Below are 57,671 nucleotides of genomic sequence, written 5' to 3'. Positions count from 1 at the left end.
CAAGGGAAACTCGTAGTATTTGTTGGAGCTGGAGTATCTATGAAAGGCAATTCAAACTTACCGAATTTTGATGATTTAGTCGATTATATTGCGAACGCTCTATATGTAGAAAGACGTGAGGAAAATGAACCGCACGATTATTATCTTGGAAAAATTGCGAAAACGAAAGATGTTCATCAGATTGCTAAGAATCTTGTTCATGTAGCGTATTCAAAGCCAAATCCATTGCATCATTCTATTTTGCAGTTATTCGCGGCTGATGAGAATGTTCGTATTGTCACTACAAATTTTGATCAGCATTTTACAACTGTGCTTGAAGAATCGGAGCGTAACGTGAATATGTATTATGCCCCGGCACTTCCAACTGGAAGAGCTTTTAAAGGATTGGCGTATATTCATGGCAATGTGGAACAAGAAAAAGAAAATTTAATTTTGACAGATGGTGATTTTGGAAGGGCTTACTTAACAGAAGGATGGGCAAGGAGATTTTTAGTAGACCTATTTTCTAATTATACGGTTTTGTTTATTGGTTATAGCCATAATGATCCTGTTATGAAGTATTTAGCAACTGGATTACCACCTAGTACGAGACGGTATGCATTCGTTGCGGAGGGAGAAAATACATATCATTGGGAGCACTTAGGGATTAAGCCGATTGTATATCCGAATAAGGCACAAAATCATCAATCATTAGCGAAGGCAGTACAACGATGGGCAGAGCTAATGGGGGATAATTATATTACAAAAAGAACACGAATTCGTGATATTGTAACGGCTCCACCATCTTTAGAGCAGGAGCAGCTGTCTTATATTAAACAATCTGTAAAAAAAATTGAAACACTCCGTTATTTTGTAGAGTTTGCAAGAGACTACGAATGGGTGGAATGGTTGGAAAAAGAGGGACAATTACGAAATTTATTTTCGGAAGAAGCCGAGACTTCTGAGAAAGATCAATTGCTTGCACAGTGGATTGTAAATCATTTTTTAGTAAGTCATCAAAATGAATTATTTCAGTTAATGTATAAAAATAATACGAAAATATCCGCTATGTTATGGAATACGATATGTGCATATTTAGCAGAAATGGAGCAGCCGATACATACAGTTTCATTTGCGAAATGGATTTTATTATTATTAGAAAAAGCGAAAACAAATGAGTTTTTTATTGAAAATCTACCTTCCTTACTTCAGAAGTGTGTGTACCCAGAGCATAAAGAAATTATGATCCTTTTACTAACTTTTATGTTAGATGGAAAACTAAAATTAAAACGAATTCGACAATGGGAACAGGAGATGCCGGATGTTGTAGAGTTAGCAGAAACGAATCATCTGTCAGCTGTAACTTTTTCAAGGATGCAGTCTATATGGGAAGTGAAAATGAAGCCGCATCTTTCTTATTTTGCTATACCAATTTTGCAGACTGGATTAGAAAAAATACAGAGATTAGCGTTAAAACAGCAGTCACTTCAAATTCATGACACAGTTAGTGAATTACGAAGTGCAATTGAACCGCATGAGCAAGATAGCCAGCCGCGTGAGTTTTCGTTTTTAATTAATATTGTTAGAGACTGTATGGAATATGTTTGTGCCCATTATGAAGAAAAAGCAAATTTTTATATTACTTTTATGCTTGAATTTGGAAGCATCCTGCAAAAGAGAATTGCAATTCATAGTATGAACCATACTGTTTTTCGATCGCAAAATGAAAAAATAGAATGGTTATTACAGCATGGAATGCTTACGGAAGATTCTTGCAAGCATGAAGTGTTTCAACTGTTAAAGAATCATTATGAAGGTGCATCTGAATCTACAAAACAAAAAGTGCTAAGTAACATAGTGAAACAGTTTGAAGCGAAAACTTATTTTGGAGCTTGCAACTTAATAGATTGGCTTTACATGTGTGCTCCAGCTAACGAGTCTACAAAACAAACATATGATTTTATGAAACAGAAATTCCCTCATTTTTCGTCGAGTCAGTTTCCAGATTTACAAGAAGAGCGTATGTTGCAGCCGATTACATGCAATTTAACAGCTGATGGTTTGTTACATATGAGAGAGGAAGAAATATTGAGGCAAGTTCTTCAATATTCACATGAAGGATTGTTTGAGAAGCATCATTTTTTAGAGATGCTTTCTAAGGCATGCAAAACAAATGTGCAATGGAGTATTTCTCTAGCATATCAATTAGTTAGATATAAAGAAGTGAGTAAAGAAGTGTGGTTTGTATTAATGCGGGAGTGGCGAAATTATCGACAATTAACAAATGAGCAAATACAAGAGATTTTACCATTGTTACATCAATTTGTTCGACATGCTACTTATCATTGGCTTATTAGTAGTCTTCTGTATGAAAAAAGCAATCGTTTAGAAGAATTTCAAGAAGAAACAATTCGGGCAGTAAAACAACTTGCTTTTTCGGTGTTTCCTCATGTAATGAAAGGAGAGCAAGGAAGAAGAAAAGAGCAAACGGATTACTACAATGAGGCTGTTCAGCATCCGGTAGGGAAAATAACAGCAGTTTTATTAAAGTTGCTTGCATATGAGCATTTATATGATCGTAATATACATGCGTATTTGTATTTATTTGAAGAGCAGATGCGAAAAAAAACATACTACGTAAATATAATGATTGCTAGGTTAACAGCTGATTTAACATTTTTATATCATATCGAGAAGCAATGGTGTAGAAAATATATGATTCCATATTTAGATTTGCAGCAAAGTGAAGAGGAAACAAAATATGCGTGGGCTGGTTTTGTAAATACTCAAATTAATTTGCCTTTATTCATACAAACAAAGAAATACATTTCTTTTGCGGTTTGCAATTTACATTTGTTAAATAAACAAACACAAGAGGTATTTATGAAATGGCTAAGTTTAGTCTTTTTAAAGTGTATTTTATATTGGGATGAAAAAATAGACTGGTTGTACACTCTTTTTATACAGGAAGAAGAGGTAAGGAAAATAAAGTTTATAGAAAATGTATCTTATTATGTAAAAACATTGAGTATAAAAGAACAACAAAAATTTTGGGAAGATTGGCTTGCGAACTTTTTAATAGAACGCCCCAAAATGAGTATGATATCAGAGAGAGAGTATATCATATTTCTGCGATTTGTATTATATATGGATGCTATTGCTGAAAAAGGGATTGAAGCTGTTTTATCGTATTTTTCTATCTCTTCACTGTATGAGGAAAAACAGGAATTGAAATGTTTGTTCAAACAGATGCTAGAAAAGAGTGAGCTAATTCGTCAAAAACCTTGTATATATGCAAAATTATTTTTCATTTTATTAACAAAGATAAATGATGCAGGGTGTATTGAAAATGAAGTGATTCATCTTCGGCAATTATTTGATGATACAAAGCTCGAAAATATGCTGTTTGAGTGTATTCAAAATGAGATGATGCGTATTGGAATGATAAATCAAAATATAAACGATTCGCCTTTATCATTGTGAGACATACGATGCAGCGGGAGAGAAAAAATTTAAAAATAATAAAAAAGTGTTGACATGGTTAAAAATAACACTTTATAATACAAATCAATACTTAATAAAAATAAAGCATTGAAGGGAACAGAGTAGTGTTTATCTCCCTGTTATAGAGAGCTGATGGTTGGTGGGAATCAGTACAAAGGTAAACGTGAATTACAGTCCTGGAGCATCTTTTTCGTAGTAAAGGCAGATGGTCTTTATGAAGGAAAAGACGGTCGATACGATCGTTAACAAAGAAGAGAGGTAGACACGTTTGTCTACAACTAGGGTGGTACCGCGATAATAATCGTCCCTACTGATTGGATCAGTAGGGACTTTTTGCATATATGCGGACCTACATGAAAATAAAATAATAAGCGCGATGATAGGAAAAAAGAGTAGTGGTTGTTTCCCTGTAACAGAGAGCTGGTGGTTGCTGCGAACCAGTACACAAACAAGCATGAATTACAATCCTGGAGCATCTTTTTCGTAGTAAAGGACAAATGTCTTTATGAAGGGAAAGACGGTCAATACGATCGTTAACAAAAATGAGAGGTAGACACATTTGTCTGCAACTAGGGTGGTACCGCGATAATAATCGTCCCTACTGATTGGATCAGTAGGGGTTTTTTGTATATTTCATACAAGGAATCGTTACCAAACTTGCGTTGTTACAAATATTAGGTTCAGAAAATAGGGAATTTTCAATCCCTTATTATATATTTTCAAAAGATAAAAGGAGGAATTTTCAATGGGAAATCATGAATTAGAACAATTACGTAAACAGGTGGATGAAATTAATTTACAACTTCTGCACTTATTAAATGAGCGTGCAAAGGTTGTTCAAGAAATTGGTCAACAAAAGAAAATGCAAGGTACGAAACGCTTCGATCCTGTTCGTGAGCGTGAAGTACTTGATATGATTGCTGAACATAACGAAGGGCCATTTGAAACATCTACGGTGCAACATATTTTCAAAACAATTTTTAAAGCAAGCTTAGAATTACAAGAAGATGATAATCGTAAAGCATTATTAGTTTCACGTAAAAAGAAACAAGAAAATACAATTGTTGATGTAAAGGGTGAATTATTAGGCAGTGGCGTACAAACATTTATTATGGGGCCTTGCGCAGTTGAAAGTTTAGATCAAGTTCGCCAAGTTGCTCAGGCTATGAAAGAACAAGGTATAAAATTAATGCGCGGCGGTGCGTTCAAACCGAGAACATCCCCTTACGATTTTCAGGGATTAGGAGTAGAGGGTTTGCAAATTTTACGTCAAGTAGCAGACGAATTTGATTTAGCAATTATTAGCGAGATTTTAAATCCAAATGATGTAGAAATGGCACTTGATTACGTTGATGTCATTCAAGTCGGCGCTCGCAATATGCAAAATTTTGATTTATTAAGAGCTGTTGGAAAAGTAAATAAACCAGTATTATTAAAACGCGGTTTAGCAGCGACAATTGATGAGTTTGTAAATGCAGCAGAATACATTATTGCACAAGGAAATGATCAAATTATTTTATGTGAGCGCGGTATTCGCACATACGAAAGAGCAACGCGTAATACACTTGATATTTCAGCAGTACCGATTTTAAAGAAAGAAACGCATTTACCGGTTGTTGTGGATGTAACACATTCAACAGGACGAAAAGATTTACTTCTTCCAACTGCGAAAGCAGCACTAGCAATCGGTGCAGATGCAGTTATGGCAGAAGTGCATCCAGACCCAGCGGTTGCATTATCAGATTCTGCACAGCAAATGGATATTCCACAGTTCCATGCATTCATGGAAGAGTTAAAAGGATTTAAAAATAAGTTATCATAATTAAATAGATATTGTGTTGAAAGGGAAACAGTAGCATTTATCTTCCTGTAACAGAGAGCTGATGGTTGGTGGAAATCAGTACAAAGATAAACGTGAATTACAACCCTGGAGCATCTTTTTCGTAGTAAAGGCCGATGTCTTTATGAAGGGAAAGACGGTCAATATGATCGTTAACAAGAAAGAGAAATAGACATACTTGTCTATAATTAGGGTGGTACCGCGATATCATCGCCCCTACTGATTTAATTCAGTAGGGGTTTTTTTATAAAGTGAAACTTTCATCAGTGGAAGTCTTTCTGACCGTTAGGGCGAGATAAAATCGTAAAGGAGAAACAAAAATGAGATATATAACAGCTGGAGAATCACATGGTCCGCAGTTGACAGTTATTTTGGAGGGTGTTCCTTCTGGTCTTTCTTTAACCGCAGAAGATATAAATACAGAGTTATTAAGACGACAAAAAGGTCACGGCCGCGGAAGACGTATGCAAATTGAAACGGATACTGTTGAGATTGTAAGCGGTGTGCGTCATGGTTATACGCTTGGATCACCAATTACATTGGTTGTGAAAAATGATGATTTTAAGCATTGGACAAAAGTGATGGGAGCTGAACCGATTTCTGAGCAAGAAAGTAAAGAAATGAAACGAGCGATTACAAAACCACGCCCAGGGCATGCCGATTTAAATGGAGCAATTAAATATGGCCATCGTGATATACGTAATGTATTAGAGCGTTCTTCTGCTAGAGAGACAACCGTTAGAGTAGCGGCAGGAGCTGTTGCAAAAAAGATTTTAACAGAATTGGGAGTAACTATCGCAGGGCATGTGCTTGAAATTGGTGGTGTGAAAGTTAATCAAGTTCCACACGTCTCATTAGCAGAGATGCAGATTATTTCAGAAAACTCACCTGTTCGCTGCTTAGATCAAGAAGCAGAGCAAGCGATGATGGAAGCAATTGATGCAGCGAAAAGTAATGGAGATTCCATTGGTGGCATTGTTGAGGTAATTGCTGAAGGAATGCCGATTGGTGTTGGTAGTTACGTTCATTATGACCGGAAATTAGATGCAAAATTAGCTGCAGCCATCATGAGTATTAATGCGTTTAAAGGCGCTGAAATTGGTATTGGTTTTGATGCAGCAAGAAAACCAGGAAGTACTGTACATGATGAAATCGTATGGGATAAAGAAACGGGTTACACAAGAAAAACGAATAACGCTGGTGGATTAGAAGGTGGAATGACGACAGGAATGCCAATTGTTGTGAGAGGTGTAATGAAACCAATTCCTACATTATATAAACCACTTGCAAGTGTAGATATTGATACGAAGGAAGCATTTCAAGCGAGTATTGAACGTTCAGATAGCTGTGCAGTACCAGCAGCAAGTGTAGTAGCAGAAGCAGTAGTTGCGTGGGAACTGGCAACTGCATTAGTAGAACAGTTTGGGAAAGATCGTATGGATCTTATTCAACAAAATATTGCTCAGCATAAAAAGTACGCAAAAGAATTTTAAAAAGGAGGAACTTTTATGAAAGTAAAAGAACAATTAGCAACGCTGCAACCCTATAAACCGGGTAAATCAGCAAAACAAATGCAAGAAGATTATGGTGTTCATTCATTTGTAAAATTAGCTTCAAATGAAAATCCATTTGGCTGTTCACCTCTTGTAATAGAAGGATTACAAGAAGAGTGGAATGAACATGCTTTATATCCGGACGGAGGAGCGATTGAACTCCGTCAAACGATTGCGGAAAAACTACATGTTAAGAAGGAAGAAATTTTATGTGGAAGTGGGCTTGATGAAGTCATTCAAATCATTAGCCGAACGCTGCTTTGCCAAGGAGATAACGTTGTTACGGCTGGAGAAACATTCCCGCAATATCGTCATCATGCGATAATTGAGGGGTGTAAAGTGAAAGAAGTTCCGCTCCAAGATGGAGTCTACAATTTGGACGAAATTGCGTCAGTCATGGATGAAAAAACAAAGATTGTTTGGATTTGTAACCCAAATAATCCAACCGGAACATATGTAAATGACCGAAAATTACGTGAATTTATGAAGAAGGTTCATAAAGAAACATTGGTTGTGATTGATGAAGCATATTATGAATATGTCACTGCGAATGATTTTCCAGATACAATTTCATTGCTGAAAGAGTATAAGAACCTTCTTATATTAAGAACTTTCTCCAAAGCATACGGATTAGCAGCATTTCGAGTTGGTTATGCAATTGGAAATGAAACAATAATTGAGAAATTGAATGTCGTTCGTCTTCCGTTTAATGTGTCATCACTTGCACAAAAAGCTGCAGTACTTGCATGGAATGATGAATCATTTTTACAAAAGACAATTCGGGCAAATCGAGAAGGCCTGGAGCAATATGAGAGCTTTTGCAAAAAAAATGAGATTTCGTTTTATTCATCTCAAACGAATTTTATTTTTCTACCGTTAGAAGATGCGCAAACAGTTTATGAACTTTGTGCACACGCTGGGTATATCATTCGTCCGTTCCTAAATGGTATTCGGATTACAATTGGCACGAGTAAGCAAAATGAAGGAGTGATTGCAGTGTTAAAACAACACTTTAATAATAGCAGGTCTCGAGATGAGGCGCATGTGTAAAAAAGTTGTATTGATTGGAACAGGATTAATTGGTGGTTCACTTGCCTTAGCAATTAAGCGAGAACATAGTGTGACCATTACGGGTTATGATATTCAAAGTGAACAAGCGGAACGTGCAAAACGATTGAATGTAATCGATGAGGTAGGAGTGGACTTAAAGGCAATGTGTGAAGATGCGCATTTGATTATCTTTGCATCTCCTGTCGAAGAAACAACTAAGTTACTTAGAAAACTTGCTTCATTCCAATTACGTGAAGATGTTATTGTGACGGATGTTGGAAGTACAAAAGGAACAATTATGAAGGAAGCAGAAATGTTACTGACAAACGGTGTTACGTTTATTGGTGGACACCCGATGGCAGGATCTCATAAAACGGGTGTAGAAAGTGCAAAGGCACATTTATTTGAAAATGCATACTACATTTTAACGCCAATGAATACTGTTCAGACGGAGAAAGTCGAACAATTAAAAGATTGGTTAAAGGGAACGCATTCACATTTTCTTGTGTTAAATACAGAAGAACATGATTATGTAACAGGTGTTGTGAGTCATTTTCCTCATTTAATTGCTGCAGGATTAGTCAAACAAGTAGAAAAACATGCGGGTGATAATCCATTAATTCATATGTTGGCAGCTGGCGGTTTTAAAGATATTACCCGTATTGCTTCTAGTAGTCCAAAAATGTGGAGCGATATTGTAAGACAAAACCGTCCGCATTTATTACAGTTATTAGAGGAATGGATTATGGAAATGAAGCAATTGCAGCATACAGTCGCAGAAGGAGATGCCGAAGTACTACACACTTACTTTGCAAATGCAAAAGAATATCGTGATTCCATGCCTGTTCGTAAAAGTGGTGCGATTCCTGCTTATCATGATCTATACGTTGATGTTTTAGATAAAATAGGGGCGTTAGCGCATATTACAAGCATACTTGCAAGACAAGAGATTAGTATTACGAACTTGCAAATACTAGAAGCGCGTGAAGGATTACTCGGAGTGTTACGTATTAGCTTTCAAACAGAAGAAGACCGTATGAAAGCAACGCAATCTTTACAGCATGAAGAGTATCAAACATATGAAAGTATATAAATGAAAGAAGGTGCCGTAGTAAATATGGAAACTATACAAACAGCTATAGAAGGCTTGCAAGGAACGATTGTTATTCCAGGTGATAAATCAATTTCACATCGTTCTATTATGTTTGGCGCAATCGCCCACGGTAAAACAACGATTAAAGGCTTTTTACCAGGGGCAGACTGTTTAAGTACTATCTCTTGTTTTCGTGAAATGGGTGTATCGATAACGCAAAATGGAGATGAAGTAGAAGTAATTGGAACAGGAATTGAAGGTTTGCAAGAAGCAGAGCGTGTACTTGATGTTGGAAATTCTGGTACAACGATTCGTTTATTGCTTGGAATACTAGCGAATACAGACCTTCATTTTTGCTTGCAAGGTGATGCTTCAATCGGAAAACGACCAATGAAACGTGTTACAAAACCGCTTAGTCTAATGGGAGCAATAATTGATGGAAGAGAAGGCGGAACGTACACACCGCTAACGATACGAGGAGGAAATCTTCAAGCAATTGATTATATTTCACCTGTTGCAAGTGCTCAAGTGAAATCTGCAATTTTATTAGCAGGTCTAGGAGCGCAGGGTGTAACAAGTGTTACAGAACCTCATATATCACGAGATCATACGGAAAGAATGCTTCAAGCATTTGGTGTACAAGTAAAACGAGATAGAACAAAAGTTTCAATAGAAGGTGGGCAACAGCTTATAGGAACGAACATTCATGTGCCAGGAGACATTTCCTCGGCTGCGTTTTTCCTAGTAAGTGGTGCCATCACTCCGAATAGCAAACTTACATTAAAAAATGTTGGAATCAACCCAACAAGAACGGGAATTATTGACGTTCTTACAAAAATGGGAGCAAAGTTAGCAATTGAACAATGTGATACAGATGCTGCAGAACCTGTTGCTGATCTTATAATTGAAACATCACAGTTAAAAGGGATTGAGATTGGCGGCGATATGATTCCAAGATTAATTGATGAAATTCCAATTATCGCTCTTGCAGCAACACAAGCAGATGGGATTACTATTATCAAAGATGCACATGAATTAAAGGTGAAGGAAACAAATCGAATTGATACAGTTGTAGAAGAACTAACAAAATTAGGAGCACGTATTGAAGCCACGGATGATGGTATGATTATTTATGGGCAAACACCATTAAAGGGAAATACCGTAAATAGTCATGGTGATCATCGAATTGGAATGATGCTTGCAGTAGCTGGATGTATTGCTGAAGGAGAGACATTGATCCAAGATGCGGAAGCGGTTGAAGTATCGTATCCAAGTTTTTTTGAAGAGATTGAGAAGTTGAAGTTAAAAACCCGGTAGATTGATATGAGATCTATCGGGTTTTTATTTGTAAAATTCATACTTTCTGATTATTGTGTTATATTATATTTTGCATGTGTAGTTATGAATACGATGTAGGGGGAAAGTGAGTATGGAAGTAATTCAATTATTAGAAGAACAATACTTGGAGGCAATTCGACTATCTGAATATGCTTTTCAATATAAAGTACCAGAAGATCAAATTGAAAAACGTCTGCAGCTTTTTAAAAAATATCATCAAATATTCGGGATTTTAGAAGAAAAAGAGATTGCGGCAAAATTACACCTTATTCCGTTTGAAATATTTTTAGGAGAAGAAAAGTTCAAAATGGGTGGAATTGCAGGTGTAGCTACATATCCAGAATTTAGACGAAATGGGTACGTTAAAAAACTGCTAAAACATGTGATAGAGACGATGAGACGAGATGGTTATAGCGTTTCAATGCTGCACCCATTTTCTGTTTCTTTTTACAGAAAGTACGGATGGGAATTGTTTGCGAATCGCTTTGTATGTTCATTATCAAAAGCTGATTTAATAATGAAAGAGCACGTGCAAGGAAGAATAAAACGTTTTAATAGGGAATCACATTTGAAAGAAATTGAAATCGTATATGAGCAATTTGCCAAAAGATATTCTGGTATGTTAGTTCGTGATCAGGATTTCTGGTTGGATTTTGTTTATGGTAATCTGCATGCAGCTGTTTATTATAATCAAGTTGATGAGCCTACCGGTTATATGCTTTATAAAATAGAGAGTTCTAAGATGAAAGTAGAAGAATTCGCATCATTAAATAGTGAGGCTAGAAATGGTTTGTGGAATTTCATTTGTCAGCATGATTCGATGATTCAAGAGCTTGAGATGATTGTTCATGAAAAAGAACCATTGCTATTTTCATTACAAGAGCCGCGCATTAAAGCGGAAATAAAACCTTACTTTATGGTTAGAATCGTTGATGTTGAGCGTTTTATTAAGCAATATCCATTTGCTTGGGAACATAATGAAGAAGAGGTTATCTTACATATTTCTGATTCATTTGCTCCTTGGAATAATCAGACAATCATATTCCGAGATAAAGAAGTAGTTATGGTAAGCAAAGAAGAAGCTGAAACATTGAAAGAAAGAGGTATACAACTAAATATTAATGCCTTGTCTACAGCTCTTTTCGGCTATAAAAGTCCATGGGAATTAAATCAAATAGGTACCATTTCTGGAACAGAAGAAGACATAAAGCAATTTGAAAACTTGATTCCTTCCCAGCAACCATTTATTTATGATTTCTTTTAATATTTTATTAAATAGGTATGGATATATTCCTGTATAAGGCTTTCAAAAAATGCTTAATTCTTGATGAATAAGTACTAGTCTCTTTGTTTACTACGTATAATGATACGTTATGTTAACTTCACATGTATATGGTATGCATGTGAATCCATCAGAGTAACATAAACAAGTTGTTTTTTAAGGAACAGTTCATAAAATTTAAATATCAAATCGAAAAGGGGATAGTTCAATGCGTGAATTCTCAATGGTAGTAAATAACGAGGTGAGTAAACAATAATTATAAGGAGACAAGATAATGACAGTGAATATTTCTAATCTGTTTCACGGTAAATACGTTCGACTTTCTGCAATTAAACCAGAGGATGCAAAAGTAATGGAGAAATGGAGCGAGGATGCAGAATATCTTCGTAATGTTGATACGGATATTGCTTTGCCAAAAACAAAAGAACAATTTGAAGCAGAAGGAAGGCAAATTTCAAATGGTGCTTATTTTCCGTTACGTACAATTCTAGATAATGAGTTAATTGGTTTTGTCGCTATTCATAAAATCGAATGGAATAATCGGTCGGGGCTATTAGCTATCGGCATAGGAGAAGTAAAACATCGGAGCAAAGGCTATGGAACAGATGCTTTGCAGCTTGTTCTTCGTTTTGCATTTCATGAATTAAATCTAGATCGTGTAGGCTTAGATGTAATTGAATATAACACAAGAGCAATCCGTGCCTACGAAAAGGTTGGTTTCTTACATGAAGGGAGAATAAGATCAGCTGTTTATCGAGATGGAAAACGCTATGACCGAATTATAATGGGCATTTTACGTTCAGAATGGGAAGCGAAAGAATTAAGTAAAATGAACAAACATTTGAACTAAGTACAAGCTGTACCGTAAATGATAAAGTATAAGGAATAAATCAATGTGGCCCTTTCAGATTAATTTTGAAAGGGCTTCTCATACACTTTTTAAATACATAGATACATTGACTTCTGATAACGGAAATTATGGTAACTATAAGAAGCCTCTGATTATTTAAACCAGAGGCTTCACTTTTTTAGATACCTGAAAATGGGACGTGTTTCCATACTAAAAGGGTAGGCAAAGTCTTTTTAATGTTTGCTATTAGTTTTTGTATGAATTTAACCTCAGGTAATTGTTTGTTTTTGCACATCCCGCGAAATAGGGGAATAACACTCTAACATGTTTCTGAAAATTAATTGATTGTAGTATATTTTTTAATATTTATGAATTTTCCCCTAAGGAGAAACTGTACATGTATCAATATTTATACAGTCTTATTAAAATATGCTTACTAAACAATCTGGCTCTTTAATGGAATACCTGTTGGATTAGAATAAAGTTTGATTATTTTTCTATTCCTCTGGTTGAACAAACGCGCCGTTAGAGCGAAAAAGGTCGCTTAATTACAAGCTCCTTTAGACGAATTTACTAACTCAATCAATTCCTTTAAAAGAATAATCTCTTACCACCTTACAAATCTACACGTTATATTGGCTGTACCACGTTTCTTTTCCATTTTGTTGTGCTACTTGATGAGTCGTATTAGCTTTCCATTTTTGAATTGCTTCTAAGGATTCCCAATAAGAAATTGTAATACTATACTCTTCGTATCTCTTACGCTCTCAATCCTAATAAATCCAGGTTGTGTTTTTACTAGTTCTACCAAGTTGTCTGACATACTTTCATATCTTTCTGAATTGTGTCTTTATTAAGAATCGAAAACCATGAGTGATTTCAATAGCAGCTGTCTCCATGGGAGGAAAGACTTCAATAACGATGTGGGAAACTAAGACATCAATGTTGTAGTCATTATTTTTAGGGAAAAACGGTCTAGAGTTCCCTTTTTTGTAGGAAGCTCGAGCATTCAACCCACTGATAAAGGGAAACCCAAAGGGCATACTAAGATTATATTTAAATTGGGAGGATATAAATTTGAGTACAATAGAAAATGCATTATCTATCTTCGCCTTAGGCGGCTTGAATGAAATCGGGAAAAATATGTATGCTATTGAATATTCAAACGATATCGTGATTATCGACTGTGGCAATAAGTTTCCAGATGAAAGTTTATTAGGAATTGATTTGATTATCCCTGATATAGCTTACTTAGTAGAAAATAAAGATAAAGTCAGGGCTTTAATTGTCACACATGGACATGAAGATCATATCGGGGGGATCCCGTTCTTCTTAAAAAAATTGAATGTACCCGTTTATGCCACACGCTTCACACTAGGATTAATTGAAATCAAATTAAAAGAACATAAACTTCTAGGAGAAAGTGAACTTATTGAAATCAACTCAAACTCAAACTTGACAATCGGAGAAATAAGTGTAAGTTTTTTCAAAGTGACCCATAGTATTCCTGATTGCTTGGGAATAGTCTTTCACACACCAGAGGGTAATATTGTACATACGGGGGACTTCAAGTTCGATTTAACCCCTGCGAATAATGAGAATTCGGATATTCATAAAATGGCTGCAATCGGCAAAGAAGGGGTCTTGCTTCTATTATCTGAGAGTACCAATGCAGAGCGTCCTGGTTTGACCCCATCGGAACAAATGGTAGGTGAACATGTGGAAGCAGCTTTCATGAAAGCCGAACGCAAAGTTATTCTTTCTACCTTTGCTTCAAATATTAGTCGCGTTCAGCAAGTCGTGAATGCAGCGCAAAAAACAAATCGAAAACTTGCGTTGCTTGGACGAAGTATGGTTAATGTTATAGCGGTTGCTATGGAACGTGGTTATTTAACAGTTCCAGATGGAATGTTAATTGACCCACATGAAATCAATGAAATGGCTCCTGAAAGGGTGGCCATTTTATGCACGGGGAGTCAAGGAGAACCATTGGCTGCTCTTGCTCGCCTGTCCACTGGAAACTTTCGCGGTGTCGACATTTTACCTGAAGATACGGTTATCTTTGCAGCAGGTCCAATACCTGGGAATGAACGAAATATCACGAGTATCGTAGACAACTTATTTGCACTTGGAGCCAAAGTGATTTATGGATCAGGAAGTACATCCGGAATGCATGTTTCTGGCCATGGTTATCAAGAAGATTTAAAACTAATGCTTACATTAATGAAACCAAAATATTTTATTCCCATTCACGGTGAATTTAGAATGCTACACCATCACCGTTTATTAGGTGAATCTGTTGGAGTAGAGCAAGGAAACACGTTTATCATCAATAATGGCGATGTCGTCGATATTGAACATACCATTGCCCGTCAGACCCGGAAAATACCAGTGGGGAATACCTACGTAGACGGGGGGGGTGTCGATAATATTGGGGAAATTGTGTTACGAGACCGCAAACAACTTTCGGAGGATGGGATGCTCATGATTGTTTTAACTATGAGCAAAGCGGAAGGAAAACTGATTTCTGAACCCGATACCATTTCTCGTGGATTTGTGGATAGAGATTTCTCAGAACTCCGAAGAGACGTTAATCGCCTTACTATAAAAACTGTTAACGAGCTACAAGAAGCAAATAGAAACCAATGGAATGTAATGAAAAAACAAATAAAAAAATCAATACGACAATATGTATATACACATACTAAGAAAAAGCCAATGATTGTTCCTATACTTATTGAAATTTAATAGGGGAGAAGTTTTAAAAAAAATGAATTAATTGATATTCAACAATTGGGCGCTATTTTTTGAATAAAACTTAGATTTTTAAACGACTTTATTATTATATTTTTTAGTGTAGTGAAATATCTTACTTTAAAAATTAAACAACTATATTTTTAACCCCGTCCTAAATTTAGAACGGGGTTATGCTTGTTTGAGCTTTTAAAATTAAATAACTTTATTATCATTTTACAGATACGGTAGTTGTAACAGATCTAACTCGATTATCACGTTCTACAAAAGATCTGATTGAGATCACGGAACTAATTTCTCAAAAAGGAGCACACTTGAAAAGTCTAAAGGAATCATGGCTGGATACAACCACAGCACATGGAAAAATGTTGTTTACCATTTTCGCTGGAATTGCTCAATTTGAAAGAGATTTAACTTCTGAAAGGACAAAAGAAGGGGTTCAGGCTGCAAGGAAACGAGGGAAACATCCTAGAAGACCGAAAACCGATGAGGAAAAGGTTAATTATGCCTTGTATCTTTTGGAACAAGGGATGAATCGTACGGATGCTGCAGAGAAAGCTGGTATCTCCAGAATGACTCTGTATCGTAAGATACAAAACAATAAAGAGACTAACTAGTAACCAATGGGGCAAGAGGTTCTCAAGCTATGTCTACTTTGCCCCTGGTTACAGCAACGCTGGTACTGGGCTTACAACTATTTTTTAACAGTCTAATACTTTTTTCTATGGTCTAAAACATTTTTTTAATAAGACACATATTAGACATATCTAAAATGTGTGGTCCTTTTAATTTCAACTGTTTCACTTATCTAACCTAAATATAATTATAAGTAGCGCTTTTTACGTTCTTAAAATTAAGCGGTTCATCAATATTTTCTATATATTGAAGGGATGTGATGGAAATGATAGATGATTTGTGGATGTGTTACCGATAAGTGAATGGGTGGATATGGCCAGATGAATGGCGTTACAACTCCTACAACGGGACTTGCCGTATGAATAGCGGCAACGTGAACGGAAGGGGTTACTACAGGAGTGCCAGCAACAACCCTTATTGGAAAGAGGTTCATAATAAGTTCACTCCAATGGTCATGTATGAAATAGTATATTCATTTGTTTGTTTGAAATGTGCAGGTGAAATTTAGTTAAGCTTATAGAAGTTCTACTCTTTGTTTGTAATCTTCATATTCATTCAAGTGGCAGGTGTTTCACGTTTACTCCCCATATATAAAAGTGTTCAATTGGCCATCGCTTATTCCTAAAAATTTTATATTATCTTATGTTTCTGTTTATTTTTAATATTTTTTATTTTATAATTATTTTAATTAAATTATATTTCTTATCTGGAGGTGGCGATGAAAAATTATAGATTTTATTCATTTTGGATAGCTCAAACAAGCATTTCGTTAGCTGATGTCGTATACATCATGGTCATTACGACTTATATTTATCAGAAAACGGAATCTGTATTATTCGCTTCTTTATTTCCCTTTTTTAAGGCCCTTACAAGATTAATAGCTGGCTTGTCAGCACCACTAATCCTACAAAAAAGTTCTATGTCAAAAGCACTTGTAAACTTACAAATTACTAAAACCATTTTGATCACTTTATTACTATTAGGATTTACGCTCTTAACTTCTCATATTTATATTTTATTCGCTTACATATTGATACTTTCTTTCGTAGAAGGATGGGGGAGTCCCTTGTTAAATTCTATAGTCCCCCAAATTGTTTTAAAGGAAGAGCTCGTGAAAGCTAATAGCTTGTTAAGTATTTCCAATCAAGCGGTACAAATTGGCGGTTATACCCTGACAGGATTTATTGTCGTAAAAATAGGACATATTCCTATTTTACTAATAACGGCTGTCTTGTTATGGATTTCGATTGTTTGTTTGTATATAGCAATTCGCTCTCTTTATGATCAGATGACACAAAATCAAGATGCATCCAAATGGACTCTCATGAAGGAAGGATGGATTCACCTTTGGAGTAACTCAACTCTGCGATTAGTTACTTTAATGGATGTAATTGAAGGGATTGCAGGGCAAATATGGGTTGGTACGATTACGTTGGTTTATGTAAAAGAAATACTTCACAAAGGAGAACAATGGTGGGGCTATATTAATGCTTGCTATTATATCGGTACAATTGTAGGAGGGTTTATAACAATATATTTAGCAAAAAAGATTCAAAAAAATCTTATACTCAGTATGGCAGCAGGATCTTTTTTATTTAGCATTCTTACTTTATTATATGGGCTTAGTAGTATTCCTGTCTTATCACTTATACTCTGTATCGCGATGGGTCCGGCATATCAAATACGGGACGTAGCACAGCAAACTGCATTTCAAACAAACATAGATGTATCATTCCTTCCAAAAGTATATGCATCTCGCGGCGTCTTATTATCAACGATTTCGAGTCTTTCCATTTTTATAATTGCGCTCATAGCTGAATACTTAGGTATCAGAATGGTGTATATATTTGGAGCTATACTTATTTGTATTTCGGCTGGACTATCTTTTGTTTTACTTAAAACAAAAAATGAGAAAATGGATGTTCATAATACAATTGGATAGAGTCGAGAAAATACGAATTTACAATGTTAAGGAACTCCTAATTTCTCGTTTATAAAACCGAGAAATTAGGAGTTAGTTATTTTTGAAATGATAAAGTTCAACTAACAATCAGTGGTTTTTTTTTCATCCCCACTGATTGTTAGTTGAACCAATTGGGCTTTTACTGTCCGTTAATGAGGGATAAATTTTTTAACCGAAAGCTTGAGCAGCAATGCCATAAAGTGTACCATTTCTTCTTGGTAATTGAATTGAGTTTTTAATCATTATTGGTGGTTGGCTTACTCTTTTAAATCCACATTGTTCTAAGTATGTTATAAATGAACTTTGCCCATCAGGCACATCTATTCTAAGTTTTCCTTTGTAGCCTGTAGCAAGGTGATGAATGATATGAGTTGCTACATCATGATTAAGTGCTACAATGGGGCCAAGAATTAAATGAATTGGTCCCTCTATGCTTAATCCATAGCCAATTAAATCTCCATTTTTTGCTCTGACTACTACTCCTTGTTTTGCTTGTTTAATTCTAGATTTAAGGAACAATTTTCTATCTGCTCCGACTGCACGTTGATCCAATTTATGTACATCATTAAAATGAGTATCAGTTAACGGAACAATGTCGTAATCATGATTTTTTTTGATGTGGTAAAATGAATTATTGTTATCACTTATTAATTTATGTATACAAGTAACGGATTGAAACCCTAATTTTTTATAAAGAGGATAGCCTTCTGCAGTTGCAGCTAACATAATTGTGACATTATTAGGTACTGAATCAATACAAGCTTGTATAACCTTCTTACCTAATCCATAACCTCTGTAATTTTCATTCACAATTACCATTCCTATAGAAGCTAACTTATTTCCATAAGGAATAAGGGCTGCGCTTGAAATAATTTCACCTTGCTCTGTTTTATGCCCATATATAGTACCTGCTGACATAATGGTATTGATTTCATCCTCGTCATAATCCCAACCAACTGAAGCTGAAAGAGCAATAAGACTAAGTATATCTTCTTTATAAAAATTGTATATTTGAAACTCAATTTGACTCTGCACAACAATCCCTCCGCCTTCAATAGGTCTTAATTCATGATAATTTAATTTCACGAAAAATTCAAAAAATAAAATGTCGAAAAACTAGATAAATACAACTAATAGAATTAGTTGTATTTAAATATTCCTTTAGTGGTGTAAAGATGAGTCAATTGTTTACTTATAATAGTTTTCTTCATATCAATAACTTTAGTTATTTAATTTTTTGTTTTTGTGGAAAAGATACGAAAAAAAGTTTTGAAAAGCTTTTTATACGAAAATAGAGGAGAATATTTATAAATAGACTCATATTTCCAAGCATCAAAATTGGAAGTTTTGCGTTGTATCTTTAAAACGTTGGAACGATTTTGATTGTTATGACAGCTCATACATTAACATCTCCTTTAATCACTTTTTAAATGGTATTGTCTACTCGTTTTGAACAAAAAGTGATGCTTCCGGAGCTACTTTTCGAATAGTAATATACATTTGTAGAAAGAGAATTGTATTTAGGCGATATTTAATGTATAGGATTGTGAAGCAAAATTTATGAGAGAAAGACGAAGAAACTGCTGCAGAAACCTTTTGATTTCCTTGTAGAAAATGAATCTATCGTTGCTATTCATTCAAGTTCTACTATATAATAGCTATAGTCTAAAATAAGTGAGTCGTAAACTGCGACTTTTAGGACATTCGGTGAGAAAACGCTGGATGCAGCGGTATTACTAGGAGGAACTACATGATTACAGTAAGTAACGTAAGTTTACGTTTTGCAGATCGTAAGCTTTTTGAAGATGTTAACATAAAATTTACACCAGGTAACTGTTACGGTTTAATTGGAGCAAACGGTGCTGGTAAATCTACATTCTTGAAAATTCTATCTGGTGAAATTGATCCATCGACAGGAGATGTTCATATTACACCAGGTGAGCGTTTAGCTGTTTTAAAACAGAACCACTTTGAATATGAAGAATTCCCTGTATTAGAAACAGTTATTATGGGACATACACGTCTTTATGAAGTAATGCAAGAGAAGAATGCGATTTATATGAAGGAAGATTTCAGCGATGAAGACGGTATGCGCGCAGCTGAGTTAGAAGGCGAATTTGCTGAATTAAATGGTTGGGAAGCAGAATCAGAAGCTGCGATCCTTTTAAAAGGGCTAGGCATTGGTGAAGACCTTCATGCGAAAAAAATGTCTGAGTTAACAGGGGCAGAGAAAGTAAAAGTATTACTTGCACAAGCGTTATTTGGTCAGCCAGATATCTTATTACTAGATGAGCCTACCAACCATTTAGACTTAAAAGCAATTCAGTGGTTAGAAAACTTCTTAATGAACTTTGAAAACACAGTTATCGTTGTATCCCATGACCGTCACTTCTTAAATAAAGTATGTACACATATGGCGGATCTTGACTTTGGTAAAATTCAACTTTATGTTGGTAACTACGACTTCTGGTACGAGTCTAGTCAATTGGCATTAAAGTTAACACAAGATGCAAATAAGAAAAAAGAAGAGAAAGTAAAAGAATTACAAAACTTTATTGCGCGCTTTAGTTCAAACGCATCAAAAGCGAAGCAAGCAACTTCTCGTAAAAAATTATTAGAAAAAATTACATTAGATGATATTAAACCATCTTCTCGCCGTTATCCATTCGTTGGTTTTACACCAGAGCGTGAAGTAGGTAATGATTTATTAACAGTAGAAGGCATCTCAAAAACAATTGACGGTGAAAAAGTATTAGATAACGTGTATTTCACTTTAAATAAAGGTGATAAAGTTGCATTTATCGGCCGTAATGATATTGCGATGACAACACTATTCAAAATCCTGATGGGTGAAATGGAGCCGGATAGCGGTTCATTTAAATGGGGTGTAACAACATCTCAAGCATACTTCCCACGAGATAACTCTGAGTTCTTCAAAAATAGTGAGTATAACTTAGTGGAATGGTTACGTCAATTCTCACCACAAGACGAATCTGAAAGTTTCTTACGCGGCTTCTTAGGTCGTATGTTATTCTCTGGTGAAGAAGTAAAGAAAAATGTTTCTGTTTTATCTGGAGGAGAGAAAGTACGTTGTATGCTTTCTAAAATGATGTTAAGCGGTGCAAACGTATTAACATTTGATGATCCAACGAACCATTTAGACCTTGAGTCTATCACAGCATTAAACAACGGTTTAATGGCATTTAAAGGTACAATTCTATTTACATCTCATGATCATCAGTTCGTTGAAACGATTGCAAACCGAATTATTGAAGTAACGCCAAGCGGTGTTGTTGATAAACAATCGACATATGATGAGTATTTAGAGAACGAAGAGCTTCAAAAGCAAGTAGCAGCGATGTATAAAGAAGCAAAATAACTGCTAGCATCCCCTTATATGAAGGGGATGCTTTTTTATGTTTTATGGAATAGGTAAAATTGATTCTGCATAATAAGAGGAGTCTCTGCTTTATAAAAAGAATAGATAGTAAATATTTTAGAAAGTTGAAAGGAATGAAATATATGCAAGATTTGAAAGAAAGTGCACAACGGATACAAAATAAATTGTTAGAACTAGGATATACAAATCAAGTAATAGAATTACCAGACAGTGCAAGAACTGCTCAAGAAGCAGCAGAAGCAATTGGCTGCAAAGTTGCGCAAATTGGTAAATCGATTATTTTTAGGCTCAAAACAATCGATAAACCACTGTTAGTTGTTGCGAGTGGAATAAATCGAATTAATGAAAAGCAAATTACTAAACAGCTAGATGATACATTAGGAAAAGCTGATGCTGATTTTGTACGTAAACATACTGGATTTGTAATCGGAGGTGTTCCGCCCTTAGGACATACAGAGCCTATTATGACATTCATTGATGAAGATCTTTTGCAGTATGATGTGATTTGGGTTGCTGCAGGGCACCCGAAAGCAATATTTCGTTTAACACCTGATGAACTAGTACAAATGACAAAGGGTCAAGTAATTTGTATAAAGTGAAACATTTAAATGAAATGTATATTTTAAAAAAACTACCTGTTTCTATATTCATTGGAGCGACAGGTAGTTTTTTTCTTAATTTCCCTTTTCAATATGTCACAAGTCAGGAGCTCAAATCGTTTTAAGGGTAAGGGGGGAAATAAAATGAAACATATTGTTATTTTAGGCGGAGGATTCGCTGGTATTAATTTGCTAAATGGATTAAAAAAAGAATTAGGTCATTTAATAGGAAAAGAAGTAAAAATTACTTTAGTAGATAAAAATTCGTTTCATTTCCGAAAAGTTTTGTTGTTTAAATCAGTTGTTGAAGATGTAGACTTAAAAGTTCCACTAAAAAGGTATTGTACAGATGGAATGGAATATATAAAAGGGGAAGCGATAGCATGTAATCACTCTGAGAAAGAGATTGCTATAAAAATTGAAAATGAAAAAATAAGAACCATACAATATGACTATCTCGTTTTAGCTCTTGGGAGTGTTATCCAAGAAATTCCTAGTACGCTAGGCGGGACAACATTAAAAAGCGTGAAGAGTGCTTTAGAAGTAAGAGAAAAATTGCTTTCTTTAATTCAATTAGCCAAAGCAGAAGAGAATAGAGAGGTGAGACGTGAACTGCTACGGATCGCTATTGTTGGCGGAGGAATTACAGGTATTGAGACTTCTTCAGAAATATGTGTTTGGTTTAAAGAAGAAGTTCAAAAAGCAGGGCTTAATCCAGGTGAGATAGAGGTCATTTTGTTTGACTCAAAAGAACATTTATTACAAGGAGTGCCAGTAAAAGTAAGTGAGAGATTAGTTTACGAACTCAAAAAAATCGGGATAAAATTTGTGTCTAAAACGAGAGTGAAACAATTTGAAAATGGTAAATTACTTTGTACAAATGGAACAACATATACAGCGGGAGAATGTATTTGGACACCAGGTGTTCAAGTGAATCCTATTATTCAAACGTTCCATCTTCCTTTGTCAAATGAGAATCAAATATTAGTTACTGATACGTACTGCATAAAAGGGCATTCACATATATATGCAATCGGAGACTGTGCAAGAATTGTTGACAAAAAAACGAATCAAGTGGATGGAATGACATGTAAAGAAGCGATTCCTCAGGCAACGAGGTTAAGCGAAATTTTAAAAAATGAGATATATGGAATATCTAATTATATTACTCACAAAGCGTATCCGGTTAAATTATATTGTATTAGTCTCGGACCTAATAATGGCTTTGTTTGGGTCCAAAAATGGGGACTTGATTTTATTTTATCAGGAAAGATTGGTGCTCGTATTCGAGAACGAACATGGGATCAGGCGAGTTTACTTGTCTAATTATGCATAACAATCAGTACTGAGTTTTGAATTTGAAGGAAATAAAATTAAATCTATTTATAATATTTTAAACCCTGATAAGTTAAGACATTTGCATATTGATACGCATTCAGCCAGTTAAGAAAGAAATTATATTACTAGGAGCTGTTAATTATGGTTCATTTGCTTTGCGAACTAGATATCATTTAATTTCATATACCGTATGAAAAATATAATTTTATCCGTATTAAAGAGCAATAAATTCCCTACTGATGAAAGCTTCACTTTATTATGAAAATATAAAAGGCTTACATTCTATTGTATAGAATGTAAGCCTTTTACCATGTTAAATTCGTTTATCATGCCAGAAGTTTAGTGGGAAATGTTCATTTTCATTATAACTGTCGAGCTCATAACCTTTTTCCTTTAATCCTTTAATAATAGCAGGTACAGCAGCAACGGATTGGGGATGAATATCGTGTAAAAGAATGACTTCTGTGTTTGACTTTGCACCTTCAAGTACATGTTGTACAACTTTAGCAGAAGCAGCATCGACCGGTATTTTATTATATTTCCAATCTAAAGAATCAATTGTCCAATCCCATACTCGCAAACCCTTTTCAACGACTTGATTTCTCTCAGCTTCTGTAAGGCCTGGCATAGAACCGTATGGTGGACGTGTTAATTTTGGGGCATAGCCAAGAATGTTGGCTATTAATGTTTGATCCTCTGTCATTTCATTTACGTAACCGCCTTGTTTGTATAATTTATTATAGTCATGAGACATACTGTGCATCCCAACATAGTGTCCTTCTGATTTTTCACGTTTAACTAAGTCAGGATATGCTTTAACATTGGAACCAATTAGGAAAAAAGTGGCTTTCGCATCGTTTTGCTTTAGTATATCCAATAATTGAGCTGTGAATTTTCCTGGTCCATCGTCAAAAGTAAGATAAGCTACTTTTCTAACTTGACCATTATAGTGGTCGGGTGCTTGTTTTGGAGCTAGTGCAGTTTGTATTTCACTTACTAGCTGAACTGATTGTGAGGAATCTTCTGTACTAGCATTTACAATGTGTTTCGGTCCTCCGGATACTTCATATATGCACGAAATTCCTATGCACACAATAAAAGCTCTTTTAAATAAGGTTACAAGAGATGATTTGCTACGCATAAATGTCCTTCTTTCTATTTCTATAATTCCATTCCATCTCATTCTATTATATTAGCAATTTTATGTATAGTGTTGTAAAAAAATATGTTTACATGTATGGAAAGATTTTAAGGAGTACATGTGAGATTTTTTGATTTTTATTTAATTAATAAAGTAGTAAAATTGTTATTTTTTAGAATCTATAAAAGGTTGGAGTGGAGAGGTATTATGAAGTTATAATTTTACAAATTATAAAAATATCACCAATCCTTGTGGGTACGAAAAACTACGTTAACAAAAGCACTACTAGAAAGTGGCATTACAGCTAACGTAACTGGGGTTACATCTGTTAGAACAATGTTAACAGGAAAATTATCTAATGATGAACTTTGTCCGCCTTTAGCAAGTCCGCTTATTAGTTTAATTCCAGTAGTAGAATTTATAGCAGCAGCGGAAGCGTCAGATAAGTAAGCTGTTTCAGTAGATAAAGTATTACTGATTGCTCCAAAAGAGGCTCCAGTTAAAGTGGAACCTAACCGTAGCTAAATATCTTAACAATATCATAGCATAAGATATAAAGAAGCCAGTTCGTTCGATGTTAGGATTAAAGTCCTTTCAAACGGCTTCTTGGATGATAAGTGGTATCGAAGCCATGCATATAATGAAAAAGGGACAAGTTCACCAAGGGGTAAAGTCTGCCCGAAATAAAGTTGAGTTCATACATAAATTGTTTAGATTAGCATCATATTTTATGGATGAAAAGGATATTGAGGTTCTATGTTTCTAACAAATCATGTTTGCACCAGAACCGAAAAAAAGGTCCTATATTCAGGACCCTAAATGACAATTTTATCTTTAAGAAAAAAAGATGATTAAACTCTTATTTTTTAGAAAGATTCTGCATATGAAGAATGTAGTTTTTAGCACTTTCTTCTAATTTTTCATCTGTTAAGTTATGTTCCGCACCGTATACAGCAAAAGTCGGTAAGAATTTCATACCAGTATAAAGGCATGAAGCCTGATAAGGTTTTAATAATTCACTTAATGTATACTCATTTGCTTCACCTGCTTGATACTCCCTCTCTACTACACCTGCAGAAATTGCTAGACCAAACTCTTTTCCTTGGAGCTTATCCCCTTTAGAACCATATGCAAATCCGTATGTAAAAATATCATCAAACCATTTTTTTAACAACGGGGGAGAGCTGTACCAATAGAATGGAAATTGAAAAATATAACGATCATGTTCTAATAATAGATTTTGTTCATATTCAAGATCAAAGTTCCAATCTGGATAACGTTTATATATTTCATGTACAGTAAAATCTTCTGGATATTTTTTAATTTCCTCAAGCCAACGTTTATTCACTCGAGATTCTTCAATATTTGGATGTGCAATGATTACAAGTGTTTTCATAAATACTCCCTCTTTTCAAAGAATAATAGATAACATCAATACCATTTTGATATTGTACAACATTCGGTGGTATTGGTATTATATGGTATATAATAACCTCTTAATTACACACTTTAAAGCAGGCACTTTAAAGTGCTATAGGAACTTTATGGTTCCTATAAAAACGAGAAGAAAGGGGCTTAGCGCCTTGTTCATGATCTTTAGATTTAAAGCTATTGTAGGGAGAGGAGATTTTACAAAAGAATACAATTTTCCTATTGAGGAAACTCTTGATGTTATAGGTGGTAAATGGAAAGAAATATTATTATGTATTATATTTGCTATTACCTAGTATTCCCATTAATTTGAATCCAAAGATTCATGCTGCTGGCTGGGGATGGATTTGTGCACTTATCTTTGGATTTCTTTTATCTATTCCACTTATTCGAACGACTACTATGAACTCCGGTCTGATCAACATATCTACGCTACAAAAAATAGAAGTTTCATCATCGTCTTTATTATTGTTTTTATTATCCGATTTCTACTTCGCGGTTATTTAAAGTGGCTCAGTACGGATACTGAGGTAGCACTGTTTGTAACCGCAGCACTCGGATATATTTTACCTTGGAAAATTGTTTCATTTTTCAACTTTTGGCGAATATATAAAAACCGAATCTATACAAATAAAGAGGGGGGAAGAAATGTCTCGTAAATTATACCTTGCACTCATTATGTTAAGTCTTATTTGGGGAGGGTCTTTCTATTATTTCAAGGTGTTAGTTGCAGATTTTAACCCTTTAGTTGTAGCATTTTTACGTTCAACTTTTGGAGTTATAACACTAATTGTACTTATACCGTTTTTCCGCAAATCTTTTAAAGGGAAAATTCCATTTATACCTTTAATTTCTGTAGGAATACTAAATACTGTAATTCCATGGACACTTATTTGTTTTAGCGAACAAAAAATGACTAGTAATTTAGCTTCCGTTTTAAATGCAACCCAACCTTTATGGACAATGATTTTAGGAATTTTATTTTTTGGTATACGTTCTAATCGCAATCAACTTATAGGTTTATTTATTGGATTCATAGGTATTTTAATTCTCTCGGACTTACATCTGTCTAATGTTTTTTCAGTAAATTCTTTAAATTTTTTCGCTATGTTGACAGCAACATTTTGCTATGGTTTAGCTACCCATATAACAAAACGTTATCTTAAAGAAATGTCCATGTTTCAAATTTCTTTAGGCACACTATTAGTCGGTAGTATATGTAGCGGTTTCATAGTTTTATTGTTAGAAGATCCAATTCAAATTTTAACTAAGATATCATGGCATCATATAGGCGCATTAATTGGAATAGGTGTATTTGGATCAGGTATAGCGTATTTACTTTACTTTTACTTAATTCAAAAAGGAAGCCCAGATTTTGCTTCAATATCTACATATTTAGTACCAGTATCAGCTATTTTCTGGGGATATATTCTTTTAAGTGAAGCTATAAGTTGGAAATTAATCATTGGATTAATTTTTATACTAATGGGAGTTTATATGACTAATCGAAAAATCAAATTAAATGTTCCTATTAAAAATCTACAAAAGGAATCCTAAATAATGTACTGCACCCCAATTGTTAGACACTTTCTAACAATTGGGGTGCTTTTTCTTATGGCTAAATTTACAATTGGAGAGAAATTAAAAGCCGTAAAACGTTATTTCAATAGAACTAATTGTTTGCCTAGATACTTCTACCATTTCAGCTAATGCTCTCTGTGATATTTTTTCTCCGGTCTTGCTACTTTCAAACGATTATGAATCTTTTTTATCGTAAGAGATTCATAAAAAAATAACACTTTACAAATATATGATCCTTAATTACAATAATCGGTATGATTCGACAAAGATAATCAAAATCCGACTTGAATATTCAAAAAAATAAAACATTTCAACCTTCACTCATATTAGTTTTATAAATTAAAAAGGTTGGTAAAACAATGGAATTAGATAACTATAATTAATCAATGCTAATGGAATCGATTCATATAAAGAATTTGGAAAAAGCATTAATAAGTCTATCAAATACCATACACCTATACACTATAAAATTGATAACTTGGCTTTAGCTAAAGTCTAAATAAACTTAAGGGGATGTAACAAGAACTAGAAGAATATACCGTATTTTTTAAAGGGGATGCAGGGGATATGAGTAAGATATTAAAAAAGAAATCTGTTACACAATTGTTAGAGCATAATAAAAGTAAGGGCTTAACGAAAACATTAGGAGCATTTGATTTAATTATGTTAGGAATAGGCTCGATAATTGGGACGGGAGTTCTGGTGTTAACTGGATTAGTAGCAGCAAAAGATGCTGGTCCAGCAGTTATTTTTTCATTTGTACTTGCAGCGATTGTTTGTGGATTTGTAGCATTATGTTACGCAGAAATTGCTTCTACACTCCCGACGTCAGGTAGTGTATATACGTACTCCTACGCAACAATCGGTGAGTTTGTGGCTCATTTAGTAGGTTGGACGCTACTCTCAATATATATCGTGGCAACAGCGGCTGTCGCTGGTGGATGGACAGGATATTTCCACAATTTAATAAGTGGATTTGGATTAGAGATACCAAAATCTCTGTTAACGATTCCATCACAAGGTGGTATTATGAATTTACCAGCGGTAATCATTACATTGCTATTAACATGGATGTTATCGCGTGGCACGAAGGAAAGTAAACGTATCAATAACATAATGGTGCTAATTAAAATTGGAATGGTTGTATTATTTATTATGGTTGGTATATTCTATGTAAAGCCAGAGAACTGGGTACCATTTGCACCATACGGTTTAAGTGGAGTTCTTGCTGGTGGAGCAGCCGTATTCTTCGCTTTTATGGGCTTTGATATATTAGCCACTTCGGCAGAAGAAGTAAAAAATCCACAACGTAATCTTCCCATTGGTATTATTTTATCGTTAATCATATGTACACTTATTTACGTTATAGTGTGTCTTGTTATGACAGGGATGGTCCCCTATAAAGAGTTAAATGTACCTGAAGCTATGGCTTATGCAATGGAAGTTGTAGGACAAGGGAAAGTCGGTGGTGTAATTGCTGCAGGGGCTGTAATTGGCCTTATGGCTGTTATTTCCTCGAGTATGTACGCAGCAACTCGAGTATTCTTTGCAATGAGTCGTGATGGACTGTTACCAAAATCACTTGCGAAGATTAATAAGAAGACTGGAGCACCAACCTTTACAGTCGGATTGGCGGGAATAGGAAGTTCCGTAATAGCTGGGTTTATCAATTTGAAAGAACTGGTTAATTTAGTTAATATCGGTGGTTTGGTAACGTTTTCGCTAGTTAGTCTATCAGTTATTATTCTTCGTAAAACACATCCAAATTTAAAGCGTGGATTTGTAGTACCATTTGTACCTGTTTTACCAATCATATCAATTATATGTTGTTTATTCTTAATGCTAAATTTGCCATTAAGAACATGGGTATACTTCAGTATTTGGTTAGCCATTGGAGCAACGATCTATTTTCTTTATTCGATAAAGCACAGCAATCTAAAAGAGGAAACAATGTCAAAAGTACATGATAAAATTGCTAGATAATAATCACTGGAAAAATAAAAATAAATATAATAAAAAAGAACGTTTTTATATAAATTCGTTCTTTTTTATTAACTTAATAGCGTTGGATTGCCGCTGGAATTCCAAAAACCCCCAAAGTTTATTTTTAGAGTAAGTTGGGGGTTTTGGAACCAGAAAAATATATTTTAAATTATAAAAACTATGACAAAATTTATCCAGTTTTCCTTTTTGCCTACTTGCTAAATTCAGCAAGTAAAATATTTTTAAAAGGATCAGGACTGTTAGCTCTACCCGTACTGTTCAAATTGACGGCCAACGTATGCTTGCCGCCAAGTATACCTCCAGCAAAAGTAACAAAACCTGGAATGCCACCTGTGTGTCCCCATATCGAGACACCGTTTGGAAGCTTAGTTTCATAGATTCCAAGACCATATCCATTAATTTCTGCTCTTCCTGTAGGAACTGTAGTAAGCATTTGTTTTTGTTGCTGTTCCTTCAGTAATTTGCCACCGAGCAAGGAAGAAAAGAATTTGTTTAAGTCGTCGGCAGTAGAAATCATATCTCCAGCCGAGCTAGCTATACTTGGGTTATAATAAGTAACGTCTTTTAGCTCACTTGCTTCGTCTGGTTGGAAATATCCACGGGCATGCTTAGTGCCTGGAATAACGCTTGAATTGCCAGGTAGAAATGTATTCGACAATTCAAGCGGTTCAATAATCCGATTTTCAATCTCTTCCGCATAGCTGTTTCCGGTTACTTTTTCAATAAGGATACCCAGTAATACGTATCCTGTGTTTGAATAAGACCACCCCTTTCCAGGAGCGAAGTCTGGAGGCAGAGAAAGCCCAATCTTCACTATTTCTTCACCGATATATGTTTTTTTTTGTATTCATCATATCAACGTCTTTTGACTTTAAGTAGTCAGCGATACCACTTGTATGGTTCAATATCTGCCGGATAGTAATCTGTTTACCATCATATCCGTTTCCTTGAATGACACCAGGCAACCATTTTTCGATGGAATCGTCTAGATTCAGGCGGTTCTCTCCAGCTAATTGAAGTACAACCGTTGCAGTGAATGTCTTCGTCACGCTGCCAATACGAAAGCGAAAATCTGTTTTCATTGGTTTCTTGGTGCTCATATTCGCTACCCCAGCGGCATAACCCCACGTTTTTCCACCCTCAGAAGTTTTAGCAAGTATCCCCGGGAATCCAAGTTGCAGTGTATCCCGCATTGCTTGCTTGATGGAATTACGATCTCGTTGAGTGCTTGTGTGTAACGAACTAGATACATTTTGAGTGGGCTCTGCTTTTACAATTGAAGTTGGTGATGTGTATAGCAGGGAACTTCCAGTTATTAAAAGGGCCAGGCTTGCAAATGTAATTTGACTACGCATTTTCATAAGGCATTCCTCTCCTCTATTCATATTGTATAGGTGGTTGTTTACTGTTCCATATTAATCACACAGCTATCATCTCCATAAATGTTGTTTTACTAACGCCACTCTGTCCTAACAAGCGGTAAATCCCTCTTTTTTTCACATGTATGCTAACTCCAGAAATTACTTCTTTTTCTTGAAATACTCTTGTTAACTGGTTTGTTTTTCATATATAGGTCATATCTATTCCGCCGTTCACACTTCGTTATATTTTTATCATACACAATGAAACTTTCTTTTTTCTTACCCATTCCTTACAAATTACTTACGTTCAAAATAGCTTCTATTTAAGCTAATAAACAATAGCGTTAAATAATTGAACTACCCCCACTTAACTAACGCTTGAAGTGTGGAATTCTTACGAACAACTACGTATCTTCATCCATATTTTATTAAATTAAATCTATATAATTTCACATACCATATTTTTTATGAAAAATAGGAAAAAAGAAATAAATGTCGAATATATCGTAAGTATTAGATGAAAGTCAGAGAAAACAAAATAAGAGGGGGATATATGAAAATGGAACCAATGGAGGCAGCTAAACAAGTTCTAGCATCTCAATTTCCAACTTGTGATGCGGCACTTTTAGGAGGAAGTATTGCAAGGGGAGAAGGAACAAATACTTCGGATTTGGATATTATTATTTTTGATGGCACGCTTTCGTCTGCATATCGTGAATCTTTCATAGCTTATGGGTGGCCTGTTGAGGTGTTTGTGCACAACTTTACATCTTATAAAGATTTTTTTGCGAGTGATTGTAAACGCGGTCGTCCTTCTTTGCCGCAGCTCGTTGTAGAAGGAATTGTTTTAAAAGATATAAAAGGGAACATACCAGTGATAAAGAAAGAGGCGCAGCAACTATTAGAAAAAGGGCCTGAATCTTGGACGGAAGAAACAATGCAACAGAAACGATATTTTATTACGGATGTGTTAGACGATTTTATAGGTGCAACAAAACGAGAAGAGGAATTGTTTATCGCAAATCATCTTGCAAATCTTGTTCATGAGTTCGTATTGCGAATGAATAATTGTTGGACCGGACAATCGAAGTGGTTTATGAAGGCGCTGAAGAAATATGATGAACAGTTTGCAGAAGAGTTTGTAACAGTGTTTGAACAATTTTATAAAACAGGAGAGAAAGAGCAAATTATCGTATTTGTTAATCATATTTTAGATATGTATGGAGGAAGGCTCTTTGATGGTTTTTGTATAGGTAAGGTGGAAAAGCGATGGAGCATAGAAAAATTTTTGTGAAAAATGTGCAAAAACTCATTCCAATTTCTATGGAATTGGGTTTGTATTTATATGACACAAAAACAAAGGAAAGTCTATGTATAAATGAAAATAAAAAATTCCCTTTAGCGAGTGTTGCAAAGTGGATTGTAGGAAGTGTTGCATATAAAAAATGAATATATAGAACATGCAATGATTAAAGAAGCTATTAGTAAACATTCAAGGAAAGCATATGATTATATTTTAGAAAAAGTCGATATAAATGAAATTAATATTGAATTACAACACATAGGACTCGATATTATTGTAAACAAAGATAATACAAGTATAAATGAGAATTGTGGAACAGCAACTAGTGTATTTAATTTTATGAAATGTTTATATGAGACTGAAAAGGACAATATACTTATCTTTGAATCTTTAAAAGAACAAGAAGATCCCGATGGTTTCCAATTCCCTACTCAATATGAATGGCTACATATGACTGGTGGGCTTGATAAATTTTGTAATGATGTTGGGTATTTATATTTAGAAGATCGAGTGTTAATGTGTATTGGATTTGTTCATGCATATGAGGAAAATATCGAGTGGTATCAGCTAGAACAAGTACTAAAAGAGATAGGAGAATTAGTTGTACATACATATACAAAATGAGGAGAAATTACACAATGAATTTACCGAATATTCGATTAAGAGAATTATCATTAGATGATATAGAAGACCGATATCAATGGTCATTAGATAAGGAAGTAACGAAGCATTTAATGGTTCCAGATCAATATCCGCCATTTACGTGTGAAGATACACGAAGATGGATTGAAATGTGTATGAAACGAACAAATGGATATGAACAAAGAGCAATTTGTTCCGAAGAAGGTGTGCATATCGGATGGGTAGATTTGAAAAATTTCGATAGAACAAATAAAAATGCAGAGCTAGGAATTGCGATTGGTGATAAGCGATATTGGGGAAAAGGATACGGAATGGCTGCTTTATACCAAATGCTGCAAATTGGCTTTGAACAATTCGATTTAGAAAAAATTTGGCTGCGAGTGGATGCAGATAATACGAAAGCGATGAAAAGTTATGAAAGAGCTGGATTTGTACGTGAAGGATTAATGAGAAAAGATCGATTGAGACACGGAGAATTTATTGATCGTTATCGTTTTAGTATGTTGAAAGAGGAATTTGTTGAAATGTTGCGGAGTGATAATCGTGTATACTGTCAAAAATAATCAAATATCTGATGAAGTGATAAAGAGATGGCAGGATATGTTTGTTCCTGATGGAGACTATTTTTTCTTTGAAAAGAAACCGGCATATTGCAAGGTAGATGAGAGAAATGCAGTTTATATTCCTTTAGATAAAAGAACAGCATTTTTAACTTGGAATGTTAGGAAAGAAGCTTCTTATATTGCTAGAATTTCTAATGATGAATTTTTAACTTTAGATAATCAAATTCAAAAACAAATATTAAAAGAACAAGTTCGTTTACAACGAGGATTTATTTTTGAATTATATGATTTAAGAGCAATTTTTCAAAATGATGCCAAAACCAATCAGATAGAGTGGGAATCGTGGCTCGAAAGATATGCCTTTTCATATGAAAATAAACAATTAATTATTTTACAAGGATATATGTGGAGAGAACTTTCAGAGCAATTAAGGATTTTATTATTGCTTCATATTGCAGAAATGTTTGTGTACGAAGATTCTGTATTAATTAAGGGTTTAATGAAGAATCATATTACGCCTTTTATAAACGAATTTATTGATACAAATGGACCAAATTGCTTAGCAGCTACATTGGCAGCGGTTGAAACAGACAAAAGAAAATCAAATGAATATATAAACGAGTGGATGCAGCCAAATAAGTTTAGTCAAATTCTATGTAGAAAAAACTTTGAAGAAATAGATACAACAATCATTCAGGAAGGTGATGTGCTCGTTTGGGAACAAGGTGGGTTAATAGTTCATGCTTGTTATGCATTAACGCATCACCTTGTATTTAATAAAGATGGTCAAACGATGTTTAATGCGTACCAATGTATAACAGTGGAACAAGTTATGCGTAATTGGGAGCATGTTTTAGAGCGAGATGGTCGCTTTATTATACATAGAAAAAGAAGAAAATCTATCAGTTAATATGCCTGTACTACAAAAGTAGTAAATACATTATCCCTCTTTCAGTGGATTTTTTTACTTTGTATATTTCGTATATTAATAGTAAAAGTATTGAAATTATGGGGGATGCTATATGATTACACATTTTTCAAATATAGAATTACAGACATTATCTATTGAGGGTGTTAAACAAGTATATGCCGATATCCTGCAATTTCCTATTGTAAAACAAACAGAAACTTACATTCAATTTCAAATTACTCCTTTTACAACCATTAGTTTTAAAGAATTATTAGAACCAATTGTACCAATACATCTTGCTTTTCAAGTGCCATACTCACTATTTGATGAAATCGCATTGTGGCTTATACAGTCAGGCGTACAAATTTTAAAAGATAAAGAAGGAGAAAAAGTTACATATCATTCTCCGATAAGTAAAGCAGTATACTTTAAAGATTGTGATGGAAATATTCTTGAGATTATTTCACACGAGTATGTACAAGAAGATGTTTTACAAAAAAATGGTCCTTTGCAAGTTTTGTATGTTCGAGAAGTTGGATTTCCAGTTCCGTCTGTTCCTATGTTTCGAGAATGGTTGAAAAATACATTGCAAATGAAAACAATACATGACCAAGATATATTCAATTTTGTAATTGCAGGAACTGCACATGTAGTTGTTGTAAAAGAAGGAAGACCGTGGATTCCAATTGATATGAGAGCATTAATGCCATCAATGAGCATCACCTTTGGAACGCCAGATCTAGAATTTATACAAAAAGTACAGAAAAAAGAAAATACATTACATTTTAAACAGTATTCTTATTCTATTACATTGAAATATACACCAGAGTTTCTAGACTCTATTCCGAAATACTTACACTTACCTTTATCTTTGTAAAATAAGGGGGAACTTGAAATGAAGGAAACTGATTTATATGTAGAGAAAAATAACAGTTATTATATTTCAACCAATAAAGACTTGTTACAAATTGACACTATTCATGCTTTTCTTTGTAACGATTCTTATTGGGCAAAGGGGATACACAAAGCACTAATTGTAGAAACAATTCAAAACTCATCACTTTGTTATGGCGTATATGATAGTGAAACGAATCAACAAGTAGGTTTTGCAAGAGTCGTCACAGATTTTGTTCGCTTTTCTTGGTTAGCAGATGTATTTATTCTTCCTACGTGCAGAGGAAAAGGTTTAAGCAAGTGGTTAATTGAGACGATAGTAAACCATCCAAAGTTAAAAGGTACACGGTTTATGCTAGTTACACAAGATGCTCATACGTTATACGAGCAGTATGGATTTGAGAAAATTACAGAACCAGAGAAATTCATGATGAGGAAGTTAAACATGGAAGTTGTTTTAGAAGGCTATGGATTATAGTTATAAACGTTATAGCACAAAAAAATTTACATAATAATATTATGTAAACTCAATGCTTTTAATAATATAAAAGGAAAATATAAAATTTTGTATGAAAGAAAGGAAGTAGCATAATGATTAGAATCTTGACTGAAACTGATGCAGAAAATTATTGGAAGTTACGTTTAGAAGCACTGCAGAAAAATCCAGAGGCATACGTTACTACATATGAAGAAGCAATTCAAAAGAAAGAACCTATCAAGCAAGCGGCACAAAATTTACAAGCAGAAGATAACTATACTTTCGGGGCCTTTGATGAGAAGAATAGTCTAGTAGGAATTGTAACACTATTAACAGAATCAAGAGCAGCACTCCGTCATAAAGGACACATCGTAGGAATGTATGTAAGTTTTCAAAGCAGAGGAAGAGGATATGCAAGAAATCTAATACAAGAAATCGTGAAAAAAGCAAAGACTCTAAATATAGAACAAATTGGTTTATCAGTTGTTTCCGACAACATTGCGGCCAAAAAATTATATCATTCAATTGGATTTGAAACGTATGGTGTAGAAAAAAAGGCATTGAAAATTGGTGAAATATATCGAGATGAAGAATATATGATGTTATTTTTATAAGAAATATACATATAAAAGTGAAATAGATTCAATTGGCTCAGCTAATGTTTTTTTAATGTTAAAAAACAGAAAGAATGATAGATATCCAAGCAAACTCTATCTCTATTACATATTTTAAAGTAGAGATAGAGGAGGTGATTATAATATTTCGAATTGTTGATTACCAAGCAACAGAGCCGCTTCGTAAGATTGATGAAACAAAAGCTTTTACTATTCCACAATCCCCAAAAAAAGTTAAATTGGCAGATCTACAAGTTCATATTCCGAAAAAACATGCACGCGAAAATCATGTGGAACTGATTTTCACTGTTGGTATAAAAGGGATTACTGGTATCGCTCAAATTGTGTTTAGAGTTTTTCGTGATGATCAAGAAATCTTTGTGGCTCAACAAGGGATAGAATCTGCTGACTCAGAACAATTTTATATCGTAACATTTCAAGCTATAGACACGAATGTAAAAGCTGGTTCTCATAAGTATCGTGTAACTGCCGAGAATATTACTCCGGGTACAACGGCTGCTGTTGTCGGACCACTGTCTTTTAGTGCTTTAGCTATAGCAAAAGACCATGATCGTCATGAATAATATATGATGAATAAAAATTGGGAACATCTTTATTTTGTTTAGAGAGGAGTTTCTCCTCCTCTCTTTTTATGAAATAAGGATTATAAGAAATTTACTACTATCAGCCCCATTTCCGTCAACTATATCTTGGACTTTAACATTATCAAGACCTAACTCACAAAAATCCCTAAAAATAAAGGAGAATACATATTAGTCATGAGAAATATGTGTTCTCCTTTTTCCTTTTATCAAGTTCAAGCCTCGTTGGGGTAGCACCACATCGCTATCAAGCTAACAAAACAAAATTCCCCCTAAAATGAAAAAAACGCCATCCTTTCTGTATATTTCTACAAAAAGAATAACGCTTTCTATGAATTATGGATATAAATTCCTCTTAGGTTGATAGTAATGTATGGTGACCCCTATAGTCTATATTCCATTTGTTTAAGTGTTCATGCATTCTTGGTCAACAACTTGAGAACCCAATAAATGAGCTCTATTTTCAAGTTCACAAGACTTATTCTTTCTTAATTAGCTCTTTTTAGAGGTAATTTCGCATTTTGCTTCCGAGTTCCAAACCCTAATGCGATGGCAGCGCCAATACAGCTAGAAAAGCAACCAGCAAACAAATACAATGATGGATCTGACTCACCGATTAAAACGGAAGCTATTCCTCCAATTACCGGGAAAAGTGCAACCATATAGCCACTTTGAGCTCCTCCAATTTTTTCTACAAGCTTCAAATAGAATAACCATGCTACAAATGAAGCAACCAGAGTTAAATATAGCAACACAGATAAGTATGAAAACGATGTTGGAAAAATAAATTCTTGTCCTTGAAATAATACAATTACTCCCATCAATATACTGCCCACTGTAAATCCAATGGCATTTGCGTAGATAGGATTCACCTTGTGACTTGCATTTCGTGCTGAGCTGGCATCACCTACTGCTGTAAGAAGCGTACCTAAGATCGCAACCATAATGCCTTTTATGTCATTGGACCCTTGAAAGTTGTTCAAATTCGGATAGATGAGAATACATACGCCTAATACACCCAAAATCCCCCCAAACAAAACGCGTGAATGTAACTTTTCTTTTAAAAAAATCCGGAGAGTAATCGGGGTCAAAATCACCTTTAATGAAAAAACCAATGTTACGATTGCTGCAGAACTCAAAATTGTGGCGTAATAAAGGCATAAGTAACTTAATGCAAAGTTACATACACCAAAAACTATTACAAATGGGATATCTTTTCTTGTTGGCCTCCCTCTTGGTTGAAGGAACCAAACAAGAATCAAAAATAAAAAGGCTGTCATAACTAAACGATAAGTTAAGGATAATTCCAAGCTGACAGGAGTTCCTTGAATTTTTACTGCTATAAAGTTGAGTCCCCATACAATCAAACAAAATATGTACATAAATATTGTCATAAGTTATCTCCCAGATCAAAATTTTTTCTAAATTCATTATTCATTTATACTGTCATTTCTAAAAGGTACAGTTTACAATAAACACAAATGACAGATGAGGTATTTCAATGATGAATGAACTAATATTTAATATCAATCGAGAAAGTAACACTCCTATGTACCAACAAGTTTATCAATACATACGTACTCAGATTTTATCTGGTAAATTAGAAAGGAATACAAAGTTGCCATCGATTAGACAACTTGCTCTCCAATTAGAGGTCAGCAGAAACACAACTCAGGTAGCCTATGAACAATTGCAATCGGAAGGATATATTCGAAGTGAGAACAAAAAGGGATTTTTTGTAGAGGCAACTATATCGGATGAGACGCTTAATTATGAACCCATTAGAGAACAGCATCATGAAAAAAATCAAACTGACATAAAATTTATTGACTTTAAGATTGGGACAGTGGATCAAGAGAACTTCCCTTTGAAAAAATGGAGAATGCTTACAAACAAAATCGTTAAAGACTCTAGCATGTTTTCATACGGAGAAAAACAAGGCGATATTAAATTAAGAAAGGTACTAGCAGATTACTTGTTTCAATCAAGAGGGGTTAATACTTCTGCTGAACAGATTATTATTGGCAGTAGCACACAACACTTGTTATTACTTTTGTCGCTGTTGCTAAAGCAAGACTATCATTATCTGGCAGTAGAGGACCCTGGATATAATGTGGCAAGGGAACTATTTGCTCTTCAGTCATTTATCATTGATCCGATCCCGGTAAAAGAACAAGGCATCCAAGTCGATCGCCTTTTAAAATCGCCTTCTAGACTTTTATATGTCACTCCCACTCACCACTTTCCATATGGAGTAACTATCCCCGTCAATGAAAGATTAAAGTTAATTCAATGGGCAAAAAGGGTGGAAGGATATATTATTGAGGATGATTACGATAGTGAATTTCGATACATCCATCAACCTATACCGTCTCTTCAAAGTTTAGATTCTAATGATAGGGTGGTTTATTTAGGAACTTTTTCAAAAGCACTGTTACCTTCTATCCGTGTCAGTTATATGGTTTTGCCTAGGAGGCTAGTAAGTGAATATAAAAAGATACTCCCTTTGCTTGAGCAAACATCCTCATCCATTCATCAGAGAACACTGGCGACCTTTATGAATGAAGGATATTGGTACTCACACTTAAGGAAGATGAAAGCTTTGTATAAACGTAAAATGAATCTATTGAATAGGGAATTACTAAAACACTTTAAGAATTATGTTGAAATAAAAGGTGGTAGCTCCGGAATTTTCGTTATTATTGAAGTTAAAACAAAAATGAGTGAAAAAATGCTAATTGAAAGGGCATATGAACACGGAATTGCAGTTTATCCTTGCTCAAAATATTTCTCGAAATATATACCACAATATCCGCATATTCAACTTGGATTGGGTAATTTATGTGAAGAAAAGATAATAAAAGGAGTATCTCAACTAGCAAAAATTTGGTTATAATCTTGATTTTTTCCCTAAAAAAGTTTTTTCGTTTTTCCTATTAGGGGTAGCGTCACATCGCTATCAACCTAATAAAACAAAATCCCCCCTAAAATGAAAAAATACGCTATTCTTTCTGTAGAATCATAAGTGTTTAGTAATAATAAAGATGTTTAATTTCAATATAGAAGACAATAACCTTACTACATATTGAATGTAGTAAGGTTATGTAAAGTTGTTTAAAAAAGTATTAATCTCCACAAACTTATTTAAGGGGTAGTGTCAGAAAATCTGTTACTGTATAGGAACTAATATTTCACATAAATGATTATCAATCATTTGTGAAGTATATCTTTCTACAATTGGTTGTTCTCTTATTGATAGATTATTTTTTTCTATTTCAGAAAAAATATTACCCCAAAATTCATTGATCGCCTCTTTTGTATGATCAAGCAAGAAAACAGCATATTTTCCGCCAGAAAATTTACCAACTTGAGCTGGTTCTGCCACATTAAAATCTTTATTTATAATAACGCAAACATCATAACGACATTCCTCTTTAGGAGTAACCTCAGGGTTATCCTGTGGTATACCTAAAATTGTAGAATTATTAAATACACCATTCAACTGTGCCCACTTTTTAAAAGACTCCATTAAATCTTTGTTTTGCTTTTCACCATACTCCCCAACATTTCGAAAATAAGTGATTTTTGATTCAGGTAATTCTTCAATAGTTATTTTCATATTTTAGTCCCCTTTCTTAGAAAAGATAATGCTAGTTAAAATGTTTTTCAAGCACTTTTTTAAAAGGATATTTTTGAATCATATGGATTTTTTTATTCAATAACCTGCCCCGTAGTGATGTAAAAAACTTTTAATTAACTTTATTGTTTTTTTAATAATTTTATTATCCTTGCACAATAAGAAAGGATGGCGTTTTTGTATGTCTATTTCTGTATCTGATGAATTACAACTATGTATTTCAAGTTGTTCTATTTGTTTTTGTTAAATATTAAGAAAAATATGATAATATATAAATGGAATTTATAAGAAATTATATTTCCTATATAGCATGGAGGGCTTTTTATGAATATAAACGATATTATTGCAAAAACAAAAATACCAAATACAATTCATACAATTGCAAGTGATTTACGGAAGTTAGGTGTTACAGAAGGAATGACCGTTATTGTGCACTCATCCCTTAGTTCTATAGGCTGGGTGAGTGGAGGTGCTTTGGCTGTAGTAGAAGCATTAATGAAAGTTGTTACAGAAGAAGGTACAATTGTTATGCCGACACAAACGAGTGATTTATCCGATCCGAAAAATTGGCAAATGCCACCGGTTCCGGAAAGTTGGTGGGAAATTATTCGTGACAATGTACCGCCTTTTGATCCAAAAACAACACCAACGCGAAGTATGGGAGAAGTAGTGGAATGTTTTCGTACTTATCCAAATACAAAGAGAAGTAATCATCCTTTACATAGTTTTGCAGCATGGGGAAAGAATGCAGAACAAATTACCGAAAATCACGAACTTTCTCCTAGTTTTGGAGAACTGTCACCTTTACAAAAAATATATGATTTAGATGGATATATATTGTTAATTGGGGTGGATCATGATTCCAATACATCACTTCATTTATCTGAAGTTCGTGCGCAATATCGAGATAAAGTACAAATTGGGGCACCGATTATTGAAAATGGAGTTCGTATATGGAAAGAGTATGAGGAATTCGAATATGATTCTGATGATTTTGAGCCGCTAGGAAAGGCACTTGATGAAACAGGAATGGTTACATATGGAACGATTGGAAATGCATCATGTAAATTGATGAAACAACAAAAAGCTGTCGATTTTGGAACAGAGTGGTTTTTGACACAAAAGCAAACGAATAAAATATGTAATTAAAGGATGGAGAACATGAAGGAGAAAAAGGTACTAATTACAAGTGGCGGCTGTTTAGAAAAGTGGGATCAAGTTAGGGGACATACAAATTTGTCAACTGGAAGAATGGGAAGACTTCTCGCGGAAGAAGCTTTGAAAGTAGGAGCTTCGGTTATATATTTACACGGTTATTTTGCAGAAAAACCTGAAACAGATGATAATCTTTCATCTTATTCTTTTGAGGGAATTATCGATTTGCAAGATAAAATGAAACAAATAATTACACGTGAAAAAATAGATATTGTTATTATGGCAGCGGCTGGATCAGACTGGATTGTTGATAAAATTGTCGATCGAGACGGAAATATAATGAATGAAATAGGTAAGTTATCAAGTGATATGCCGCCAGTTATTCATTTTAAGAAAGCTCCAAAGGTATTGGCACAAATTAAACAATGGGATCCCAATGTTGTATTAACTGGATTTAAATTAGAAAGCGGTGTAAATCAACAAGAATTAGTAAATAGAGCTCAAGCTCGAATGAAAGGTTCACAAGCAGATTTTATGGTTGCGAATGCTTCAGATGCACTATATACATATGAAACGAATCACTACATTATTTCTAAAGATGGTGACGTGCAAGTATGTAACGATAAAGCAGAGACAGCAAAAGTTTTGATTGATAAAATCGCAACGATTCATTCTGAAAGAGAACAATTGCTTATTCATCATTCATAATAAGCGGGAATATATATTATTAAAAAGTAATGCTGGGAATTATACATAGATATATTGAGTGAAATGAGGAGGGCAAGGGGATGGAAAATCTACTAAAAAAAGCAATCCAACTACGCAACGAGCAAAAATTTGTTCAATCAAGAGAGATATTGTTAGGTTTAACAAACTTTACGCAAGATCCCGAAGTCTTGTATCAATGTGCATGGACGCATGATGCGATGGGAATGGAAACGGAAGCCGTTTTATATTATGAGAAAGCTATTGAGCAGGGATTAGAAGGAGAAAGCTTACGCGGGGCTTATATCGGTTTAGGGAGTACATATCGCTGTATTGGGGAATATGATAAAGCGATTGCTGCATTAGAAGCTGGAATAGAACGTTATCCAGATGATGATGTAATGAAAGTGTTTTTATCATTGGCAAAGTATAATGTACAATCTCATGAAGAAGCGATGAAACTCCTGCTAGATGTGGCAATGAAAACGGAAAGTGTAAAAACATATGCAAAAGCAATTACATTTTATAAAGAGCGTTTAAATGAAATCTTTAAATAAAATCTTTAAATAAAATGGTAGAGTTACAAGTATATAACTACCGGCCGAAAGATAAAATATTCAGCCGGTAGTTAAGAGTACTGAATAAATAACATTCTTTAAGAGTATTTGTTATTTCGGGATGATTACAAATGCATTTGGAAGATAGCGCATTCCTACGGAAGTTTCAGTTGCAGGTTTAAGCTGTAATTCCCCTTTATAAATCATCGTTGAAGAACCTCCACCGTCTAAGGCAAATGCATCTATACATCCATATTTTTGGAAAATGGATACCATATCTCTCATAGAAGCACCACGGTGATACTTGTTCCAATAAAATCTTCCGTCTGTTACAATCATTATTACATTCCCTTGTGAATCTTGTCCGATTCCTGTACGAGGCGCCCAGCCATATGCTTCTTCAATGTGATCCGTCACCATATCTTTTCCGTCTACAATCAGTTGCGGCCCGAATGTAACAGCTTGTGTTACGTTCATATGTTCTAACTCATTAATGGAGTATGTTCCTGTAATGAATTGTCCTTTTTTTGTGAATCCGCAAACAGCATTACGTGCATCTCGACTAAATCCAGGCTCTGAACGAATAATGCCATCAGAAATTGCAATCCCTATGACTTCTCCGCCACGCCCAACACCTCCTGGATCTTTAAATCCTCCTGCGTTGATACCTCCAATAGCACCATTTTGTTCAATGAGATCAGATAATGGTTGTCCTTGATTATGATATTTGGAACTTACTAAATGAATGGTAGTCGGATCGTTAACCTTCATTATTTTTGCTGTGAAATGTGGATCTTCGAGCGTTTCAACAGTTACAGATAAGTGCTGTTTTTTACGGGAAAATAAAAAATTGTGAAGTTTTGATTTTTGGGTGGGCGGTGCATAAATAGCAGTTTCCAATTGTTGAATTTCATCTTTTGACAAAAGTAATCTTGCGAATTGCGGGTGCTGTGATGACAGAATAGATCCTCCGATCATTTCGCGAAGTTTATGGCCAGCGCTTGTACTGTACAACCAAATCACTCCTCCTGCTAGGACAATGAGGAGTACGAGACTAATTCGTTTTATTCCCTTTTTTATCCTTCTATGCATGTGAATACCTTCTTTTTTTCATAGTATGTCACATTTATTATTTTTCAACACAATTAAAAACCGGCATGCATAAAGCTTACCGGTTTTCGTCGTAAAAATTAGAAAAATATGATAAAATGAAAGAGTAACTCATGGCCAGAGTGGTTGTTCTATTATCACTTCTCTAATGAAGGGAGGTGATAATTTGAGTGAACTTTCGTTACTTTTGCAAGGTGGTCTTTTTCTCGTTGCATTGCTGACGTTTGTTGTGTTATTAATTGACAAGCTCAAAAAATAACAACCCACTCTACGCCAATAGAAGGTGGGTTGTTTCATTCATAAGAAACAAATAGGATAATGAATAATCCACTCTGCTGAGTTATATGGGACTAGTGTGTTGCCGCACACTAGTCTTTTTCTATTCATATGCTAATTTGATTTATTTATGTGATTGTATTGCTCTTTTCATTGTTATTATAGCATAATCCTGTTTATGTAAGGAAGGAGACCGTATGTTCTTGTTTTTGTAATCGCATCGATTGGTTTTCAAGGTCGAGTTCCGCTTGTTGTTTTAAATAATCCGTTCATATATTCTTTTAAACTTTTTTTGTAAAACTCTTGATTGATTGTATCATTTACACCAACAATTGGCGACGGAAGGTCATATGTTTTTTGAGAAAGATGAACAACGACATCAAACACATCAAAGAGGCGAATAAAACAGAATAAGCCATCTTTATCACTTAATAAAATAAAATAATGATTTTCGCAATCGGTATTTAATGTGTTCCACAATGAACTTTTGCTTAAATCTCGTACAATATTTCTATCTTTTAATTCGATAAAATCTACATTGAATAAAATATTAGAAATGGCAACTGCATCTGGATCATGAAAGTAACCATCTATTGTATGTACAGCAAATAAATAAGCCATTTTCAATAAACTCATCTTATATTTGCGATTATCAAGCAGTAATTCGCGTTGAATGGAACCAGCAACTTTTTTTACTCGTTCTTCTTTCCATATTTCATCATGAAGTGAGATATCATGTCTTTTGCATAGTTTCATAATAAGAGAATTTGAAAATTGAAATTCGTCGCTATCAGTTTCGTCATTTGCATATTCTTCATCATATATATCTAGAAGAGGGGAATCAATTTGATGTTTAAGTTGATCTATTTTATACTGAATTAATTTATGGCTAATTAATGGACGATCTACATTTGTTACTACTCTTTCATGACATGCTTCACACACTGTATCGATATAGTAATATCCACATAACACTTCTGGAATAACATATTGTTCTGCATGTTGTTTTTCTTTTTCTCTACATATACTGCACATCGTCATAGCTATCACCTTTTAGTTGCAAATTTTTATATGTCTTTATTGTAGTGTATTTATTTATGTTTTGGAATAAAGAACGAAGAAATAGCATGTAAAATTTTGTTTTGATTTGTTACAATGAGAAGAGAAATTTAAAAGGAGGCTTTTTTTTGAAATCGAAAGCTCATTTTTGGACATTAGAAGTGCTGATGGTTGTAACGATTATTTTTATCTGTACAAAAATATCGTTTTTATTTCAGCCAATCGGTATTTTTATTTCCACATTGTTTTTCCCAATTTTAATTGCTTTATTTCTTTATTTTATGTTTAATCCTGTTCTTCTTTTTTTAGAGAACAAAAAAGTGCCACGTGGTTTAGCTATTTTGCTACTGTACGTATTCATTATTGCATTAATAGCCGTTTCGATCGGTGTTGTGGTTCCAACTCTTTCTCATCAGCTGATGGATTTAATAAAGAACATGCCAACTTATATTAAGGTTGGGAAAGAATACATAACAGATTTATCAAATCATAGGTTATTTCAATGGCTTACAACACAAGATTATGTTTCATTAGAAGTATTAGAAAAGAATGCTCTTAATTATTTGAAAGATATACCAAATACGCTTACAGCGAGTGCGACTGTATTAGTTAGTATTATTACAAACATTGCATTAGTTATTTTCACAGTTCCATTTATTTTGTTTTATATGTTTAAAGATGGACATAAATTTCCTGGAGCAGCAGTTCGTTTTTTACCAGAGTCGTATCATGAAGAAGGGCGTCGTGTCTTAAAAGAGATGAATGAAACCCTTGCTGCATACATTCAAGGCCAAGCGCTTGTTTGTTTATTTGTCGGAGCTTTCACATTTGTCGGTTATTTAATTATCGGGATGCCTTATGCTTTTATTTTAGGAGTTGTGGCGGCACTTACGAATATCATTCCAAACTTAGGTCCCTTTATTGGGGCAGCGCCAGCGGTTATTGTTGGACTATTTGTATCACCGGTGCAAGCGTTATGGGTTATTGTTGTTGTAACGATTGTTCAGCAATTTGAAAGTAATATTCTATCACCGCGAATCATGAGTGAAAAATTAAATATTCATCCGTTAACGATTATTGTGTTAATTCTTGGTGTCGGAAATTTTGCGGGAATTATTGGGATGATTTTAGCTGTACCAGCGTATGCTGTGACGAAAACAATCGTTTTAAATTTAGTAAGGCTTTTTAAAGTGAAAAAAAATAAGAAGTAGAAAGAAGACCAGTTACATATTGTAGCTGGTCTTCTTGTGTTTTAGTACCGATAGTATGATTTTATCCCGCTATTCGCGGGCAGTAAGATCCCCATCTCAAGATTCAAAGAATAGGTGAGGAATAACTGCCTGTAAAAGCCCGATTGGTGAGAGCTTTCCATCAGTGGGGATGAGGAAAACCCTAACTGATGGAAGTTTTACTTTATTCCAGCAGTAGATTTTTCAAATTTTGCAAGCTGCTTTGCTGTATGTTACAAAGTTGACAAAGATAATTTTCAATAGTACCGTATTTTTCTATAATCTCATTGTAAATCTCATCTAAATATTTACGCCGTACCTCTAATATTGGTTTTACGCACTCAGGTGAGGTTTGAAGAAGACGCATCTATCTAATAAATTCTTCATAGCTTTCATGATTATATCTTCGGTTACACATAATGAAATTCTTTTAAATACTTATCTTCGTTTATTTAACATTCTCACATAAGATTATGATTTGTTATGCAGAGTCTACCTCCGCAATCCAAATCATAATTCGCCGTTTTGACAAAATCATTCTAAACATCTCCTTTCATTGTTGTTTGTTATTAAAAAATTAAAGGTGGTTATAAAACGAAATTTGACGATCTTTTACTTCGTCCATGATCTTTTGAACACGTTGTTCATGTTCAAGCTCTTCTCTAGATAGACGTGTTTTTTGAATCGTAATCGTTAAAAAGAATACATGAAATGTCATATACTGTTTACTCCTCTCGAGTGAATAAATTTGTAAGAAGGCGAAAATCGCACAAAAAAGCCACAGGAAGACAAAGTGCTCCTGCGGCAAGGCGTGAAAAAGCCACAGGAAGGCATTCGACCTCCTGTGGCAGAATTATTTAATCATAATAAAGGCGATTTTCAATTCTCCATATGGGTGGTCGAATATATATTTGATTGTAAGACAGATGCTACATAAACACTTATTTTCATCATTTCATTCGACCTCCTTTGGAAATTTTTTCTTACTTAAGTAAGTATATACAATTAGGTAACTTTTGTAAACCCTTGAAATGTAAAAATAGGATAAAAATTTTGAATTTTGATGAAATCGCATAACTTCTAAGGGAAATGTAATCGTAAATGACGAATTATTAGCGTGGGGAGGGATGGGAATGAAATTATTAATCTTAGGTGGATCACGCTTTTTAGGAAGAGCTGTAGTTGAAGAGGCATTAAAGAGAAACTATGAAGTGACTATATTGAATCGGGGCAACAACAATGATATTTTCAAAGATAAAAATGTAGAAGTGCTTATTAGTGATCGAGATAGAGACCTAGATGTACTGAAGGGAAGAGTATGGGATGCAGCAGTTGATACGTGCGGATTTGCTCCGCGAACTGTAGAGAAGTCCACATCTATGTTAGCAAATCATGTTCGGCATTATACCTTTATCTCTAGTCTGTCTGTATATAAAGATTGGATTCCAGTGGGAATTACAGAAGATTATGAAGTACAAACTTTATCAGAAGAAAAAGCAGCAGAAATTGACGGGAGTGCGGCAGGGACTACTTACAACGAGTATTATGGCCCTTTAAAAAGATTATGCGAAATAGAAGCTGAGAAACATTTACCGGGTCAAGTACTGTCTGTAAGAGCGGGGCTTATTGTCGGCTCAAATGATTATTCAGATCGGTTACCTTATTGGATAAAACGAATCGCAAAAGGTGGCCGAGTATTAGCGCCAGGAAATCCCAAAAGAAAAATACAATTTATTGATGTGAAAGATTTGGCGATTTGGATTGTTAACATGATTGAACAAAATATTACAGGAATTTATAATGTGACGGGACCAGACTATCCATTAACAATGGAGCGGTTATTAGAAAGTTGCAAAGGTATAACAAATAGTGATTCAGAATTTGTTTGGGTAAGTGAAAAGTTTTTACTTGAGAACAATGTAGCACCTTGGACTGAAATGCCGTTGTGGATACCGGAGGAATTTGCTCTTCCAGAAGAGAAAGAACCTTGGCGAGGTGACAGTTCATTTAATATTGATAAGGTGTTAAGTACGGGGCTGACATTTCGCTCACTTGAAGAAACGATTTTTGATATTTGGAAGTGGGAACAGTTGCGTAGTGAAACCGAAGAACGAAAAGCAGGGTTAGCATTTGAAAAAGAACAACAATTATTGAAAAGATGGATGGAGGCACAACCATTGTCATGAGTTTTCAAGCAGATTCTCTTTTAAAAACAGCAATTAGCATAGTACTATTTCCATTTACAGCTGTAAATATGTACATAAGAAAAAAGAATGCAACGAAAGAGCCTGGAAGTATTGTAAATGTAGATGGTCGTAATGTTCATACTATGATTTCTGGTGAAGGAAATGGAAATCCGACTGTTATTTTAGATGCAGGATTAAGTGGTAATTGCTTAGCTTGGTGTCTTGTCCAGCCTGAATTATCAAAGTTTACAAGGGTGGTTTCTTTTGACCGGGCTGGATATGGCTGGAGTGATACGAGAAGTGGTTTATCGACTAGTCAAGAAGTAGTCAATGATTTGAAAATTGCTTTAGAAAAAATGCAAATTGCTCCTCCTTATATTTTAGTAGCACATTCATTTGCAGGACTAAATATGCGTTTATTTGCAAGTCAATATCCTGATGAGGTATCAGGAATTGTATTGGTTGATGCTGTACATGAAAATCGATATTTAAAGGAGGAAATGAACGAGGAGAGATCACAACAATACGTAAAAAGTGTAAAACAGATGAGATTAGGATATATCACTTCTGCGATTGGTTTGCCGCGTTTATTAAATATGCCAGTAGGAGGCAGAAGCCTTCCGGCGCAAGTTCAAGATCACGTAAAACATGTGGGATACACTGCCGGAGCATATGAAGCTGTCTACAAAGAGATGTTGTATAGTGAAGAGTCAGCGAAACAAGTAAAACGAGCAAATAGTTTACGAGAAAACTTGCCGGTCATCGCGATTAGTTCTAACAATTCAGATCCAACATGGAAAGAGCAGCAGCAACTTTTATGCCAACTAACAAACTGTACAAAACATATTCAAACAGAGAATGGTCATTCGATTCAGCTGGAAAATCCCGAGGTCGTGATAAAGACCATACTAGAACTGATGTAAATGCTATTATAATTAAAGAATAAAGGACAGTTACTACGTGTTGAAATCTTTTAGAATAAAGTGTTGAGAAGGATCAAGGTTTCTATAAAAATAAGAGAAACCTTGACCTTTTTATTTTCTTTACATACCCTATATGTTTAAATCAAAAGTAATGAATTGGAAAAATATATAAATTACAAGTGAAAAATACATATAAAAAGAATAGACTTGTAAAAGGAGGGATGGGGGATGAAAGGTTGGAAAGATGACATTTTTAAAATACTTGGAGTATGGTCTTTACTTGGTGCTTATATCATTTTAACGATGACTATGCGCTACTCATGGGCTACCGTGTATCAAAGCTTAGCTGTAGTTGGGGTACCTGTCATTGGAATAGTGTGGTATTTTGCGATAAGAAATGTAATGTGTGCAAACAAGTTGTTTTTAAGAGGAATGCGTGTAACCTTATATCTCGCTTATGCATGGTCATGTTGGATGCTTCGAAATATTTACGGTGTAGAAAACGAAGAAGTATGGCTCTCTGTTAGTTGGTTACTTCCAGCGTTATATCTTTATGTAACAGACAAAAAAGCAGAATGGTATGTGCTTGGAGGCGGAGCGTTACTTTTCTTTTTATCAACGATAAACGAAATGAAGTGGTTTACTGTTTCGGATAAATGGCAATCTATTATAATAACGATCGCTTCCCTTATGTGGTACCGAATTGAACTGAAAATGCCGGGGCGTTATTTATTTTACACAACTAGTTTACTAGGATTATGGATGGTGTACCTTGAAAATTTATATGAAGGAGGAGAGCCTAACTATTGGATCAAAGTAGTGTGTGCAATCCTCATGACAGTCATGTACGTTATTATATTTAAAAGGTTAAAAGAAGGAAATTTATATAGAATAACAACTGGCGCAATCTTAACGGCGTGGTCATTGTATGCATTGATAGACATCACCAATCTATTTACAAATTTAACTATGAATATCTCTTATATATTGATGGGATTGGTCGTTTTGTTTGTTGTAATTTCGCAGCAATTTTTTACTTGGCAAGAAAAAAAGAATCAAACACAAACAAATCATCGAAAAATAGGAGAATATGTGCTGTTTGTTTTAGTAAGCTCAATAGGAAGTGTTCTTTTTCTTGCGGGTCTCTATTTCATTTTATGGGAAACATTAAGAAAAAGCAGTGTAATCATGATTATAAGCGCTATGCTAAGTGTGCTTGGAATATGGGGATATAAAAAAATAACAGCAAAATTTTTACGTGTTTTTTTATTTGTCTTCGCTATCATGGCAGGAATTACAACGCTTGTAACAAATCATCATTACATATGGGGAGTGTTGTATGGTGGTTGTATTTTTGCGTATTGGATGTTCGCAAAACATAAGGCAGAACAACATAGTTTATGGTGGTTATTGGAAGGGATTATACTAAGTGAGTGTATGAGAGGTGCGGACTATTCAACAGGTATGGGCTATCTCGTACTCATTCATATTGGATTTTTAATTTTTGCGATTGCACGAAAAAATGAATTTTTATTACGAAATAGTGCAGGATTTGGAATGATGTATGTATTTTTCTATTTGTTAGAGAAATACGAAGGTGCAGATTTTTGGTTTATTGTAATTGCACATGGTGGATATATATTACTCCTTGTGTTAGGAATGCTATATGTAAAGGATTCTGTAATGAAGCGGATTGGTATCGTTATTTATTTGTTTACGAATCTTATTATGTATGAAACAAATTACATTGGAAACTATGGATTAAGCTGGATGCTATTTCTTGCAGGGATTATATTGTTACAAACAAAAAAGCCGCAAAAACAAGAGAATATCATAACATATAACATAACATACAAGAAAAAATATGTATGGTTAGTGGGTATACTTTCTGCTTTTATTTTATTAGGTACTGTTACACATCAAGAATGGAACTATTATAACAGTAATACTGTGTTACTAGAATTAGAAAATCCAATTGAGAAATCAGCGCAAACGAAAAAAGTGTGGTTTTTTTACAAAATAGAAGTGGAAGCGAACGAAATGATGTTGAATCGTGACACAAAAAAAGAAACAAAAACACCTGTATTTATAAAATTGAAAAAAGGACAGGGAGAGAGTTATCGAATAGATAAAATAAAGATCAATGACTATCCGAAAGAAAAAGGCATCTGGATAAAAGGATATATGAACTACGGGTATATTACGATAGGAAGTATGCGTGAAGTTCCCGTTACCCTTATAAAAGGGGAAGGGCTGTATGCAAAAGTACAAATTGCAAAGAACGGAAATAGCAGAGTAATTGAAATTCAGTGAAAGTAAAATGTACATGAATGGGAAATCTTATTATCCATTCGTACAGCGGGAACAAGGTATAAAAGGTATTTTTCAGACTGTGGAGAAAAGTTTCTCTACAGTCTGTTTTTGTGTTCTTAGGTGCAAGTGATGCGAAGTTATAAAATGAAGGTCTAATCAAAATGTTTAATTCTTTTTGTACTTAATTGAATTTTAAAAGCCATATAAGCTAAACAACGCCATTATAGATGGTGTTATTTATGTTTTCTTAGGCAATTATTTATTACAAAATGCAAATGATTATTTACATTTTGTTGGTAATCATTTACAATCATAGAAAATGAGGGAAGGGAAATTATGATGCTTGAAAACAGAGTTAGAGAATTACGAGCACGATTTAGGTGGACTCAGCAAGACTTGGCCGATGCAATTGGAGTGACAAGGCAGACAATCGGATTAATTGAAAAAGGTGATTATTCTCCATCTGTCACTATGGCGTTAAAAATAGCTGCTGCGTTTAATGTTACTGTAGAAGATGTTTTTTATTTAAAAGGAAAGGAATGAATGAGTATGATGAAACAGATTTTGAGGTCACCGCTTATTGGTGCGAGTTTATTTGTATTGATCATTGCATTTTTACTGTTTTCTCTTATGAGCACACAGGTCGCTTTGGCTAGAATGTGTTTTGGGATTTTGGTAATGTTTACTTTTTTGTGGTTTATTCTTACAAAGCTTTATAACCGAAAGAATCCTGATGATAAGATTAAAGTATTTGGATTTATACCATCCGAATTTCGTGAAATAGATGAAGGTCAACAGTGGGTCACCTATAAGGCTTGTAGGAATGTGTATATTTACTATAGCTTTGCCCTTCCAGTAACGGCAGGAATTTGCTTCCTCTTTTCTCATAATATTCTCGTTCCATTAATGTGCATTGGCGTACTAGGTGTAGGTCAATACATTGTCTATTGGCTAACTACTATTCGTGTTTTAAATCGTATTTAATCTGAACAAAAAAGGGAGATGAAACAGTATGTTGGAGTGGGCTCAAAATGCAGGCGAATTATGGCAATATTTAGTTTTATTTTTATTGGCTTTTGCTCCATGGATGGATGTATCAATTGTTGTACCACTCGGTATCGTATGGGGATTACAACCATTTGCAGTAGGACTGATGGCATTTACAGGGAATCTTATCTTGGTTCTATTACTGGGCTTCTTCTTTAAGCAGTTTGCAAAATGGCGAACTGCAAGGAAATTAAAAAAAGGGATAACAACACCTTCTAAAAAGGAAACCAGATCAAGGCGAATATGGGAACGATATGGTATTCCGGGTTTAGCTCTGCTAGGTCCAATTCTTGTAGGAACTGATATTGCGGCCGTACTAGCTTTAACATTTGGATCTTCCCGGAGACACGTCATAAGCTGGATGACGGTAAGTCTAGCAGTATGGACAGTCATTTTTGTAGTTGCTTCGATGTATGGGTTTAGCTTTTTAAATATCATTTAGGATAACATAAAGATTTTATATAATCTAAAGTGTAATACTTAAATAGGTTTCTTTTAAGTTCTCTCCCATGGTACGGAGATATAATTGACCACAATAACTTTAGGAATTCTAACACTTTTCCGGTATATACAGGTAAAGCAGCAGCGGGACTCGTTGATTTGATACAAAAAGGTATCTTTAAGCAGGATGATAACATCCTATTTGTGCACTCTGGCGGCGCCTCATCGTTATACGCTAATACTTCGCTCTTTTATTGAAGTTTAATTATAATAGGGATATCGCCACATGCCCATCAAGCTAAACCTAAGCAAGAATTAATGCAACTAGATTTTTTCTGTTTTCTAAATAATTAATATGGGCTATTTAAAAATCTGCATACCAAATAAATCCTACCGGGTTTCAATATTTTGTATAAGTCACATTCCTCTAAGTTTATTAAAATGTCAAAAATACCTGTTTTTAGTCGAAAACAGGTATTTTTCTATATGTAAAGATTACTATTGAATGTACGAAGCACTATAGAAATACTTTTATTATTAAGAAACATAAAGAGCTCAAAGGATAAGAAGTAGCTGAATATATAAAATAAAAAGTCGATTTCCTTTACAGGAAATCGACTTTTTATTTAGTGTAATCTATTTAATGTGTAAAAGGTCTAGAATTTTATTTAGTTCTCTCATACAGAGTGGAATTGTTTGATAACTGTAGCTATTTTCGTTGAACTAAGAAAGATGTATATGTTACAATGAAAAAATGACAACAGGGTAATATTGGGTTTATTTCAATAATTACCCAATATTATTTTATCAAAAAATAACTGTGTTTGTCAAACTTTTGGTCAAATTTTTTTGTTGATAAGGAGTGACAATATGGAACAGTATGAGCAAGAGCGGAAGAGAGAACAGCAACGAATAGAGGAAGTAATAAAGAGAATTAAAGAGGATAAAGATGTTCTTCAGCAATATGTGAGTAGTGGAAAAAAAGAGGTAGTTAATATTCGGAAAAACTTTTGGAATGATGTAACAGTTAACTTTGATAATGCTGAAGAAGCCGCGGAAACTGCGGCAAGTATTAAGCAACAAGCAGAGCTATTATCTGAAAGAGAGCGCAGTCATCATCATGCAGATAAGCAGCTTACGATGTTAAAACGACTAGAGCAATCTCCGTATTTTGGGAGAATTGATTTTCTAGAAGAAAATGAAAGAAGTACAGATCGGATTTATCTTGGTATTCATTCGTTTTTTGACGAAAGCACAGAACAATTTCTTGTTTATGATTGGAGAGCACCTATATCCAGTCTGTATTATGATTATTCGTTGGGATCGGCTGTATATAAGGTGCAAAATAAAATCATTACAGGAGAAATAACTTTAAAGAGACAATTTATCATTCGTAACGGTCAAATGGAAAGTATGTTTGATACAGGAGTAACAATTGGTGATGCATTATTACAAGAAGTGTTAGGGAAGAATGCGAATACACAAATGAAAAGTATCATTGCTACGATTCAGAAAGAACAAAATCTAATTATTCGTAATGAAACGAGTCGTTTACTTATTGTGCAAGGAGCAGCAGGAAGCGGAAAAACATCGGCTGCATTGCAGCGTGTGGCTTATTTACTATATCGATATCGAGATACATTACATGCGGATCAAATTATTCTTTTTTCTCCTAATTCAATGTTTAATAGCTATATTTCGACTGTTCTTCCTGAATTAGGAGAAGAAAATATGAAACAGACAACATTTCAAGAGTATGTAGAGGAGCATATAGATAAGATTTTTGATGTAGAAGATCCATTCACACAAATGGAATATGTGCTTTCAGGCATAGAAGAACCAGAATACTCAGTACGTATGCAAGGAATTCGATATAAAGCAAGTGCCCCTTTCGTGAAAGTTGTAGATAACTATGTGACGTATTTGAGACAAGAGGGAATGATTTTTAAAGATGTGAAATTTCGCGGAAATTTATTAATTTCGAAGGAAGAAATTAAAGAAAAATTTTATTCTTTTCCTGTTTCTATGAGAATTCCTAATCGAATAAAATTAATTTCTGAGTGGTTATTAAAAGAACTGAAGAAAAGTGAGCGGCTAGAACGAAAAGAACTTTGGGTTGAAGAAGAAATACAGCTATTAGATAAAGAAATGTATGCTAAAGTTCATAAGAAACTTCAACAAGAGAAACAGTATGGTGATAATACATTCGATGATTTTGAACGTGAACAACAAATGTTAGCTGCAATGATTGTGAATGAGCGTTTTAGACCACTTCGTAAACGTGTGAAGAGGCTTCAGTTCATTAATACGCCTGCGATTTATTTACAGTTGTTTACAGATTCGTTGTTTGCAAAGCAATTTACAGATAATAATGGTTTACCACCAAATTGGAAAGAAATATGCGGAGAAACGTCAGAACGCATACAGCGTTTTTATATGGCATATGAGGATGCGACACCTTATTTATATATAAAAGATCAGCTGGAGGATTTGCAAAGAAATACATCTGTAGAGCATATATTTATTGATGAAGCTCAAGATTATTCTGTTTTTCAGTTTACCTATTTGAAGCGATTATTTCCGCATAGTAAAATGACGATACTTGGTGATTTTAATCAAACAATACATGCACATGCCGCTGAAAATGAATTTTCTCAATTATATGATTTGTATGGAGAAGAAAAAAGTGAGTGCATTGAACTTACACGTAGTTATCGTTCGACGAAACAAATTATTGAATTTACACGGCAACTTATTTTAGGGGGAGATTCTATTGAACCTTTTCAACGTGAGGGAAGCAAACCAGTTATAACAGTAGTAGACATAGAAGAGGAACTGCATAAGAAAATTGTAAGTCGGATTAAAAACTTGAAAGAAAATGGTCACAAAACGATAGTAGTTATTTGTAAAACTGCTCAAGAAAGTAAAGCAGCATATGACATACTGCAGCAATATGTACAAATTCATCTTATCGAAAAAGAAACAACTTCTTTCGATTCAGGTATACTTATCGTACCTTCTTATTTAGCGAAAGGTGTAGAGTTTGACGCTGTTATTATTTATAATGCTTCAAACCAACAATATAGAAAAGAAAGTGAACGTAAACTGTTCTATACAGCTTGTACACGTGCTATGCACGAGTTATATATTTATTATATAAACGAAATAAGTCCGTTTTTATCAACAGTTGAGGAAAATACTTATACACAGGATAAATAAACCATATAAAAAGAGATCATGTTTTATAGCATGTTCTCTTTTTAGTTTACATTTTAATCCCGCGATTCTCGGCAGTAAGATCTCCCGCCCCAAGATTCATATGAAAAGCTAAGAAGATAGTTGGAGGGAAACTGCCTGTAAAAGCCTGATTGAGTAGGTTTTCCGTCAATGGAGGATGAAGAAAATCTATATTGACGAAAGATTCGCTTTATCTGGCAGCTGAACGGTTACACTGTATTTCATTCATGACAAATAGTGTGTTTTTGAGAATGAAATTTCCTCACATAAGACATAATAATATGTAAGAAATTCCGATTAGATTAAAAAATTGCAGTGATAACTGCTGAAATAGGATGATTAAAATGTGGAAAATGATTGTTTCCTATCTTCCAGAGTGGAAAGTTTTCATGCAAGCTTTTATCGTATTTTTCATTCCATATGTAATTTCTAAAATTTTTAGTTGGATTCATTCGTTAGAGCAAGAATAATGAAATGGATTATTAATTGTATTCATTTTTGGTTCAACTAAAAGAAGAATACAGAATATTAAAGAGTTAATATCAGATGTATTGATGAGAGTACACAAGTAGGATTCACGGAATTTTTTTTGTGAAATCATGTTGAAAATAAAACCTCATCATTAACAAAAAAGATATATTTCAGAATGACAAGTGATAGTTTAATAGAAACATTATCAACAAGAACTTTGAAAGAAAGGGCAGTGGAGTACCTCAATAAAATAAGGAATCCATCCTCATAAAACATATTTTGTAGCTCTATGTTTTTAATGAATGATTTTAGACTACAATTGTATTTTCTTAATGTTCCATATGAGAGAATCGACACCTTTAGAGAAATGATAAATCGGTTTTATTTCAGTAAAGTCAAATTGAAAAGGAAAAAAAAGGGTATTCATATATATTTCCGCCTCTACTTTTTGCAATGGCCAAGGAAGATGGTGTATTTCGCTACAATAAATATTGGACCTGTTATCGGAACTGTAGAAGCAATATCGCTCTGTGAGCCAATAGTCGAGTGTCTCTTTTTTAGCAAAATAAATTTCCGATAAGGGAACGTATTTGCTGTTAAAAGTTATAGGATTATTTGTTTT

At 34.3% G+C, this 57,671-nt stretch carries 52 protein-coding genes, 4 pseudogenes and 3 other annotated features (2 of these 59 running past the window's edge); of the genes and pseudogenes, 44 read left to right on the top strand and 12 right to left on the bottom strand.

Features of this window, described 5'->3' with window-relative positions:
- From WAX78_RS03150 to WAX78_RS03100, 11 genes and pseudogenes are all read left to right on the top strand, one after another.
- On the top strand, nucleotides 1–3,462 hold the 3' portion of the coding sequence (locus WAX78_RS03150; protein WP_336480829.1) for a DUF4020 domain-containing protein. It extends 54 nt beyond the left edge of the window; 3,462 of the gene's 3,516 nt are visible here — the last part of the coding sequence; the start codon falls outside the window, past its left edge; the stop codon is at nucleotides 3,460–3,462.
- A 99-nt stretch (nucleotides 3,463–3,561) separates the two neighbouring features.
- Nucleotides 3,562–3,795, top strand: a binding site (T-box leader).
- 55 nt (nucleotides 3,796–3,850) lie between these two features.
- Nucleotides 3,851–4,086 (top strand) — a binding site (T-box leader).
- A gap of 142 nt (nucleotides 4,087–4,228) precedes the next feature.
- Nucleotides 4,229–5,305, top strand: a complete 1,077-nt coding sequence (locus WAX78_RS03145; protein ID WP_336480828.1) for a bifunctional 3-deoxy-7-phosphoheptulonate synthase/chorismate mutase — start codon at nucleotides 4,229–4,231, stop codon at nucleotides 5,303–5,305.
- Between the two features lie 7 nt (nucleotides 5,306–5,312).
- Nucleotides 5,313–5,544 (top strand) — a binding site (T-box leader).
- Nucleotides 5,545–5,643: 99 nt separating this feature from the next.
- A complete protein-coding gene (gene aroC / locus WAX78_RS03140; protein WP_336480827.1) occupies nucleotides 5,644–6,816 on the top strand; it encodes a chorismate synthase in 1,173 nt (390 codons plus the stop codon).
- A 15-nt stretch (nucleotides 6,817–6,831) separates the two neighbouring features.
- The gene (hisC, locus tag WAX78_RS03135; RefSeq protein ID WP_336480826.1) at nucleotides 6,832–7,926 is read left to right on the top strand and encodes a histidinol-phosphate transaminase; all 1,095 of its coding nucleotides are present in this window, start codon (nucleotides 6,832–6,834) and stop codon (nucleotides 7,924–7,926) included.
- Entirely contained in the window at nucleotides 7,919–9,019 is a 1,101-nt protein-coding gene (locus WAX78_RS03130; protein ID WP_336481350.1) for a prephenate dehydrogenase, read from the top strand. Before hisC ends, WAX78_RS03130 begins: the two co-directional genes overlap by 8 nt.
- Nucleotides 9,020–10,336 (top strand): 3-phosphoshikimate 1-carboxyvinyltransferase, encoded by a 1,317-nt coding sequence (gene aroA / locus WAX78_RS03125; RefSeq protein WP_413789151.1) that lies wholly within the window; start codon nucleotides 9,020–9,022, stop codon nucleotides 10,334–10,336.
- Nucleotides 10,337–10,448: 112 nt separating this feature from the next.
- The gene (locus tag WAX78_RS03120) at nucleotides 10,449–11,621 is read left to right on the top strand and encodes a GNAT family N-acetyltransferase (RefSeq protein WP_336480824.1); all 1,173 of its coding nucleotides are present in this window, start codon (nucleotides 10,449–10,451) and stop codon (nucleotides 11,619–11,621) included.
- A 292-nt stretch (nucleotides 11,622–11,913) separates the two neighbouring features.
- Nucleotides 11,914–12,489, top strand: a complete 576-nt coding sequence (locus tag WAX78_RS03115) for a GNAT family N-acetyltransferase (protein WP_336480823.1) — start codon at nucleotides 11,914–11,916, stop codon at nucleotides 12,487–12,489.
- Between the two features lie 1,077 nt (nucleotides 12,490–13,566).
- Entirely contained in the window at nucleotides 13,567–15,237 is a 1,671-nt protein-coding gene (locus tag WAX78_RS03110) for a ribonuclease J (protein WP_336480822.1), read from the top strand.
- 227 nt (nucleotides 15,238–15,464) lie between these two features.
- A pseudogene (locus tag WAX78_RS03105) lies at nucleotides 15,465–15,860 on the top strand (recombinase family protein); the annotation flags it as partial.
- 737 nt (nucleotides 15,861–16,597) lie between these two features.
- On the top strand, nucleotides 16,598–17,821 hold the full coding sequence (locus tag WAX78_RS03100) for an MFS transporter (protein WP_336480821.1): 1,224 nt from the start codon (nucleotides 16,598–16,600) through the stop codon (nucleotides 17,819–17,821).
- 189 nt (nucleotides 17,822–18,010) lie between these two features.
- Here WAX78_RS03100 and WAX78_RS03095 read toward each other — a convergent pair whose 3' ends face one another.
- Nucleotides 18,011–18,928 carry a GNAT family N-acetyltransferase gene (locus WAX78_RS03095; protein WP_336480820.1) on the bottom strand — a complete coding sequence of 306 codons (918 nt, stop codon included), beginning with the start codon at nucleotides 18,926–18,928 and terminating at the stop codon, nucleotides 18,011–18,013.
- 664 nt (nucleotides 18,929–19,592) lie between these two features.
- On the opposite strand from WAX78_RS03095, the gene WAX78_RS03090 reads away from it, so the two are divergent.
- The 3 genes from WAX78_RS03090 (at nucleotide 19,593) to WAX78_RS03080 (ending at nucleotide 23,167) form a co-directional block, all read left to right on the top strand.
- A complete protein-coding gene (locus tag WAX78_RS03090) occupies nucleotides 19,593–21,221 on the top strand; it encodes an ABC-F family ATP-binding cassette domain-containing protein (protein WP_336480819.1) in 1,629 nt (542 codons plus the stop codon).
- Nucleotides 21,222–21,355: 134 nt separating this feature from the next.
- Nucleotides 21,356–21,841 carry a YbaK/EbsC family protein gene (locus WAX78_RS03085; protein WP_336480818.1) on the top strand — a complete coding sequence of 162 codons (486 nt, stop codon included), beginning with the start codon at nucleotides 21,356–21,358 and terminating at the stop codon, nucleotides 21,839–21,841.
- Nucleotides 21,842–21,985: 144 nt separating this feature from the next.
- Entirely contained in the window at nucleotides 21,986–23,167 is a 1,182-nt protein-coding gene (locus WAX78_RS03080) for an NAD(P)/FAD-dependent oxidoreductase (RefSeq protein WP_336480817.1), read from the top strand.
- A 325-nt stretch (nucleotides 23,168–23,492) separates the two neighbouring features.
- On the opposite strand, the gene WAX78_RS03075 is transcribed toward WAX78_RS03080, so the two are convergent.
- Complete coding sequence (locus tag WAX78_RS03075) at nucleotides 23,493–24,320, bottom strand: peptidoglycan-N-acetylglucosamine deacetylase (protein WP_336480816.1); 828 nt, start codon at nucleotides 24,318–24,320, stop codon at nucleotides 23,493–23,495.
- 249 nt (nucleotides 24,321–24,569) lie between these two features.
- Between WAX78_RS03075 and WAX78_RS03070 the strand changes: the two genes are divergently transcribed.
- Nucleotides 24,570–24,770 carry a hypothetical protein gene (locus tag WAX78_RS03070; protein WP_336480815.1) on the top strand — a complete coding sequence of 67 codons (201 nt, stop codon included), beginning with the start codon at nucleotides 24,570–24,572 and terminating at the stop codon, nucleotides 24,768–24,770.
- Nucleotides 24,771–24,840: 70 nt separating this feature from the next.
- Nucleotides 24,841–25,086: pseudogene (locus WAX78_RS25300) on the top strand (hypothetical protein); the annotation flags it as partial.
- Nucleotides 25,087–25,179: 93 nt separating this feature from the next.
- On the opposite strand, the gene WAX78_RS03060 reads toward WAX78_RS25300, so the two are convergent.
- On the bottom strand, nucleotides 25,180–25,716 hold the full coding sequence (locus WAX78_RS03060) for an NAD(P)H-dependent oxidoreductase (RefSeq protein ID WP_336480814.1): 537 nt from the start codon (nucleotides 25,714–25,716) through the stop codon (nucleotides 25,180–25,182).
- 281 nt (nucleotides 25,717–25,997) lie between these two features.
- Here WAX78_RS03060 and WAX78_RS03055 point away from each other — a divergent pair, with 281 nt between their 5' ends.
- From WAX78_RS03055 to WAX78_RS03045, 3 genes are read left to right on the top strand one after another with little or no spacing between them, the layout of a single operon-like run.
- Nucleotides 25,998–26,258, top strand: coding sequence for a hypothetical protein (locus tag WAX78_RS03055; protein ID WP_336481383.1), 261 nt, complete (start codon nucleotides 25,998–26,000; stop codon nucleotides 26,256–26,258).
- Complete coding sequence (locus WAX78_RS03050; protein WP_336481349.1) at nucleotides 26,177–26,410, top strand: CcdC protein domain-containing protein; 234 nt, start codon at nucleotides 26,177–26,179, stop codon at nucleotides 26,408–26,410. The genes WAX78_RS03055 and WAX78_RS03050 overlap by 82 nt, the downstream gene beginning before the upstream one ends.
- Nucleotides 26,400–27,308, top strand: a complete 909-nt coding sequence (locus WAX78_RS03045; protein ID WP_336480813.1) for a DMT family transporter — start codon at nucleotides 26,400–26,402, stop codon at nucleotides 27,306–27,308. The genes WAX78_RS03050 and WAX78_RS03045 overlap by 11 nt, the downstream gene beginning before the upstream one ends.
- A gap of 84 nt (nucleotides 27,309–27,392) precedes the next feature.
- Here WAX78_RS03045 and WAX78_RS25135 read toward each other — a convergent pair whose 3' ends face one another.
- Entirely contained in the window at nucleotides 27,393–27,452 is a 60-nt protein-coding gene (locus WAX78_RS25135) for a hypothetical protein (RefSeq protein ID WP_413789164.1), read from the bottom strand.
- Between the two features lie 447 nt (nucleotides 27,453–27,899).
- Here WAX78_RS25135 and WAX78_RS03040 point away from each other — a divergent pair, with 447 nt between their 5' ends.
- Complete coding sequence (locus WAX78_RS03040) at nucleotides 27,900–29,315, top strand: amino acid permease (RefSeq protein ID WP_336480812.1); 1,416 nt, start codon at nucleotides 27,900–27,902, stop codon at nucleotides 29,313–29,315.
- A 211-nt stretch (nucleotides 29,316–29,526) separates the two neighbouring features.
- Here WAX78_RS03040 and WAX78_RS03035 read toward each other — a convergent pair.
- A pseudogene (locus tag WAX78_RS03035) lies at nucleotides 29,527–30,697 on the bottom strand (serine hydrolase domain-containing protein).
- A 559-nt stretch (nucleotides 30,698–31,256) separates the two neighbouring features.
- Between WAX78_RS03035 and WAX78_RS03025 the strand changes: the two are divergent.
- The 9 genes from WAX78_RS03025 (at nucleotide 31,257) to WAX78_RS02985 (ending at nucleotide 36,685) form a co-directional block, all read left to right on the top strand.
- Nucleotides 31,257–31,991 (top strand): nucleotidyltransferase domain-containing protein, encoded by a 735-nt coding sequence (locus tag WAX78_RS03025; RefSeq protein ID WP_336481348.1) that lies wholly within the window; start codon nucleotides 31,257–31,259, stop codon nucleotides 31,989–31,991.
- Nucleotides 31,967–32,146 carry a hypothetical protein gene (locus tag WAX78_RS03020; RefSeq protein ID WP_336480811.1) on the top strand — a complete coding sequence of 60 codons (180 nt, stop codon included), beginning with the start codon at nucleotides 31,967–31,969 and terminating at the stop codon, nucleotides 32,144–32,146. Before WAX78_RS03025 ends, WAX78_RS03020 begins: the two co-directional genes overlap by 25 nt.
- 16 nt (nucleotides 32,147–32,162) lie before the next feature.
- On the top strand, nucleotides 32,163–32,624 hold the full coding sequence (locus WAX78_RS03015) for a serine hydrolase (RefSeq protein WP_336480810.1): 462 nt from the start codon (nucleotides 32,163–32,165) through the stop codon (nucleotides 32,622–32,624).
- Nucleotides 32,625–32,638: 14 nt separating this feature from the next.
- Nucleotides 32,639–33,205, top strand: a complete 567-nt coding sequence (locus tag WAX78_RS03010) for a GNAT family N-acetyltransferase (protein ID WP_336480808.1) — start codon at nucleotides 32,639–32,641, stop codon at nucleotides 33,203–33,205.
- Nucleotides 33,186–34,115, top strand: coding sequence for a hypothetical protein (locus tag WAX78_RS03005; RefSeq protein ID WP_336480807.1), 930 nt, complete (start codon nucleotides 33,186–33,188; stop codon nucleotides 34,113–34,115). Before WAX78_RS03010 ends, WAX78_RS03005 begins: the two co-directional genes overlap by 20 nt.
- Nucleotides 34,116–34,227: 112 nt before the next feature.
- Nucleotides 34,228–34,992: a VOC family protein gene (locus tag WAX78_RS03000; RefSeq protein WP_336480806.1), complete on the top strand. Its 765-nt coding sequence runs from the start codon at nucleotides 34,228–34,230 to the stop codon at nucleotides 34,990–34,992.
- 18 nt (nucleotides 34,993–35,010) lie between these two features.
- Nucleotides 35,011–35,487: a GNAT family N-acetyltransferase gene (locus WAX78_RS02995; protein ID WP_336480805.1), complete on the top strand. Its 477-nt coding sequence runs from the start codon at nucleotides 35,011–35,013 to the stop codon at nucleotides 35,485–35,487.
- Between the two features lie 113 nt (nucleotides 35,488–35,600).
- Entirely contained in the window at nucleotides 35,601–36,101 is a 501-nt protein-coding gene (locus tag WAX78_RS02990) for a GNAT family N-acetyltransferase (RefSeq protein WP_336480804.1), read from the top strand.
- Nucleotides 36,102–36,244: 143 nt separating this feature from the next.
- Nucleotides 36,245–36,685 carry an exosporium protein C gene (locus WAX78_RS02985; RefSeq protein ID WP_336481347.1) on the top strand — a complete coding sequence of 147 codons (441 nt, stop codon included), beginning with the start codon at nucleotides 36,245–36,247 and terminating at the stop codon, nucleotides 36,683–36,685.
- A gap of 506 nt (nucleotides 36,686–37,191) precedes the next feature.
- Here the strand turns inward: WAX78_RS02985 and WAX78_RS02980 are convergent.
- On the bottom strand, nucleotides 37,192–38,097 hold the full coding sequence (locus WAX78_RS02980; RefSeq protein WP_336480803.1) for a DMT family transporter: 906 nt from the start codon (nucleotides 38,095–38,097) through the stop codon (nucleotides 37,192–37,194).
- 110 nt (nucleotides 38,098–38,207) lie between these two features.
- On the opposite strand from WAX78_RS02980, the gene pdxR reads away from it, so the two are divergent.
- A complete protein-coding gene (pdxR, locus tag WAX78_RS02975) occupies nucleotides 38,208–39,599 on the top strand; it encodes a MocR-like pyridoxine biosynthesis transcription factor PdxR (RefSeq protein ID WP_336481346.1) in 1,392 nt (463 codons plus the stop codon).
- Between the two features lie 273 nt (nucleotides 39,600–39,872).
- Here the strand turns inward: pdxR and WAX78_RS02970 are convergent, their stop codons facing one another.
- On the bottom strand, nucleotides 39,873–40,322 hold the full coding sequence (locus WAX78_RS02970) for an AraC family transcriptional regulator (protein ID WP_336480802.1): 450 nt from the start codon (nucleotides 40,320–40,322) through the stop codon (nucleotides 39,873–39,875).
- A gap of 342 nt (nucleotides 40,323–40,664) precedes the next feature.
- On the opposite strand from WAX78_RS02970, the gene WAX78_RS02965 reads away from it, so the two are divergent.
- The 3 genes from WAX78_RS02965 (at nucleotide 40,665) to WAX78_RS02955 (ending at nucleotide 42,757) form a co-directional block, all read left to right on the top strand.
- Nucleotides 40,665–41,489, top strand: coding sequence for an AAC(3) family N-acetyltransferase (locus WAX78_RS02965; RefSeq protein WP_336480801.1), 825 nt, complete (start codon nucleotides 40,665–40,667; stop codon nucleotides 41,487–41,489).
- A 12-nt stretch (nucleotides 41,490–41,501) separates the two neighbouring features.
- Nucleotides 41,502–42,203, top strand: a complete 702-nt coding sequence (locus WAX78_RS02960; protein WP_336480800.1) for a phosphopantothenoylcysteine decarboxylase domain-containing protein — start codon at nucleotides 41,502–41,504, stop codon at nucleotides 42,201–42,203.
- An 80-nt stretch (nucleotides 42,204–42,283) separates the two neighbouring features.
- A complete protein-coding gene (locus WAX78_RS02955) occupies nucleotides 42,284–42,757 on the top strand; it encodes a tetratricopeptide repeat protein (RefSeq protein ID WP_336480799.1) in 474 nt (157 codons plus the stop codon).
- 111 nt (nucleotides 42,758–42,868) lie between these two features.
- Here the strand turns inward: WAX78_RS02955 and WAX78_RS02950 are convergent, their stop codons facing one another.
- Nucleotides 42,869–43,849 (bottom strand): phosphodiester glycosidase family protein, encoded by a 981-nt coding sequence (locus tag WAX78_RS02950; protein ID WP_336480798.1) that lies wholly within the window; start codon nucleotides 43,847–43,849, stop codon nucleotides 42,869–42,871.
- A 184-nt stretch (nucleotides 43,850–44,033) separates the two neighbouring features.
- On the opposite strand from WAX78_RS02950, the gene WAX78_RS02945 reads away from it, so the two are divergent.
- On the top strand, nucleotides 44,034–44,126 hold the full coding sequence (locus WAX78_RS02945) for a putative holin-like toxin (protein ID WP_090996886.1): 93 nt from the start codon (nucleotides 44,034–44,036) through the stop codon (nucleotides 44,124–44,126).
- Between the two features lie 248 nt (nucleotides 44,127–44,374).
- Here WAX78_RS02945 and WAX78_RS02940 read toward each other — a convergent pair whose 3' ends face one another.
- Entirely contained in the window at nucleotides 44,375–45,184 is an 810-nt protein-coding gene (locus tag WAX78_RS02940) for an HNH endonuclease (protein ID WP_336480797.1), read from the bottom strand.
- Between the two features lie 146 nt (nucleotides 45,185–45,330).
- On the opposite strand from WAX78_RS02940, the gene WAX78_RS02935 reads away from it, so the two are divergent.
- Nucleotides 45,331–46,413, top strand: a complete 1,083-nt coding sequence (locus tag WAX78_RS02935) for an AI-2E family transporter (protein ID WP_336480796.1) — start codon at nucleotides 45,331–45,333, stop codon at nucleotides 46,411–46,413.
- Nucleotides 46,414–46,615: 202 nt separating this feature from the next.
- Here the strand turns inward: WAX78_RS02935 and WAX78_RS25130 are convergent, their stop codons facing one another.
- Both WAX78_RS25130 and WAX78_RS02930 read right to left on the bottom strand, forming a co-directional pair.
- Nucleotides 46,616–46,798, bottom strand: coding sequence for a tyrosine-protein phosphatase (locus WAX78_RS25130; RefSeq protein WP_413789150.1), 183 nt, complete (start codon nucleotides 46,796–46,798; stop codon nucleotides 46,616–46,618).
- A gap of 210 nt (nucleotides 46,799–47,008) precedes the next feature.
- Nucleotides 47,009–47,149 (bottom strand): YrzI family small protein, encoded by a 141-nt coding sequence (locus tag WAX78_RS02930; protein WP_336480795.1) that lies wholly within the window; start codon nucleotides 47,147–47,149, stop codon nucleotides 47,009–47,011.
- A 415-nt stretch (nucleotides 47,150–47,564) separates the two neighbouring features.
- Between WAX78_RS02930 and WAX78_RS02925 the strand changes: the two genes are divergently transcribed.
- The 9 genes and pseudogenes from WAX78_RS02925 to WAX78_RS02885 all read left to right on the top strand — a co-directional run bounded on the left by WAX78_RS02925 (nucleotide 47,565) and on the right by WAX78_RS02885 (nucleotide 57,048).
- On the top strand, nucleotides 47,565–48,617 hold the full coding sequence (locus WAX78_RS02925; protein WP_336480794.1) for an NAD-dependent epimerase/dehydratase family protein: 1,053 nt from the start codon (nucleotides 47,565–47,567) through the stop codon (nucleotides 48,615–48,617).
- Nucleotides 48,614–49,540, top strand: coding sequence for an alpha/beta hydrolase (locus WAX78_RS02920; RefSeq protein ID WP_336480793.1), 927 nt, complete (start codon nucleotides 48,614–48,616; stop codon nucleotides 49,538–49,540). The genes WAX78_RS02925 and WAX78_RS02920 overlap by 4 nt, the downstream gene beginning before the upstream one ends.
- Nucleotides 49,541–49,768: 228 nt before the next feature.
- Entirely contained in the window at nucleotides 49,769–51,853 is a 2,085-nt protein-coding gene (locus WAX78_RS02915) for a hypothetical protein (RefSeq protein ID WP_336480792.1), read from the top strand.
- A 336-nt stretch (nucleotides 51,854–52,189) separates the two neighbouring features.
- Complete coding sequence (locus tag WAX78_RS02910) at nucleotides 52,190–52,396, top strand: helix-turn-helix transcriptional regulator (protein WP_336480791.1); 207 nt, start codon at nucleotides 52,190–52,192, stop codon at nucleotides 52,394–52,396.
- A 6-nt stretch (nucleotides 52,397–52,402) separates the two neighbouring features.
- The gene (locus WAX78_RS02905) at nucleotides 52,403–52,837 is read left to right on the top strand and encodes a hypothetical protein (RefSeq protein ID WP_336481345.1); all 435 of its coding nucleotides are present in this window, start codon (nucleotides 52,403–52,405) and stop codon (nucleotides 52,835–52,837) included.
- A gap of 28 nt (nucleotides 52,838–52,865) precedes the next feature.
- Nucleotides 52,866–53,342 carry a small multi-drug export protein gene (locus WAX78_RS02900; RefSeq protein ID WP_336480790.1) on the top strand — a complete coding sequence of 159 codons (477 nt, stop codon included), beginning with the start codon at nucleotides 52,866–52,868 and terminating at the stop codon, nucleotides 53,340–53,342.
- Nucleotides 53,343–53,461: 119 nt separating this feature from the next.
- Nucleotides 53,462–53,599 (top strand): annotated as a pseudogene (locus tag WAX78_RS02895) (D-cysteine desulfhydrase); the annotation flags it as partial.
- Nucleotides 53,600–54,211: 612 nt separating this feature from the next.
- Nucleotides 54,212–56,560, top strand: coding sequence for an RNA polymerase recycling motor HelD (gene helD, locus WAX78_RS02890; RefSeq protein WP_336480789.1), 2,349 nt, complete (start codon nucleotides 54,212–54,214; stop codon nucleotides 56,558–56,560).
- Between the two features lie 362 nt (nucleotides 56,561–56,922).
- On the top strand, nucleotides 56,923–57,048 hold the full coding sequence (locus tag WAX78_RS02885) for a hypothetical protein (protein ID WP_336480788.1): 126 nt from the start codon (nucleotides 56,923–56,925) through the stop codon (nucleotides 57,046–57,048).
- A gap of 314 nt (nucleotides 57,049–57,362) precedes the next feature.
- Here WAX78_RS02885 and WAX78_RS02880 read toward each other — a convergent pair whose 3' ends face one another.
- On the bottom strand, nucleotides 57,363–57,671 hold the 3' end of the coding sequence (locus WAX78_RS02880) for a YqjF family protein (RefSeq protein WP_336480787.1). 438 nt of this gene lie beyond the right edge of the window; only the last 309 of its 747 coding nucleotides appear in the window; its start codon lies beyond the right edge, outside the window; the stop codon is at nucleotides 57,363–57,365.

Source organism: Bacillus yunxiaonensis, from assembly GCF_037104695.1.
Taxonomy (GTDB): Bacteria; Bacillota; Bacilli; order Bacillales; family Bacillaceae_G; genus Bacillus_A; species Bacillus_A yunxiaonensis.
Note: the sequence above shows the minus strand (reverse complement) of the source record. Positions and strands in the feature narration are given on the sequence as shown.

Coding starts and splice junctions, on each gene's coding strand:
- WAX78_RS03145 (WP_336480828.1), top strand. CDS start 4,229: ATGGGAAATCATGAATTAGAACAATTACGTAAACAGGTGGATGAAATT.
- aroC (WP_336480827.1), top strand. CDS start 5,644: ATGAGATATATAACAGCTGGAGAATCACATGGTCCGCAGTTGACAGTT.
- hisC (WP_336480826.1), top strand. CDS start 6,832: ATGAAAGTAAAAGAACAATTAGCAACGCTGCAACCCTATAAACCGGGT.
- WAX78_RS03130 (WP_336481350.1), top strand. CDS start 7,919: ATGTGTAAAAAAGTTGTATTGATTGGAACAGGATTAATTGGTGGTTCA.
- aroA (WP_413789151.1), top strand. CDS start 9,020: ATGAAAGAAGGTGCCGTAGTAAATATGGAAACTATACAAACAGCTATA.
- WAX78_RS03120 (WP_336480824.1), top strand. CDS start 10,449: ATGGAAGTAATTCAATTATTAGAAGAACAATACTTGGAGGCAATTCGA.
- WAX78_RS03115 (WP_336480823.1), top strand. CDS start 11,914: ATGACAGTGAATATTTCTAATCTGTTTCACGGTAAATACGTTCGACTT.
- WAX78_RS03100 (WP_336480821.1), top strand. CDS start 16,598: ATGAAAAATTATAGATTTTATTCATTTTGGATAGCTCAAACAAGCATT.
- WAX78_RS03090 (WP_336480819.1), top strand. CDS start 19,593: ATGATTACAGTAAGTAACGTAAGTTTACGTTTTGCAGATCGTAAGCTT.
- WAX78_RS03085 (WP_336480818.1), top strand. CDS start 21,356: ATGAAATATATGCAAGATTTGAAAGAAAGTGCACAACGGATACAAAAT.
- WAX78_RS03080 (WP_336480817.1), top strand. CDS start 21,986: ATGAAACATATTGTTATTTTAGGCGGAGGATTCGCTGGTATTAATTTG.
- WAX78_RS03075 (WP_336480816.1), bottom strand. CDS start 24,320: ATGCGTAGCAAATCATCTCTTGTAACCTTATTTAAAAGAGCTTTTATT.
- WAX78_RS03060 (WP_336480814.1), bottom strand. CDS start 25,716: ATGAAAACACTTGTAATCATTGCACATCCAAATATTGAAGAATCTCGA.
- WAX78_RS03045 (WP_336480813.1), top strand. CDS start 26,400: ATGTCTCGTAAATTATACCTTGCACTCATTATGTTAAGTCTTATTTGG.
- WAX78_RS03040 (WP_336480812.1), top strand. CDS start 27,900: ATGAGTAAGATATTAAAAAAGAAATCTGTTACACAATTGTTAGAGCAT.
- WAX78_RS03025 (WP_336481348.1), top strand. CDS start 31,257: ATGGAACCAATGGAGGCAGCTAAACAAGTTCTAGCATCTCAATTTCCA.
- WAX78_RS03020 (WP_336480811.1), top strand. CDS start 31,967: ATGGAGCATAGAAAAATTTTTGTGAAAAATGTGCAAAAACTCATTCCA.
- WAX78_RS03015 (WP_336480810.1), top strand. CDS start 32,163: ATGATTAAAGAAGCTATTAGTAAACATTCAAGGAAAGCATATGATTAT.
- WAX78_RS03010 (WP_336480808.1), top strand. CDS start 32,639: ATGAATTTACCGAATATTCGATTAAGAGAATTATCATTAGATGATATA.
- WAX78_RS03000 (WP_336480806.1), top strand. CDS start 34,228: ATGATTACACATTTTTCAAATATAGAATTACAGACATTATCTATTGAG.
- WAX78_RS02995 (WP_336480805.1), top strand. CDS start 35,011: ATGAAGGAAACTGATTTATATGTAGAGAAAAATAACAGTTATTATATT.
- WAX78_RS02990 (WP_336480804.1), top strand. CDS start 35,601: ATGATTAGAATCTTGACTGAAACTGATGCAGAAAATTATTGGAAGTTA.
- WAX78_RS02980 (WP_336480803.1), bottom strand. CDS start 38,097: ATGACAATATTTATGTACATATTTTGTTTGATTGTATGGGGACTCAAC.
- pdxR (WP_336481346.1), top strand. CDS start 38,208: ATGAATGAACTAATATTTAATATCAATCGAGAAAGTAACACTCCTATG.
- WAX78_RS02970 (WP_336480802.1), bottom strand. CDS start 40,322: ATGAAAATAACTATTGAAGAATTACCTGAATCAAAAATCACTTATTTT.
- WAX78_RS02965 (WP_336480801.1), top strand. CDS start 40,665: ATGAATATAAACGATATTATTGCAAAAACAAAAATACCAAATACAATT.
- WAX78_RS02960 (WP_336480800.1), top strand. CDS start 41,502: ATGAAGGAGAAAAAGGTACTAATTACAAGTGGCGGCTGTTTAGAAAAG.
- WAX78_RS02955 (WP_336480799.1), top strand. CDS start 42,284: ATGGAAAATCTACTAAAAAAAGCAATCCAACTACGCAACGAGCAAAAA.
- WAX78_RS02950 (WP_336480798.1), bottom strand. CDS start 43,849: ATGCATAGAAGGATAAAAAAGGGAATAAAACGAATTAGTCTCGTACTC.
- WAX78_RS02940 (WP_336480797.1), bottom strand. CDS start 45,184: ATGACGATGTGCAGTATATGTAGAGAAAAAGAAAAACAACATGCAGAA.
- WAX78_RS25130 (WP_413789150.1), bottom strand. CDS start 46,798: ATGCGTCTTCTTCAAACCTCACCTGAGTGCGTAAAACCAATATTAGAG.
- WAX78_RS02930 (WP_336480795.1), bottom strand. CDS start 47,149: ATGACATTTCATGTATTCTTTTTAACGATTACGATTCAAAAAACACGT.
- WAX78_RS02925 (WP_336480794.1), top strand. CDS start 47,565: ATGAAATTATTAATCTTAGGTGGATCACGCTTTTTAGGAAGAGCTGTA.
- WAX78_RS02920 (WP_336480793.1), top strand. CDS start 48,614: ATGAGTTTTCAAGCAGATTCTCTTTTAAAAACAGCAATTAGCATAGTA.
- WAX78_RS02915 (WP_336480792.1), top strand. CDS start 49,769: ATGAAAGGTTGGAAAGATGACATTTTTAAAATACTTGGAGTATGGTCT.
- WAX78_RS02910 (WP_336480791.1), top strand. CDS start 52,190: ATGATGCTTGAAAACAGAGTTAGAGAATTACGAGCACGATTTAGGTGG.
- WAX78_RS02905 (WP_336481345.1), top strand. CDS start 52,403: ATGATGAAACAGATTTTGAGGTCACCGCTTATTGGTGCGAGTTTATTT.
- WAX78_RS02900 (WP_336480790.1), top strand. CDS start 52,866: ATGTTGGAGTGGGCTCAAAATGCAGGCGAATTATGGCAATATTTAGTT.
- helD (WP_336480789.1), top strand. CDS start 54,212: ATGGAACAGTATGAGCAAGAGCGGAAGAGAGAACAGCAACGAATAGAG.
- WAX78_RS02885 (WP_336480788.1), top strand. CDS start 56,923: ATGTGGAAAATGATTGTTTCCTATCTTCCAGAGTGGAAAGTTTTCATG.